54 protein-coding genes (2 of these 54 only partly in view) are annotated in these 56583 nt (G+C 54.3%); 28 read left to right on the top strand and 26 right to left on the bottom strand.

Annotated elements, in window-relative coordinates:
• From cydD to infA, 4 genes are all read left to right on the top strand, one after another.
• Positions 1-1490, top strand: the 3' portion of a protein-coding gene (cydD, locus tag ACETPC_RS11275) for a cysteine/glutathione ABC transporter permease/ATP-binding protein CydD (protein ID WP_380181395.1). 277 nt of this gene lie to the left of the window's left edge; 1490 of the gene's 1767 nt are visible here — the last part of the coding sequence; its start codon lies beyond the left edge, outside the window; the stop codon is at positions 1488-1490.
• Positions 1487-3202, top strand: coding sequence for a cysteine/glutathione ABC transporter ATP-binding protein/permease CydC (gene cydC, locus ACETPC_RS11270; protein ID WP_380181394.1), 1716 nt, complete (start codon positions 1487-1489; stop codon positions 3200-3202). Before cydD ends, cydC begins: the two co-directional genes overlap by 4 nt.
• Positions 3203-3234: 32 nt before the next feature.
• Positions 3235-3927 carry a leucyl/phenylalanyl-tRNA--protein transferase gene (aat, locus tag ACETPC_RS11265; protein WP_380181392.1) on the top strand — a complete coding sequence of 231 codons (693 nt, stop codon included), beginning with the start codon at positions 3235-3237 and terminating at the stop codon, positions 3925-3927.
• A gap of 256 nt (positions 3928-4183) precedes the next feature.
• Positions 4184-4402 carry a translation initiation factor IF-1 gene (gene infA / locus ACETPC_RS11260; protein ID WP_336141080.1) on the top strand — a complete coding sequence of 73 codons (219 nt, stop codon included), beginning with the start codon at positions 4184-4186 and terminating at the stop codon, positions 4400-4402.
• Between the two features lie 86 nt (positions 4403-4488).
• On the opposite strand, the gene clpA is transcribed toward infA, so the two are convergent.
• Positions 4489-6768, bottom strand: coding sequence for an ATP-dependent Clp protease ATP-binding subunit ClpA (clpA, locus tag ACETPC_RS11255; RefSeq protein ID WP_380181390.1), 2280 nt, complete (start codon positions 6766-6768; stop codon positions 4489-4491).
• A gap of 28 nt (positions 6769-6796) precedes the next feature.
• Positions 6797-7117 carry an ATP-dependent Clp protease adapter ClpS gene (gene clpS / locus ACETPC_RS11250; protein ID WP_380181388.1) on the bottom strand — a complete coding sequence of 107 codons (321 nt, stop codon included), beginning with the start codon at positions 7115-7117 and terminating at the stop codon, positions 6797-6799.
• Positions 7118-7434: 317 nt separating this feature from the next.
• On the opposite strand from clpS, the gene cspD reads away from it, so the two are divergent.
• From cspD to ltaE, 4 genes are all read left to right on the top strand, one after another.
• Positions 7435-7668, top strand: coding sequence for a cold shock-like protein CspD (gene cspD / locus ACETPC_RS11245; protein ID WP_380181386.1), 234 nt, complete (start codon positions 7435-7437; stop codon positions 7666-7668).
• Between the two features lie 305 nt (positions 7669-7973).
• Positions 7974-9602 carry a hydroxylamine reductase gene (gene hcp, locus ACETPC_RS11240; RefSeq protein WP_380181384.1) on the top strand — a complete coding sequence of 543 codons (1629 nt, stop codon included), beginning with the start codon at positions 7974-7976 and terminating at the stop codon, positions 9600-9602.
• A 144-nt stretch (positions 9603-9746) separates the two neighbouring features.
• Positions 9747-11468: a ubiquinone-dependent pyruvate dehydrogenase gene (poxB, locus tag ACETPC_RS11235; RefSeq protein ID WP_380181382.1), complete on the top strand. Its 1722-nt coding sequence runs from the start codon at positions 9747-9749 to the stop codon at positions 11466-11468.
• A 63-nt stretch (positions 11469-11531) separates the two neighbouring features.
• The gene (gene ltaE / locus ACETPC_RS11230; protein WP_380181380.1) at positions 11532-12545 is read left to right on the top strand and encodes a low-specificity L-threonine aldolase; all 1014 of its coding nucleotides are present in this window, start codon (positions 11532-11534) and stop codon (positions 12543-12545) included.
• A gap of 93 nt (positions 12546-12638) precedes the next feature.
• Here ltaE and ACETPC_RS11225 read toward each other — a convergent pair whose 3' ends face one another.
• Both ACETPC_RS11225 and ACETPC_RS11220 read right to left on the bottom strand, forming a co-directional pair.
• Entirely contained in the window at positions 12639-13394 is a 756-nt protein-coding gene (locus ACETPC_RS11225; RefSeq protein ID WP_380181742.1) for an N-acetylmuramoyl-L-alanine amidase, read from the bottom strand.
• A gap of 65 nt (positions 13395-13459) precedes the next feature.
• Positions 13460-13783, bottom strand: coding sequence for a heavy metal-binding domain-containing protein (locus ACETPC_RS11220; protein WP_380181379.1), 324 nt, complete (start codon positions 13781-13783; stop codon positions 13460-13462).
• A 105-nt stretch (positions 13784-13888) separates the two neighbouring features.
• Here ACETPC_RS11220 and ACETPC_RS11215 point away from each other — a divergent pair, with 105 nt between their 5' ends.
• The 6 genes from ACETPC_RS11215 to ACETPC_RS11190 all read left to right on the top strand — a co-directional run bounded on the left by ACETPC_RS11215 (position 13889) and on the right by ACETPC_RS11190 (position 18362).
• Complete coding sequence (locus ACETPC_RS11215) at positions 13889-14425, top strand: lipoprotein (RefSeq protein WP_380181377.1); 537 nt, start codon at positions 13889-13891, stop codon at positions 14423-14425.
• Positions 14426-14605: 180 nt separating this feature from the next.
• Positions 14606-15334, top strand: a complete 729-nt coding sequence (gene artP, locus ACETPC_RS11210) for an arginine ABC transporter ATP-binding protein ArtP (protein WP_380181376.1) — start codon at positions 14606-14608, stop codon at positions 15332-15334.
• 14 nt (positions 15335-15348) lie between these two features.
• Complete coding sequence (gene artJ, locus ACETPC_RS11205; RefSeq protein WP_380181740.1) at positions 15349-16080, top strand: arginine ABC transporter substrate-binding protein; 732 nt, start codon at positions 15349-15351, stop codon at positions 16078-16080.
• 4 nt (positions 16081-16084) lie between these two features.
• Positions 16085-16801, top strand: a complete 717-nt coding sequence (gene artQ / locus ACETPC_RS11200) for an arginine ABC transporter permease ArtQ (protein WP_380181374.1) — start codon at positions 16085-16087, stop codon at positions 16799-16801.
• On the top strand, positions 16801-17469 hold the full coding sequence (gene artM / locus ACETPC_RS11195) for an arginine ABC transporter permease ArtM (RefSeq protein WP_380181372.1): 669 nt from the start codon (positions 16801-16803) through the stop codon (positions 17467-17469). Before artQ ends, artM begins: the two co-directional genes overlap by 1 nt.
• Before the next feature lie 131 nt (positions 17470-17600).
• Complete coding sequence (locus ACETPC_RS11190; protein WP_380181370.1) at positions 17601-18362, top strand: transporter substrate-binding domain-containing protein; 762 nt, start codon at positions 17601-17603, stop codon at positions 18360-18362.
• On the opposite strand, the gene rlmC is transcribed toward ACETPC_RS11190, so the two are convergent.
• A complete protein-coding gene (rlmC, locus tag ACETPC_RS11185) occupies positions 18348-19475 on the bottom strand; it encodes a 23S rRNA (uracil(747)-C(5))-methyltransferase RlmC (protein WP_380181368.1) in 1128 nt (375 codons plus the stop codon). The genes ACETPC_RS11190 and rlmC overlap by 15 nt on opposite strands.
• Positions 19476-19523: 48 nt before the next feature.
• On the bottom strand, positions 19524-19982 hold the full coding sequence (locus ACETPC_RS11180) for a YbjO family protein (protein ID WP_380181366.1): 459 nt from the start codon (positions 19980-19982) through the stop codon (positions 19524-19526).
• Between the two features lie 260 nt (positions 19983-20242).
• Here ACETPC_RS11180 and ACETPC_RS11175 point away from each other — a divergent pair, with 260 nt between their 5' ends.
• The 3 genes from ACETPC_RS11175 to ACETPC_RS11165 are packed head-to-tail and all read left to right on the top strand — an operon-like array spanning position 20243 to position 22499.
• A complete protein-coding gene (locus ACETPC_RS11175) occupies positions 20243-20911 on the top strand; it encodes a nucleoside recognition domain-containing protein (RefSeq protein WP_380181364.1) in 669 nt (222 codons plus the stop codon).
• Positions 20901-21374 carry a YjiG family protein gene (locus ACETPC_RS11170; protein WP_380181362.1) on the top strand — a complete coding sequence of 158 codons (474 nt, stop codon included), beginning with the start codon at positions 20901-20903 and terminating at the stop codon, positions 21372-21374. Before ACETPC_RS11175 ends, ACETPC_RS11170 begins: the two co-directional genes overlap by 11 nt.
• Positions 21375-21395: 21 nt before the next feature.
• Positions 21396-22499: a M20 peptidase aminoacylase family protein gene (locus ACETPC_RS11165; RefSeq protein WP_380181360.1), complete on the top strand. Its 1104-nt coding sequence runs from the start codon at positions 21396-21398 to the stop codon at positions 22497-22499.
• 42 nt (positions 22500-22541) lie between these two features.
• On the opposite strand, the gene potI is transcribed toward ACETPC_RS11165, so the two are convergent.
• The 8 genes from potI to ACETPC_RS11125 form a co-directional block, all read right to left on the bottom strand.
• The gene (gene potI, locus ACETPC_RS11160) at positions 22542-23387 is read right to left on the bottom strand and encodes a putrescine ABC transporter permease PotI (RefSeq protein WP_380181358.1); all 846 of its coding nucleotides are present in this window, start codon (positions 23385-23387) and stop codon (positions 22542-22544) included.
• Entirely contained in the window at positions 23384-24319 is a 936-nt protein-coding gene (gene potH / locus ACETPC_RS11155) for a putrescine ABC transporter permease PotH (RefSeq protein WP_380181356.1), read from the bottom strand. Before potH ends, potI begins: the two co-directional genes overlap by 4 nt.
• 12 nt (positions 24320-24331) lie before the next feature.
• Positions 24332-25465, bottom strand: a complete 1134-nt coding sequence (gene potG / locus ACETPC_RS11150) for a putrescine ABC transporter ATP-binding subunit PotG (protein WP_380181738.1) — start codon at positions 25463-25465, stop codon at positions 24332-24334.
• An 89-nt stretch (positions 25466-25554) separates the two neighbouring features.
• The gene (gene potF / locus ACETPC_RS11145; RefSeq protein ID WP_380181736.1) at positions 25555-26664 is read right to left on the bottom strand and encodes a spermidine/putrescine ABC transporter substrate-binding protein PotF; all 1110 of its coding nucleotides are present in this window, start codon (positions 26662-26664) and stop codon (positions 25555-25557) included.
• 338 nt (positions 26665-27002) lie between these two features.
• The gene (locus ACETPC_RS11140) at positions 27003-27482 is read right to left on the bottom strand and encodes a YbjN domain-containing protein (RefSeq protein WP_380181354.1); all 480 of its coding nucleotides are present in this window, start codon (positions 27480-27482) and stop codon (positions 27003-27005) included.
• An 86-nt stretch (positions 27483-27568) separates the two neighbouring features.
• Positions 27569-28471 (bottom strand): 30S ribosomal protein S6--L-glutamate ligase, encoded by a 903-nt coding sequence (gene rimK / locus ACETPC_RS11135; protein ID WP_380181352.1) that lies wholly within the window; start codon positions 28469-28471, stop codon positions 27569-27571.
• Positions 28472-28493: 22 nt separating this feature from the next.
• Positions 28494-29216: an oxygen-insensitive NADPH nitroreductase gene (gene nfsA, locus ACETPC_RS11130; protein WP_380181350.1), complete on the bottom strand. Its 723-nt coding sequence runs from the start codon at positions 29214-29216 to the stop codon at positions 28494-28496.
• On the bottom strand, positions 29200-29484 hold the full coding sequence (locus ACETPC_RS11125) for a YbjC family protein (RefSeq protein ID WP_380181348.1): 285 nt from the start codon (positions 29482-29484) through the stop codon (positions 29200-29202). The genes nfsA and ACETPC_RS11125 overlap by 17 nt, the downstream gene beginning before the upstream one ends.
• Before the next feature lie 185 nt (positions 29485-29669).
• Between ACETPC_RS11125 and ACETPC_RS11120 the strand changes: the two genes are divergently transcribed.
• Positions 29670-29933 carry a GrxA family glutaredoxin gene (locus ACETPC_RS11120; protein ID WP_147196543.1) on the top strand — a complete coding sequence of 88 codons (264 nt, stop codon included), beginning with the start codon at positions 29670-29672 and terminating at the stop codon, positions 29931-29933.
• Positions 29934-30008: 75 nt separating this feature from the next.
• On the opposite strand, the gene ybjM is transcribed toward ACETPC_RS11120, so the two are convergent.
• The gene (gene ybjM, locus ACETPC_RS11115) at positions 30009-30377 is read right to left on the bottom strand and encodes an inner membrane protein YbjM (protein WP_380181346.1); all 369 of its coding nucleotides are present in this window, start codon (positions 30375-30377) and stop codon (positions 30009-30011) included.
• Between the two features lie 264 nt (positions 30378-30641).
• Between ybjM and ACETPC_RS11110 the strand changes: the two genes are divergently transcribed.
• From ACETPC_RS11110 to ACETPC_RS11100, 3 genes are all read left to right on the top strand, one after another.
• Complete coding sequence (locus tag ACETPC_RS11110; protein ID WP_380181344.1) at positions 30642-32327, top strand: aspartate:alanine antiporter; 1686 nt, start codon at positions 30642-30644, stop codon at positions 32325-32327.
• 387 nt (positions 32328-32714) lie between these two features.
• A complete protein-coding gene (gene ybjG, locus ACETPC_RS11105) occupies positions 32715-33320 on the top strand; it encodes an undecaprenyl-diphosphate phosphatase (protein WP_380181734.1) in 606 nt (201 codons plus the stop codon).
• A 487-nt stretch (positions 33321-33807) separates the two neighbouring features.
• Positions 33808-35064, top strand: a complete 1257-nt coding sequence (locus ACETPC_RS11100; RefSeq protein WP_380181342.1) for an HAAAP family serine/threonine permease — start codon at positions 33808-33810, stop codon at positions 35062-35064.
• Positions 35065-35117: 53 nt separating this feature from the next.
• Here the strand turns inward: ACETPC_RS11100 and ACETPC_RS11095 are convergent, their stop codons facing one another.
• A complete protein-coding gene (locus tag ACETPC_RS11095; protein WP_380181340.1) occupies positions 35118-36305 on the bottom strand; it encodes a serine hydrolase in 1188 nt (395 codons plus the stop codon).
• 235 nt (positions 36306-36540) lie between these two features.
• On the opposite strand from ACETPC_RS11095, the gene ACETPC_RS11090 reads away from it, so the two are divergent.
• Positions 36541-37188, top strand: coding sequence for an HAD family hydrolase (locus ACETPC_RS11090; protein WP_380181338.1), 648 nt, complete (start codon positions 36541-36543; stop codon positions 37186-37188).
• Positions 37189-37195: 7 nt separating this feature from the next.
• On the opposite strand, the gene ACETPC_RS11085 is transcribed toward ACETPC_RS11090, so the two are convergent.
• Positions 37196-38308, bottom strand: coding sequence for a PQQ-dependent sugar dehydrogenase (locus tag ACETPC_RS11085; RefSeq protein ID WP_380181336.1), 1113 nt, complete (start codon positions 38306-38308; stop codon positions 37196-37198).
• Between the two features lie 202 nt (positions 38309-38510).
• Here ACETPC_RS11085 and ACETPC_RS11080 point away from each other — a divergent pair, with 202 nt between their 5' ends.
• Together ACETPC_RS11080 and ACETPC_RS11075 are read left to right on the top strand one after the other, a co-directional pair.
• The gene (locus ACETPC_RS11080; protein ID WP_380181334.1) at positions 38511-39218 is read left to right on the top strand and encodes a phage antirepressor KilAC domain-containing protein; all 708 of its coding nucleotides are present in this window, start codon (positions 38511-38513) and stop codon (positions 39216-39218) included.
• A 358-nt stretch (positions 39219-39576) separates the two neighbouring features.
• On the top strand, positions 39577-40431 hold the full coding sequence (locus tag ACETPC_RS11075) for a manganese catalase family protein (protein WP_380181332.1): 855 nt from the start codon (positions 39577-39579) through the stop codon (positions 40429-40431).
• A gap of 48 nt (positions 40432-40479) precedes the next feature.
• Here ACETPC_RS11075 and ACETPC_RS11070 read toward each other — a convergent pair whose 3' ends face one another.
• The 6 genes from ACETPC_RS11070 to ACETPC_RS11045 form a co-directional block, all read right to left on the bottom strand.
• Positions 40480-40929, bottom strand: coding sequence for a DUF4385 domain-containing protein (locus tag ACETPC_RS11070; protein ID WP_380181330.1), 450 nt, complete (start codon positions 40927-40929; stop codon positions 40480-40482).
• 70 nt (positions 40930-40999) lie between these two features.
• Entirely contained in the window at positions 41000-41905 is a 906-nt protein-coding gene (gsiD, locus tag ACETPC_RS11065; RefSeq protein ID WP_380181328.1) for a glutathione ABC transporter permease GsiD, read from the bottom strand.
• A gap of 9 nt (positions 41906-41914) precedes the next feature.
• Positions 41915-42835: a glutathione ABC transporter permease GsiC gene (gene gsiC / locus ACETPC_RS11060; RefSeq protein WP_380181326.1), complete on the bottom strand. Its 921-nt coding sequence runs from the start codon at positions 42833-42835 to the stop codon at positions 41915-41917.
• A gap of 54 nt (positions 42836-42889) precedes the next feature.
• Entirely contained in the window at positions 42890-44422 is a 1533-nt protein-coding gene (gene gsiB, locus ACETPC_RS11055) for a glutathione ABC transporter substrate-binding protein GsiB (protein WP_380181324.1), read from the bottom strand.
• A gap of 33 nt (positions 44423-44455) precedes the next feature.
• On the bottom strand, positions 44456-46300 hold the full coding sequence (gsiA, locus tag ACETPC_RS11050) for a glutathione ABC transporter ATP-binding protein GsiA (RefSeq protein WP_380181322.1): 1845 nt from the start codon (positions 46298-46300) through the stop codon (positions 44456-44458).
• A gap of 9 nt (positions 46301-46309) precedes the next feature.
• On the bottom strand, positions 46310-47272 hold the full coding sequence (locus ACETPC_RS11045) for an isoaspartyl peptidase/L-asparaginase (protein ID WP_380181320.1): 963 nt from the start codon (positions 47270-47272) through the stop codon (positions 46310-46312).
• Between the two features lie 250 nt (positions 47273-47522).
• Here ACETPC_RS11045 and moeA point away from each other — a divergent pair, with 250 nt between their 5' ends.
• From moeA to ACETPC_RS11025, 4 genes are all read left to right on the top strand, one after another.
• Positions 47523-48758, top strand: a complete 1236-nt coding sequence (gene moeA / locus ACETPC_RS11040; protein ID WP_380181318.1) for a molybdopterin molybdotransferase MoeA — start codon at positions 47523-47525, stop codon at positions 48756-48758.
• On the top strand, positions 48758-49513 hold the full coding sequence (moeB, locus tag ACETPC_RS11035) for a molybdopterin-synthase adenylyltransferase MoeB (protein WP_380181316.1): 756 nt from the start codon (positions 48758-48760) through the stop codon (positions 49511-49513). Before moeA ends, moeB begins: the two co-directional genes overlap by 1 nt.
• Positions 49514-49637: 124 nt before the next feature.
• A complete protein-coding gene (locus ACETPC_RS11030; RefSeq protein ID WP_380181314.1) occupies positions 49638-51179 on the top strand; it encodes a diguanylate cyclase domain-containing protein in 1542 nt (513 codons plus the stop codon).
• A gap of 445 nt (positions 51180-51624) precedes the next feature.
• Positions 51625-52164 carry a hypothetical protein gene (locus ACETPC_RS11025; RefSeq protein WP_380181312.1) on the top strand — a complete coding sequence of 180 codons (540 nt, stop codon included), beginning with the start codon at positions 51625-51627 and terminating at the stop codon, positions 52162-52164.
• Between the two features lie 52 nt (positions 52165-52216).
• Here ACETPC_RS11025 and ACETPC_RS11020 read toward each other — a convergent pair whose 3' ends face one another.
• The 3 genes from ACETPC_RS11020 to ACETPC_RS11010 form a co-directional block, all read right to left on the bottom strand.
• Positions 52217-53809, bottom strand: coding sequence for an ABC-F family ATPase (locus ACETPC_RS11020; protein WP_380181310.1), 1593 nt, complete (start codon positions 53807-53809; stop codon positions 52217-52219).
• A 102-nt stretch (positions 53810-53911) separates the two neighbouring features.
• Positions 53912-55399 carry a sugar porter family MFS transporter gene (locus ACETPC_RS11015; RefSeq protein WP_380181308.1) on the bottom strand — a complete coding sequence of 496 codons (1488 nt, stop codon included), beginning with the start codon at positions 55397-55399 and terminating at the stop codon, positions 53912-53914.
• 512 nt (positions 55400-55911) lie between these two features.
• On the bottom strand, positions 55912-56583 hold the end of the coding sequence (locus ACETPC_RS11010) for an efflux transporter outer membrane subunit (RefSeq protein WP_380181306.1). It continues 900 nt past the right edge of the window; 672 of the gene's 1572 nt are visible here — the last part of the coding sequence; its start codon lies beyond the right edge, outside the window — the gene reads right to left on this strand; it ends in the stop codon at positions 55912-55914.

The raw sequence follows: 56583 nt of genomic DNA, 5'->3' as shown, positions 1-56583 counted from the left end.
CCATCAGAAAAAAACTGCGCGAAACTGTTCTGAACAAACTCAGCGAAGCGGGCCCGGCAGTTATTGGCGGGCGGCCTGCCGGAACCTGGACAACGCTTTTACTGGAACAAATTGAAGATATGCAGGAGTACTACTCCCGCTATCTGCCGCAAATGCTGCTGGCGGTGCTGATCCCCTGTTTAATTCTTATTTTTTTGTTCCCGGTAAATTGGGCGGCGGCGTTGATATTATTGGCAACAGCGCCGTTAATCCCGCTGTTTATGGCGCTGGCTGGAATGGGCGCGGCAGAAGCCAGTCGGCGTAACTTTCAGGCGCTGGCGCGGCTTAGCGGCTACTTTCTCGATCGTCTGAAAGGCATGGAAACGCTGCGCCTGTTTTATCAGGCCGAAGCGGAAACCGGGCGTATTCAGGCTGCTTCCGCCAGCTTTCGCCAACGCACTATGGAAGTGCTGCGGCTGGCTTTTCTCTCTTCCGCCGTTCTGGAGTTTTTCGCCTCAGTCTCTATTGCAGTCGTCGCGGTCTATTTCGGTTTCTCCTATCTGGGCGAGCTTGATTTCGGCCATTACGGCACGGGCGTAACGCTTTTCGCCGGTTTTCTTTCGCTTATCCTTGCGCCGGAATTCTTTCAGCCGCTTCGGGAGCTGGGCACCTTTTATCATGCCAAAGCCCAGGCCATCGGCGCTGCCGACTCGCTGGAAAAGTTTCTGATGGCGGACAATATTTTCGCGCAGCCCGGCAATCTGAAGCCCGATTTCAGCGCAGGCTTTACCCTCACCGCCACCGATTTAGTGGTTATTACCCAACAAGGCACACCGCTTGCAGGCCCGATGAGTTTTACGCTCGAAGCGGGAAAAAGAGTGGCGCTGGTTGGCCAGAGCGGCGCGGGTAAAACCTCGCTGCTGAATGTGCTCTCAGGGTATTTACCCTACCAGGGCTCGCTGAAGATAAACGACACGGAGCTACGTGAAATTTCGCCTGACTGGTGGCAGCAACAGCTTGCCTGGGTAGGGCAAAATCCCCATCTCCCTGCCGCAACGCTATGTGAAAATATTGCTCAAAACGGAGCAAGCGATCCGTTAAGGCTGGAACAGGTTTGTGCGCTGGCCGGCGTAGATAAGTTTCTGCCACGGTTGCCTAAAGGTATGGACAGCGTGATCAGCGAACAGGCCGCCAATTTGTCGCCAGGCCAGGCGCAGCGTATCGCCGTAGCCAGGGCGTTGTATAAACCTTGTCACCTGCTGCTGCTGGATGAACCGGACGCCAGTTTGGATGGCCCAAGCGAACAACACGTCAACCGGGCGCTGCTTGCCGCCTCGTTCAGGCAATCCACGCTGTTAATTACTCACCGGCTTGACCAACTGGACAAGTGGGATGAAGTCTGGCTGATGCAGGAAGGAAAAATCGTTCAGCAAGGGACAAAAGCGCAGCTGTTACAGCAAGAAGGGCCTTTTAAAACCCTGCTTGCCCGTCAGGAGGAGGCGCTATTATGAAGCTGTTTCGTCCCTTGCTTGCGCTGTTTCGCCTGCACGCTGGCCGTTTAACGCTGGGCGTTCTGCTGGCGCTGACGGCGCTGCTGGCCAGCATGGCTCTGTTAACGCTTTCCGGCTGGTTTCTGGCAGCCTGCTCGCTGGCAGGTGCCGCTGGCCTCTACAATTTTAATTATATGCTGCCTGCGGCTGGCGTCAGAGGCGCGGCTATTGTTCGTACCGTAGCCCGTTATGCAGAAAGGCTGGTCAGCCACGATGGCACCTTTCGCATTCTTGAACATCTGCGTGTTTATACTTTCAGCAAACTTTTCCCGCTCTCGCCTGGCGCGCTGACCCGTTTTCGCCAGGGCGATCTGCTTAACCGTCTGGTAGCAGATGTGGACACGCTGGATCACCTTTATCTGCGTCTGCTTTCTCCTCTTTGCGGGGCGTTAATCGCTATTGCGTTTGTGACCCTGACGCTGGGCTGGCTGAACTGGCCGCTGGCTCTGATGCTGAGTGCCGTTATGCTGCTGACGCTGCTGCTGCTTCCGCCGCTGTTTTATCGGCTGGGCAAGAAAAAAGGCGAGGCGCTGACCCGGCTACGTGCGCTATACCGTAGCCAGCTGACAGCATGGCTTCAGGGGCAGGCGGAACTGAGGATCTATGGTGCGGCTGCGCGTTTTCGCCAACAGCTTGATGAAACGGAATCACAATGGCTAAGCGCTCAGCATGCCCGCGCCGGGCTTGCTGGGCTGTCTCAGGCGCTGCTGACGATGATTACCGGCACCACAGCAGTGTTGATGCTCTGGTTTGGCGCTCTCTTTTTCCATCATGATGCCGTCCTTGCCCTTTTTTTGTTCTGTGCTTTAGCCGCGTTTGAAGCGCTGGCGCCAGTTAGCGGCGCGTTTCTACATCTTGGTGAAGTCATTACTTCCGCCCGTCGCGTCAACGATATCATTATGCAAAAGCCAGCCGTAGTGTTCCCTGCTGCCTCTTGCAATCAGCAAACGGGTATTCGGATAAGCCTGAAGAATGTCAGCTTTAGTTACGACGGCTCTTGCCCGGCTTTGCAAAAGCTTTCTCTGGATGTTGCGCAAGGTGAGCATGTTGCCATCCTTGGCAGCAGCGGCTGTGGCAAATCTACGCTGCTTCAGCTGCTGACGCGCGCCTGGGATCCGACAGACGGCGAGATTAACTTTAATAACCATCCACTTCAAATGTGGGATGAAGCTTCTTTGCGCCGCGCTACCAGTATGGTCACGCAGCGCGTCCATCTCTTTAACGCCACTTTGCGCGACAACCTGTTGATTGCCGCGCCGCATCGCCGCGATCAGGAACTGGTCGATATGCTCCAGAAAGTGGGTCTGGCACGTCTGCTCAGCAGCGAAGATAAACTTGACGCCTGGCTGGGCGAAGGCGGCCGCCAGCTTTCCGGCGGTGAACTGCGGCGGCTGGGTCTGGCTCGCGCCCTGCTGCACGACGGCGAGCTGCTGCTGCTGGATGAGCCAACGGAAGGACTGGACGCGCAGACCGAGCAGCAAATCCTGGCGCTGCTGCGCGAGGCGGCGCGCGGCAAGGCTATGGTAGTCGTTACCCACCGTCCGCAAGGGTTACAACATTTTGATAAAATATGCCTGATGGAGAATGGCGCAGTGATTGAGCAGGGAAGCCATGTCGAACTAATCTCAAAAAACAGCCGCTACAGCGCCTTCATGCAGCGGATTGCGTTATAGTCGTAGCCTCTCGTGTTACAGAGACAGTTACTATGCGTTTGATCCAGCTCTCAAGAGAGTCACTCAATTTCCCGCCGCCGGAGATGGCACTGCGGGAGCCAAACGGGCTGCTGGCGATGGGCGGCGATCTAAGCGTGCCGCGTCTGCTGAACGCCTATCACCGCGGCATTTTTCCCTGGTTTTCTCCCGGCGATCCTATTTTATGGTGGTCACCGGATCCGCGAGCGGTACTCTGGCCGGAAAAGTTTCATCTCAGCCGCAGTATGAAGCGTTTTCATCGCCACTCACCCTATCGCGTTACTTTAAATCAGAGTTTTAGGGAAGTAGTGGAAGGCTGCGCCGGCGATCGCGAGGAAGGTACCTGGATTACGCCTGCGGTAAAAAATGCCTGGCAAAAGTTGTTCGATGCCGGTGACGCACAGTCTGTAGAAGTCTGGCACCAGAACGAGCTGGTTGGCGGTATGTACGGGCTGGCGTTAGGGCAAATCTTTTGCGGGGAATCGATGTTTAGCCGCCGCGAAAACGCGTCAAAAACGGCTTTGCTGGTATTCAGTGACTATTTCGCCCAGCAGGGCGGCAGGCTGATCGATTGCCAGGTGCTGAACGCCCATACCGCCTCGCTTGGCGCCGAGGAGATCCCGCGTGCCGACTACTTGCAGCTGCTGGATCTGTGGGCCCGGCAGCCTCTTCCAGCTGATTGCTGGCGGCAAAGGACGCTTTTTTAAAGTGGCGTAACGATGTTTTCCACGCAGAGCGGGAGAATAATGGTATAATATGAGGGCTTGGTATGCGTGAAGAAGCCATTTGAAGACCGCACTTTCCCCCCGGTTTTGTACCAACTCTTAATTACGCGTTTCGCTGCGCTGCTTGTGCCGCAGGGAGGCCGACGCTGGTGGAATCATCAGCAATTCTTTACATAGCGTTCTTAAATCGGCATTATTCGCTGATTCGAGACAAAGGTTATAACACCCAGAGGATTTGATGGCCAAAGAAGATAATATTGAAATGCAGGGTAAGATAGTGGATTCGTTGCCTAACACTATGTACCGTGTTGAGCTGGAAAACGGACACATTATTACTGCACATATCTCCGGAAAGATACGTAAAAACTACATCCGTATCTCAACGGGCGACCAGGTTACCGTAGAACTGACGCCATACGATCTGAACAAAGGTCGTATCACCTTCCGTATCCGCTAACCGACTTTACTATTGCTGCTGGCGCCAGATGCGCCGCGCGAGTAAAAAAAGGCCGAAGAATCTTCGGCCTTTAGTTTTTTCTACGCTTAGTGAACCGTGCCTTCCGCTTTACGCTTCTCTGCGCTCAGGAAGTGGTAGGTCAGCTGGTTCTTCTCTTTATCGAGCGCCACCGAAACCGATCCGCCATCTACCAGCGAGCCGAACAGCAGCTCGTTCGCCAGCGGTTTTTTCAGGTTTTCCTGCACGGTACGCGCCATCGGCCGCGCGCCCATAGCCTTGTCGTAGCCTTTTTCCGCCAGCCAGTTGCGCGCTTCGTCGCTGACTTCCAGCGAAACGCCTTTCGCATCCAGCTGCGCCTGCAGTTCGACAATAAACTTGTCTACTACCTGATGGATCACCACGCTGTCGAGGTGTTTGAACCAGATAATGTTGTCGAGACGGTTACGGAATTCTGGCGTAAAGATCTTTTTGATCTCTTCCATGGCATCGGTGCTGTTATCCTGCTGAATCAGGCCAATAGACTTACGCTCGGTTTCACGCACGCCTGCGTTGGTGGTCATCACCAGCACTACGTTGCGGAAATCGGCTTTACGCCCATTGTTATCGGTCAGCATGCCATTATCCATCACCTGCAGCAGCAGGTTAAATACGTCCGGATGCGCTTTTTCGATTTCATCAAGCAGTACCACGGCGTGCGGATGTTTAATTACCGCATCCGTTAGCAGCCCGCCCTGATCGAAACCAACATAGCCCGGAGGCGCACCAATAAGGCGGCTGACGGTGTGGCGCTCCATATATTCCGACATATCGAAACGCAGTAGCTCAATACCCAGCGCTTTCGCCAGCTGGACGGTAACCTCTGTTTTACCGACGCCCGTCGGGCCGGCAAACAGGAAGGAACCAACAGGTTTACGATCCTGACCCAGTCCAGCGCGGCTCATTTTGATCGCCTCGGTCAGGGCTTCGATTGCATTATCCTGACCAAACACCAGCATTTTCAGGCGATCGCCCAGGGTTTTCAGCGTGTCGCGATCGGTCGCGGAAACGCTCTTCTCAGGAATACGCGCAATACGAGCGACTACGGATTCGATATCCGCTACGTTAACCGTTTTCTTGCGTTTGCTCGCTGGCAGCAGCCGCGCCCGCGCACCGGCTTCGTCAATAACGTCAATTGCCTTATCTGGCAGATGGCGATCGTTGATATACTTCACCGCCAGCTCAACTGCTGCCCGCACCGCTTTCGCGGTATAGCGAACGTCGTGGTGCGCTTCGTACTTCGGCTTCAGGCCGTTCAGGATCTGCACCGTTTCGTCTACCGAAGGCTCGGTAATATCGATTTTTTGGAAACGTCTCGCCAGCGCGCGATCTTTCTCAAAGATATTGCTGAATTCCTGATAGGTGGTAGAACCCATCACGCGGATTTTCCCGCTGGAAAGCAGCGGCTTAATCAGGTTAGCAGCATCGACCTGGCCACCAGAAGCGGCGCCTGCACCGATGATAGTATGGATCTCATCGATAAACAGAATGCTGCTGTTGTCCTGCTCGAGCTGTTTCAGCAGCGCCTTAAAGCGCTTTTCAAAGTCGCCGCGGTATTTGGTGCCGGCCAAAAGCGAGCCGATATCCAGCGAATAGATGGTGGCATCTTTCATCACTTCCGGTACATCGCCCTGCACGATACGCCAGGCAAGCCCTTCCGCAATGGCGGTTTTACCCACACCGGACTCACCCACCAGCAGCGGATTGTTCTTCCGGCGACGGCAAAGTACCTGAATGGTGCGTTCCAGCTCTTTATCCCGCCCGATCAGCGGATCGATACCGCCTACGCGAGCAAGCTGATTAAGATTGGTGGTGAAGTTTTCCATACGTTCCTCCCCGCCTGCTTGCTCTTCGTTAACCGGATTTTCTGCGCCTGATGAAGCCGGACCCGGCTCATCTTTACGCGTGCCGTGAGAAATAAAATTCACCACGTCGAGACGGCTGACTTCATGTTTGCGCAGCAGATAGGCAGCCTGCGACTCCTGCTCGCTAAAAATAGCGACCAGCACGTTGGCGCCTGCGACTTCGCTGCGACCGGATGACTGCACGTGGAAAACGGCGCGCTGCAGAACACGCTGGAAGCTGAGCGTAGGCTGTGTGTCGCGCTCTTCTTCGCTGACCGGCAGCACCGGGGTCGTTTGTTCAATGAAGGCTTCGAGTTCCTGCCGCAGCGCCGCAATATCGACCGTGCAGGCTTCCAGTGCCTCTCTGGCCGATGGATTACTGAGCAATGCCAGCAGCAAGTGCTCGACGGTCATAAACTCATGACGGTGCTCGCGCGCTCTGGCGAAAGCCATGTTTAAACTGAGTTCCAGTTCTTGATTGAGCATAGGCACCTCCCCCAATAGATCGCCTTATTCAGGCTTTTTCCAGCGTACACAGCAACGGATGTTGGTTCTCCCTCGCATATTTATTGATATGCGCGACCTTGGTCTCTGCCACTTCCGCAGTGAAAACACCACAGATCGCTTTTCCCTGATAGTGAACCGTCAACATCAGTTGCGTTGCACGTTCTACATCATAAGAAAAGAACTTTTGCAGCACGTCAATAACAAATTCCATAGGTGTATAATCGTCATTATTCAGAATAACTTTATACATCGAAGGTGGCTTGAGGCCTTCACGAAGTTTGTCATCTGCAAGGTGTTCAAAATTAAGCCAATCGTTAGTGTTTCCCATATATACCCAATATGAAAACGTTGCCCGCCTGCGCCAGACTAACATCACTAAGGGTAAGTTTAGCACGCTCAGAATGCTGTCCGAAGCGGATGAATTTTTGCCGCAATCTACAACTACGCGACCTCTATCACAAAATTGGCAATAGCGTTAACTGCCTCAAATTTTAATGATTTCGTCGCCGTATTCGACCTTCATTCGCTTGACGCCTGGTACGATTTCTCTAGAGTACAGGCGTATGCTGGATGTGTTTTAACCAGCCCGAAGGCTCACGCCTCGTTATCTCACCCATTTGAACGTCTTGCGAGGGATCCAAAAGCATGGAGACGGGTACTGTTAAATGGTTCAACAATGCCAAAGGCTTCGGCTTTATCTGTCCGGCTGGTGGCGGCGAAGATATCTTTGCTCACTACTCCACTATCCAGATGGATGGCTACAGAACGCTGAAAGCCGGGCAGCAGGTTCAGTTTGATGTGCATCAGGGGCCAAAAGGCAATCATGCCAGCCTTATCGTTCCCGTTGATGCCGCCGCGGCGGTGGCTATTACTGCCTGACCGCCAGACTACTCATTCTGACCAACCTTGCAGTAAAATGCCAGCCAGTGTCGCTGGCATTTTTATGGGCAACTTTTACCAACACTAGTAAAGTGGCGGCGTTCTGTCATTTTTCAAGACGGAATCAGGCAAAATTAACTCGCGCCCTCTTTCCGTTACAGGCTGCTTATTGCTAAAAAAGTGCCCTGCTTTCCCTCGACCTGTGGCAAATTTGCGTTAAATCAATCCGTTTGCACTTAATTAAGACGTTCAGCCTGTTCAGGATTAATGTTGCATTCTTAATGCATCTTTAAAGGAGCAAGGCTATGTTTTGCGTTCAGTGCGAACAAACTCAGCGCCGGACTACCGGCAACGGCTGTACCGGCACGCAAGGCGCCTGTGGAAAATTAGCGCAGACGTCAGATCGCCAGGATCTGCTTATCGCTGCCTTACAAAATCTTTCCGCCTGGGCTGTAGCAGCCCGTAATGAAAACATTATTCTGCACGAGATTGATAGTTTCACGCCAAAGGCGCTGTTCGCCACCTTAACTAACGTGAATTTCGATTCAAGACGCATTTTGGCTTTAACGCAGCAGGCCATAAAGTACCGCGAGCAGCTAAAAGCCTGCTGCAAAGTGCAAACCCAGACTATGCCGGAAGTTATTCTGGCTGATGAAGAAGCTATGCAGCAGCAGGCGCATGCCTGGCGTCCTAATCGCGGAGAAGCTGCTGAAGATGTTATCGGTCTGCGCCTGCTGTGCCTTTATGGCCTGAAAGGCGTGGCGGCTTATATGGAACATGCCCACGTTTATGGCCGCTACGACAACGATCTCTATCTGCAATTTCATCAAATTATGGCCTGGCTGGGCACGCAGCCGGAAGAAACCAGCGAGCTGCTGGCGGCGGCGATGCGAATTGGCAAAATGAATTTCGCAGTGATGGCGATGCTGGAAGAGGCGCAAACCGCCGTTTATGGCATCCCACAGCCTGTTGCGGTCAACACTAAGCCGGTTGCGGGAAAAGCAATTTTAATTTCCGGACACGATTTGCGGGATTTACAGCTGCTGTTAGAGCAAACGGCAGGCAGCGGCATCAATATTTACACCCATGGCGAGATGCTGCCCGCTCATGGCTATCCACAGTTAAAAAAACACCCGCATCTGGCGGGCAATTACGGCAGCGGCTGGCAAAATCAACAGAAGGAATTTGCCGCTTTTCCTGGCCCGATAGTGATGACCTCCAACTGTATCATTGACCCTTTCCGGGGCGATTATCAGCAGCGCATCTGGACTCGCAGCATTGTCGGCTGGCCCGGCGTCGCTCATCTGGCTGACGATGATTTCTCAGCGGTAATCGCCCAGGCACAGGCAATGCCGGGTTTTATCCATAGCGAGATCCCGCACGTTATCAATGTGGGTTTTGGCCGACAAACATTGCTTGATACCACTGACGCTCTGCTCGATCTTGTGGCACAGGGGCAGCTAAGGCATGTTTTTCTGATTGGTGGCTGTGACGGCAACCGTGCGCAGCGTAGCTATTTCACGGAGCTGGCAACGGCTGTACCAAAAGACTGCCTGATCCTGACGCTGGGCTGCGGAAAATATCGTTTCAACAAGCTGGATTTTGGCACGCTTGACGCGCTGCCTCGTTTACTTGACGTAGGGCAGTGTAATGACAGCTATGCGGCTATTATGCTGGCGGTCAGGCTGGCGGAAAAGCTAGGCTGCGGCGTAAACGATCTCCCTTTATCGCTGGTGCTTTCCTGGTTTGAACAAAAAGCGATTGCGGTGCTGCTCACGCTGCTGTCGCTGGGCGTTAAAAATATTTATACCGGCCCGACAGCGCCTGCATTTCTGAGCGAGAACCTGCTGACGCTGCTGGAAAACGAATTCGGCCTGCGCGCCATTTCGACGCCAGAAAAGGATTTAGCAACGTTGCTGCGCCAGCCCGTCTGATAAAACCTTTTACAGATTAAACAAGCGCGAAACCCACCTTCGCGCTTTCCTGCCCTCTTATTTATCCAGCCTCGACTATGCTTTTTGCTGAAGATCATCCTGCCATCGGGACGATGACTCATTAAACTTATAAAGGAGCCAGAGATGAAGCAAACGCTAGCCGCACTGGTGGCGAAAACGCTTGAAAACGCCGGCGTAAAACGCATTTGGGGCGTAACCGGGGACTCGCTTAACGGGCTGAGCGACAGCCTGAACCGTATGGGCACCATTGAATGGATGCCGACCCGCCATGAAGAGGTCGCCGCATTCGCCGCCGGAGCGGAAGCGCAGATCAGCGGCAATCTCGCCGTCTGCGCCGGTTCCTGCGGGCCCGGCAACCTGCATTTAATTAACGGCCTGTATGATTGCCACCGCAACAATGTACCTGTGCTGGCTATTGCCGCCCATATTCCTTCCAGCGAGATCGGCAGCGGCTATTTTCAGGAAACGCATCCTCAGGAGCTGTTTAAAGAATGCAGCCATTACTGCGAACTGGTCTCTAATCCCGAGCAGCTACCGCAGGTGCTCGGCATCGCTATGCGCAAAGCCATCATCAACAAAGGCGTCTCTGTGGTCGTTATTCCCGGCGATATCGCATTGCAGCCCGCGCCTGAAGGCGCCAGCGCCGACTGGTATCCGCCACAGTTCCCAATTGTTCAGCCGCCGTCAGGCGAACTGGACAAGCTGGCGCAGCTGCTTCAGGAGTCGAAAAAAATCACGCTGATGTGCGGCTATGGCTGTGCAGGCGCGCATGATGAAGTGGTGCAGTTAGCGGAAACGCTGAAGGCGCCCATCGTCCACGCGCTGCGAGGCAAAGAGCACATCGAGTACGATAATCCTTACGATGTGGGTATGACCGGTCTGATTGGTTTTTCGTCCGGTTTTCACGCGATGATGAATGCCGATACGGTGCTGCTGCTGGGAACACGCTTCCCTTACCGGGCTTTTTACCCTACCGACGCCAAAATTATTCAGATCGATATCGATCCTGGCAGTATCGGTTCCCATTGCCATGTCGATATGGCGCTGGTTGGCGATGTCAGAGCCGCCCTGTGCGCGCTGTTGCCGAAACTGGAAGTGAAGCAGGACAGGCGTTTCCTTGATAAAGCGCTGAAGCATTATCAGGAAGCAAGAAAAGATCTGGACGATCTGGCGACGGCCAACGACAAGCAGGCGATCCACCCGCAATATCTGGCTCAGCAGCTAAGCGAGCTGGCCAGCGACGATGCGATTTTTACCTGCGATGTTGGCACGCCAACCGTTTGGGCAGCGCGCTATCTGAAAATGAACGGCAGGCGCCGCCTGCTGGGCTCTTTCAATCACGGTTCAATGGCTAATGCAATGCCGCAGGCGCTGGGCGCGCAGTCGATTGATAAGCAACGCCAGGTTATCGCCATGTGCGGCGACGGCGGCTTCTCGATGCTGATGGGCGATTTTCTTACCGTTGCGCAGCTTAACTTGCCGGTGAAACTGGTGGTGTTCAACAACAGTTCGCTGGGTTTTGTGGCAATGGAGATGCAGTCTGGCGGCTATCTGACCGACGGCACCGAACTGCATAATCCCGCCTTTGCCGATATTGCAAAAGCCTGCGGCGTTAAAGGGATTCGCGTCGAACGCGCTTCCGAGCTGAACCACGCCATTCAGGAAATGCTGGCGCACGATGGCCCGGTATTGCTGGATGTGATCACCGCCAGCGAAGAGCTGGTAATGCCGCCGGAAATAAAACTGGAGCAGGCCAAAGGCTTCAGCCTTTATATGCTGCGCGCGCTGATCAACGGCCGCGGTAACGAAGTTGTCGAGCTGGCTAAAACCAACTGGCTGCGGTAAAACTTTGCAAGAGCTAATGTTACGGACGCTGCGGCGTCCGTTTTGCCATTTAAGGAGCGCAAAGTGATCGATTTACGCAGTGATACGGTAACCCGCCCTTCAGAAGCTATGCTGTCAGCGATGATGTCCGCTGAAACCGGCGATGATGTCTACGGCGACGATCCTACGGTCAACGCGCTGGAGGCCAGAGCGGCCGAACTCAGCGGCAAAGAAGCGGCACTGTTTCTGCCAACAGGAACCCAGGCTAACCTGGTAGCATTGCTTTGCCACTGCCAGCGCGGCGAAGAGTACATTGTCGGCCAACTGGCGCATAACTACAAATATGAAGCCGGAGGCGCGGCCGTGCTCGGCAGTATCCAGCCTCAACCGATTCTGGCGGAAAAAGACGGCACGCTGCCGCTGGACGTAGTCGAACAATTTATAAAGCCGGACGATTTCCATTTCGCGATAACCAAACTGCTAAGCCTGGAAAATACCCATAATGGTAAAGTGCTGCCGCTGAGCTACCTGAAAGAAGCATGGGAATTTACACGCAAACATAAACTGGCGCTGCATGTCGACGGTGCCCGTATCTTCAATGCGGTAGTAGCGCTGGGCGTATCGCTGCGCGATTTAACTCAGTATTGCGATACGCTGACTATCTGCCTGTCAAAAGGGCTGGGCGCGCCCGTTGGTTCGCTGCTATGCGGCAGCAAAGAGTATATTGAACGCGCGAAACGCTGGCGCAAAATGACCGGCGGCGCGATGCGCCAGTCAGGGATCCTGGCCGCTGCGGGTCTTTATGCGCTTGAGCACAACGTGGCGCGGCTACAGGAAGACCACGATAATGCCGCGTGGCTGGCAGCGCAGCTAAAAGCAGCTGGCGTACAGGTTTCCAGCCAGAATACCAATATGGTTTTTGTGCGGCTGCCGGAAAACCAGAGCGCGCCGCTTAAAGCCTGGATGCATGATAAAGGTATTGTTCTGCATACCGGCGCCGTAACGCGTCTGGTAACGCACCTGGATGTGGATCGCCATGCGCTGGAAAAAGTGGTTGCGGAATGGAAGGCTTTTCTGACAGCCCATCCTGACGCTTAACAGGAGTGTTATTACCGTACCGCCTGGCTAAGGATCCCCAGGCGGCCCGGAGGCGGACCTCCAGAAAGCTTTTTTTAGCCAGCCAGGCAAGCTTCAGTTCGGAATATATTTCTCAAGCAGCGCGGCGGCGATAGCCTCGCTTTCCGCATCTGCAATTCCACTGTAATTAGCCGGACGAAAGTGCATCTGAAACGCGGCAATTACCCGCTGCTGCTGCTTAGTGGTCATGGTTGATGTCACCTCGTAGCCATAGCGTGCCAGCAGCTGTAGCAGATAAGCGGCATCTGTCAGCTGTTCAGGCGCTCTGCCCGCCAGATAGTAACGCACGCGATCGGCATTCGGCCAGGCGCCGATCCCTTGCTGGTAGAGCCAGTGCCAGGGAAACAGTGGCCCGGGATCCTGCTTGCGCTGCGGCGCGATATCGCTGTGTCCGACAATGTCCTGTGGTTGTATGTTGTAACGAAAAACAATATCCCGCATTAGCGGTCTTAGCGCTTGCATTTGCGCGGTGGAAAACGGGTACCAGACGCGGCCGTCTGCCGTGCGGTGATAGCCCGGATTTTCCAGCTCAATGCCAACAGAGGTATCGTTGAGCCTTGTTGCCCCGCGCCAGAAGCTGATGCCAGCATGCCATGCCAGTTCTGATTCCGGCACCAGCCGCAGCACCGTCGGTTGCTTGCTGTATAGGGGCGGTGTAGCAGGGATCAGATAATGCGCACTGACTTCCTGGTCGGTCAACGTGGCCAGCGAGCTGGGAAAATCTTCGGCGGTATAATGAATGACCAGCACTTTGACACGCGGACGAGCGCCGTAAGCGGCATGCCGTGTATCCACCACGTAGCCATCCATTTTATCCAATCCGGCGCTGCAGGCGCTTAGTGCTAACGCCGCCGCCACGATCAGCAGCAAACGCATTAGCGGCGTGTTTTAACAGCGGTGCCGCTGACGCTAACCATCAACATGCTGCTATCCTTGCCAACCGTTTCGTAATCGATATCAATGCCGACCACGGCATCCGCGCCCAGCGCTTTCGCCTGTTCTTCCAGCTCGGCAAACGCTATCTGACGCGCTTTACGCAGCTCTTTCTCGTAAGCGCCAGAACGGCCGCCGACGATATCGCGGATACCGGCGAAAAAGTCGCGGAAAATATTAGCGCCTAAAATCGCTTCGCCAGTAACCACGCCGCAGTAGGCGGTGATAGGTTGTCCTTCCAGCGTTGGGGTAGTTGAAAACTGCATTAGCTTCTCCTTGAACACGAATATCGGGTTTTAGCTCTTATCGCCAGGCAGAGCAGCTATACTTTATGCTAAAAAACGCCATCCAGAAACCATAAGGAAATCAAGATGAAGTTACAGCTTGCCGCTCTGGCTCCGCTGGCGCTGCTGCTCAGCGCCTGTACCACGGTACAACCTGTCTATAAGGATAATGGCAGCCGCACCTCTCCCTGCGCGGAAGGCGGCCCGGATTCTGTCGCTCAGGCGTTTTACGATCTCCGTGTTGAGCAGCCTGCTCAGGGCCTGCCGGATTCGACGCAGCTGGCCAAATACCGTCCTTATCTCAGCGACAGGCTCTACCAGACCTTGCTGAAAGCCAGCAGCGATCCGCAAAAAGAGGCTGCTTTGAGCGGCGATATTTTCTCCAGCCAGGCCACGGGCGCTACTTCGGCGAGCGTTGCGGATGCTTCCGCCATCCCTAACCGGGACGCGCACAATATTCCACTACGCGTTAAGCTAAGCCGTGACGGCGATAAACCGCAAACGTGGCAGGACGAAGTGCTGATGATCCACGAAGGTACCTGCTGGGCTATAGATGATGTCCGCTACCTCGGCGCCGCGCCTCATATAGAAGGCGGCTCGCTTAGCCAGCGTCTGCTGCGATAGCTTAGCCCGCGTGCCGTTTCAGAACGGCACGCCCCTGCCGGTTTTTCATTCGATTACCCTCATTTTGTGCTAGCCTTGAAGTTAACTTCCTTACATAAGCGAATTTTCCGCCGCGCTGATTGCATAACTATGCCGTCAACGTTAAGATTCGCGGAACTAATTGCTATTCACTTTTTGCGCATGAGTATTCAACTTAACGCTGTAAACTGCTTCTACGGCGCCCATCAGGCGCTTTTTGACATAGAGCTGGCGTGCCCGGAGGGCGAAACGCTGGTTCTGCTCGGCCCAAGCGGCGCCGGCAAGAGCTCGCTGCTGCGCGTGCTTAACCTGCTGGAGATGCCGCGCTCCGGGACTCTGGGCATTGCCGGTCATCACTTTGATTTCAGCAAAGCGCCGGGCGACGCCGCTATCCGCGAACTGCGCCAGAACGTCGGCATGGTGTTTCAGCAATATAATCTCTGGCCTCATCTGACGGTGATGCAAAATCTGATCGAAGCGCCCTGCCGCGTGCTGGGCCTGAGCAAAGATCGGGCGCTGGCGCGTGCGGAAAAGCTGCTGCAGCGTTTGCGGCTGACGAGCTTTGCCGATCGTTTTCCCCTGCATCTTTCCGGCGGCCAGCAGCAGCGCGTAGCTATTGCCAGAGCTTTAATGATGGAACCGGCCGTGCTGCTGTTTGATGAGCCGACGGCGGCGCTGGATCCGGAAATCACTGCGCAGATCGTGTCGATTATTCAGGAACTTTCTGAAACCAATATCACTCAGGTGATCGTCACCCACGAGGTCGAGGTGGCGCGTAAAACGGCCAGCCGCGTCGTCTATATGGAAAACGGCTATATCGTGGAACAGGGTGACGCCAGCCGCTTCACACAGCCGCAAACCGAAGCGTTTGCTAACTATCTTTCGCACTGATGCAGGACATAATGATGAAAAAAATCGTACTTGCCGCGCTGTTAGCCAGCGTAAGCCTGGGCGCAAGCGCCGCGCAGACGCTTCGTTTTGCTACCGAAGCTTCCTATCCTCCTTTTGAGTTTGTCGATTCCGATAACAAGATTCAGGGCTTTGATGTCGATCTGGCTAACGCGCTGTGTAAAGAGATGGACGCGACCTGCACCTTTACTAATCAGGCTTTCGACAGCCTGATCCCGAGCCTGAAATTCCGCCGTTTTGATGCGGTGATGGCCGGTATGGATATTACGCCAGAACGTGAAAAACAGGTGCTGTTTACCAAAGCCTATTACGATAACTCCGCCCTGTTTATCGCGCAGAAAGGCAAAGTCGCTGATGTAGCCGCGCTAAAAGGCAAACGCGTCGGCGTACAAAATGGCACCACGCACCAGAAGTACCTGACTGAAAAGCGTACCGATGTTAAAACCGTGCCTTATGACAGCTACCAAAACGCTATTCTGGATCTGAAAAACGGCCGCATCGACGCTGTTTTCGGTGACACCGCGGTAGTGAACGAGTGGCTGAAGCAGAACGCCGCGCTGGCACCAGTGGGCGAGAAGGTCACCGATAAGGCCTACTTCGGCACGGGCCTGGGCATCGCCGTTCGCCAGGGCAATACCGAACTGCAGAGCAAATTCAATGCCGCGCTGGATAAAGTCAAAGCTGACGGCACCTATAAAACCATCTACAGCAAATGGTTCCAGCAATAACGGAATGAACGAACTTTATCCTCTTGCAAGCGCCGCCGGGATGACCGTCGGCCTTGCCGTTTCTGCGCTGGCCGCAGGCCTGGTGCTGGCGATGATTTTTGCGGTCTGGGAATCTGCACGCTGGCGACCAGTGGCCTGGCTCGGCACCGCGCTGGTCACGCTGTTTCGCGGCCTGCCGGAAATTCTGGTGGTGCTGTTTGTTTATTTCGGCGCTTCACAGCTATTACTGACGCTTTCCGACGGCTTTACGCTACACCTCGGTTTTATGACGCTGCCGGTGCAAATGACCATTGAGAACTTCGACGTCAGTCCTTTTCTCTGCGGCGTTATCGCGCTGTCGGTGCTTTACTCCTCTTACGCTTCACAAACGCTGCGCGGCGCGCTGAAAGCGGTTCCGCAAGGACAGTGGGAATCAGGCCAGGCGCTGGGAATGAAAACCTCTGCGATTTTCTTCCGCCTGATCCTGCCGCAGATGTGGCGCCATGCGCTGCCAGGTTTAGGGAACCAGTGGCTGGTGTTGCTAAAGGATACGGCACTGGTTTCGTTGATTAGCGTCAATGACATCATGCTGCAAACCAAAAGCATCGCCGCGCGCACTCAGGAACCTTTTACCTGGTATATGATTGCGGCCGCTATTTATCTGGTGATTACGCTGTTAAGCCAGCAGGTGCTTAAGCATATTGAAGCGCGTACGACCCGTTTTGAGCGGGGGCATAACTGATGCTGAGCTATTTACCCGATCTGCTGCAGGGGCTACATACCAGCCTGACGCTAACGGTGGCTTCGCTACTGCTGGCGCTGCTGCTTTCACTGCTGTTTACGGTGATTCTGGCGTTGAGAGTAGCGGTACTGCGTCAGCTTGTACGCGGCTATATTACGTTATTTACCGGTACGCCGCTGCTGGTGCAGATTTTCCTGATCTATTACGGCCCGGGCCAGTTTCCTTCAATTCAGGCGATCCCATGGCTGTGGGACTGGCTTTCGCAGCCGTGGCTCTGCGCGCTGCTGGCTCTGTCGCTTAACAGCGCGGCCTACACTACGCAGCTTTTCCACGGCGCGGTAAAAGCTATACCTGGCGGTCAGTGGCAATCCTGCGCCGCGCTGGGTATGAATCGCAAAGATACGCTGCGTATCCTGCTGCCGTACGCTTTTAAACGCGCCCTATCCTCTTATTCCAACGAGGTAGTGCTGGTGTTTAAAAGTACCTCGCTGGCCTACACTATTACGCTAATGGAAGTGATGGGCCACGGTCAGCAGCTTTACGGACGCACTTACGATGTGACGGTTTTTGCCGCAGCGGGCGTAATCTACCTTTGTGTAAACGGCCTGCTGACGCTACTGATGCGGCTGATTGAGCGGCGGGCGCTGGCCTTCGAGCGCCGTAGCTAAAACCGGATGCCGATGGCGCCCGCTATCGGCATTCGTTCAAAAACAGCCTGCAATCGCCTGTTAATCAGCAGATAACCTCATCGCCCCAGCCTGCATACTACCCTGATACTATTCACGCAAGGGCCGGATTTATGCTCAGGATTTGCGTTTTTCTTCTTGTCGGCGTAGCCGCCAGCGCGCTGGCCAGCGGCCCGGTTCGTTTTGCCGCCTCGGCGACCTATCCTCCCTTCGTCTATCTGAATGCCGGGCACCAGATGGTGGGCTTTGATATCGATCTTGCCAATGCCCTGTGCGAAAAACTGCGTCGGCAGTGCCTTTTTACCAATAACGATTTTGACCGGCTGCTGCCTTCTCTGAAGTTCAATCGCTACGATGCGGTGATTTCCGGGCTGGACATTACCGAAGAACGCCAGGAAGTGGCGAGCTTTACTCGCCCTTATCTGGATAGTTCTGCAATGGCGATCGCCGTCAAAAATCATTATGTCTCTTTTGAACAGCTGCGCGGCAAACGTGTTGGCGTAGCCAACGCCACTACGCTGCAATCCTGGCTACAGGCTACATGGCCGGATATCGTTACCGTCACCTATGACAGCTATCAAAATGCGCTGCTGGATATTCGCAACGCCAGGCTGGACGCTATTTTCGGCGAAACGCCCTCTATGCTGGCGATGCTAAAAGCCAATCCGCAACTGGCCCGCGTGGGCGAGCCAATAAAAGAGAACCGCTATTTCGGCGCGGGGTTGGGTATTGCGGTACGCAAAGGCGATGACGCTTTGCTAAACCAGCTTAACGAAGCGCTACAAAGTCTGGAAAGTGACGGCACCCTGCAAAAGCTTAAGCTGCGCTGGTTCGGTGATGCCGCCACGCTTCCCGCAGAGTCAGAGATGCCGTAACAGCGTCAGAACTTCGCTGTGCGCGGTATGCGGGAACATATCAAATAGCTGCACTTTTACTACCGCGTAATCACTCAGGCGGGCGATATCGCTGGCCATCGTCTGCGCATTGCAGCTGGAATAAAGAATATACGGCGGCGCCATTTGGCTCAGATAGTCGCACAGCGCTGCGCCAATGCCGCGGCGCGGCGGATTAACCAGTACAAGATCGGGCGTGCTGCCTTTGCTGGTGGCGAAAGCCGTCGAGTCCAGCGCGGCGAAACTGACTTTTTCCAGCCCCATCTTTGCCGCCGAGCGTTTGGCGCAGGCGATTGCTTCCGCATTGATTTCAATGCCGGTCAGGGTCATTTCAGGCGTGGCGCAATGTAAGCCAAAGCCGCCCACGCCGCAGAAAAGATCCCACATGCTGTGAATGTCCAGCTCGCCCACCCAGGCTCTTGCCGTGGCATACAGCGACGCGGCTACCCGGGGATTGGTCTGAAAGAAACTTTGCGGTCGGATCCAGAGCGGCACATCGTTGAGCTGTTCAGCCAGCGCCTGGTTTTCCGTCAGCGGGATCTCTTCTTCACCCTCCAGAATTGCCATATGCACCGGCTGAATATTTGCGGATATCACCCTGAGCTGAGGCAGCTGATCTTGTAAAACAGGCAGCGCCTTGCGTAATTGGGCCAGCTTCTCTTTTGAGCGCAGCACAAAGCGCAGCATCAGTTCTCCGCTTCGGCTGCTCTCTGTCAGCAGAATAAACTTCAGTTCACCGCGTTTGCGCGCCACGTTATAAGGCGTCAGGCCAGCGCGGGCGATAAAGGGTTTAAGCCGGGCAAATACTTGCGCAAAGCTGTCAGGATAAAGCGGGCAATCACAGAGATCTACCGGCGCGCCATCAGGATGTACGATGCCCAAAACGGGACGCTCCACGCTGCCGCTAACCACCATTTTCGCTTTATTGCGAAAGCCCTGCTGTGCCGAAGCGACAGGCGGCAGCCACTCGCTTACCGCCTGCTCCGACAGGAGCTGATGCAGCAAGGATTCTTTTTGGGCAAGCTGTTGCGGATAGGGGCGATCCAGCCACTGGCAGGAGCGGCAGCGATCGGCATCATAAAGGGCGCAGTGCATGTGAAATCTCGTAAAACCAAAGCGGGCGGGGATTGTATCACTCCGGCTTCAGCGCTGCCGAAAAAATTCCCGGCTGCTGGCAGGAACGAAAAGCAGCAGCAATACCAGCACATCGGGCAGCTTTTGCGAGGCTAACAGATGGCCCGTATCGCCATTGAGATTAAATATTTCTGGGGTAATCCAGCCTGCAGCGGCAATCAATAGATAAAAGCTGACAATAATCTGCGTGAAGACGTAGCCCCTGCGGCCCCAGCTACGGCCTTGCAGCAATGCGAGCGCGCAGCGCAGCTCAGTGAAAAAGAGCAGCTGGCTGGCGATAAAAATCAGCGTGGCGCTCCAGCTTTGCGCCGTAAGATGAACGAAACTCATCACCCCTGCCATGCCCATTTCATGGACTTCCAGCAGAATGCCTGAACAGCGTGTCATAATGATAGCGATGGCCGCCGTCATTACCGGCACGGGAATATCGGAAGCCGATAAACTCTCCTGTTTCAGCACCTCAGACATGGTTTCCTCCCGTCAACGCTCTATTTTGGTGCATGCGCCCTCTCTTCCTTTGTCCTCGGGAAAAATTCGCTGGTTGCTGTCTTTAGCGAGAAACAAAAAAGCGCGGCACAGCTGTAAATTTATTCTGAAGCGCCGTCCTGGCACGATATCTGCTTAGTTTCAATTGCAACGGCAGCAATTTATGTTTAGTCCAGATTATGAACTCTTGCCACTGCCCGCGTTTTTATTCTCTTATTACTGAAAATTCAGGGAGCTTAACCATGAGTAATGAATCGGCAAAAGAGCGCCAGCGCTGGTCGCCCGGCCTGGGCGCTTACCTGTCCCTGATAGTGGCGATCCTTTTCTTCTCCGGCCTGTTTTTAAACGTGGCGGGCGCTAAATGGCTGGGCGCTTTTGATTTCACCACCCTCGGCGGCAAATTCGGCGCCATCAAAGATGCGGCGCACGCGACTTTTCTTGGCGAAGGCGGTACCGGCGCCAAAGCCGGATTTCTGTTCGCCCTTTCTCTGGTGCCTACGGTGATGTTGGCGCTGGGCCTGCTGGAAATTTTCACCCACTATGGCGCAATCCGCGCCGCCCATCAGCTGCTTACGCCGCTGCTGAAACCCTTGCTCGGCATTCCCGGCCGCTGTGGCCTGGCGCTAATCACCGATTTGCAAAGTACTGACGCGGGCGCGGCGCTGACCAAAGAGCTGCACGATGAGAAGCAAATCAGCAAAAAGGACGTGGTCATTATGGCTGCCTGGCAATATTCCGGCGCGGGCCTGATCAATAACTATTTCGCAATCGGCTCGGCGCTGTTTGTCTCGCTTTCTGTGCCTGTGCTGGTGCCGCTACTGCTGATGTTTGTTCTCAAATTTGTTGGCGCTGCCCTGGTGCGCCTGGTATTAACCGCCTTCTATAAGCAGGATTTTCAGCATGAAAAATAGTCCGCAGGTCGCCGTTTCCGGCAATCCTTTCGATATTTTCGTTGTCGGCGCGCGCAAAGGGTTTCATATCGCCATTCACAACCTGATGCCTAATGTGATCATGGCCTATGTAATTGCCGAAATGCTCAATCTGCTGGGCATCATGGCCTTTATCGGCAAGGTATTTGCGCCGGTAATGGGTCTGTTTGGCCTGCCGGGCGAAGCGGTGACAGTGCTGCTGACCGCCTGGCTCTCTTCTTCTGCCGGAACCGGCGTAGCAGTGAGCCTGCTGGCGAAAGGCGTGCTGATCGGCGCCGATATCACCATCCTGGCGCCTGCCATCTTTCTGATGGGATCGCAGTTGCAATATATGGGTCGCCTGCTGGGTGTAGCCGACGTGCCGAAAAAGTACTGGCCGCTGCTGATGCTCACCAGCGTTATCAATGCCGTTATCGCCATGCTGGCGATGCGTCTTATCGCCTGATTTTAAAAGGGAGAATCGACCGTGTTAAAAGTTTTGGAGCACTACGCTTACCTGCATGAAATTCCTGAGCTGGGCTTTCAGGAGTTTAAAACTTCCGCTTACCTGAGCCAGCAGCTTAAGGCCGCCGGTTTTCAGGTAACAGAAAACGTCAACGGCACAACCGGCATCGTCGCCCTGCTTGACAGCGGCAAGCCGGGGCCAACGCTGGCGCTGCGCGCCGATATGGATGCGCTTGGCCACGTAATCAACGGCGAAGCCTGCGCGCGCCATACCTGTGGGCACGATGCCCATTCATCGGTGGTACTGACCGCCGCTCAGGAGCTGATAGCGGAAAAGGCGATAAAAAAAGGTCGCCTGAAGCTGATTTTTCAACCGGCGGAAGAGTTAGGCACTGGCGCGCTGGCGATGGTAGATGGCGGCGCAGTTGATGACGTGGATATGCTGTTGGGATTCCATCTTCGTCCGGCGGAAGAGTGCGCCGTAGGCACTGCGATCCCCGCTATGTATTATTCAGCCTGTCTCACTATCGAAGCAACGATCGGCGGGCAGACTGCTCATGCCGCCCGGCCTCATCTGGGCGTCAATGCCCTGGATGCAGCGGTCAGCGCCGTGCAGGCAGTCAACGCTGTTCATATGGCGCCGGGTACAAGCTGGAGCGCCAAAGCTACCCGCTTTTTGTGCGATGCGGGCGTCACTAATTCGGTGCCCGATGTCGCTCGTGTAGTGTTCGATCTTCGCGCGGCGGAAAACGAAGAGATGACGCTGCTGCAAAGCCGGGTAGAACGGGCTATCACGCAAAGCGCCGCCGCCTATGGCGCAACCGCGGAGATTGAAGTGCTGAAAGCGATGCCCGCAGCGGAGATCGATGACGAGATGACCGCGCTGGTGGCGGAATCGATTAAAGAAGTGCTGGGCGAAGCAGCGCTGATGCCGGTACGCTCAACGCCGGGCAGCGAAGACTTTTTCCACTATGCCGTACAGCGCCCGGCGATAAAAGCGGGTTTTTGGGGGTTGGGTACAGGCCTGACGCCGGGCCTGCACCATCCCGAAATGCGTTTCGATCTGAATGCGCTGCCGGTCGGCGTCAAAATATTTAAAACCTGCGTAATTAAAGTTTTGGGATAGCCTGAAAAGCAACAGGCGGCTTAGCCGCCGCCTGTTTACTCTTTAATGTCCGCCTCGCGCGCGCTGCGCATCGCGGATCCGCTGTTTCTCTTCATGTGCCATAAAGCGCCATGCCACAAAGCCAACCAGCCCTACTACAAACAAAATAAGCGAAGCCAGCGCATTAATTTCCGGGTTAATCCCTCGCCGCACCGTCGCGAAAATTTGCATCGGCAGCGTGGTAGCGCCCGGCCCGGTGACGAAGCTGGCAATAACCAGATCATCCAGCGAGAGCGTAAAGGCCAGTAGCCAGCCGGTCACAATAGCGGGCGCAATCATCGGCACGGTAATAACAAAAAATACCTTGAGCGGCGTAGCGCCCAGATCCATTGCCGCTTCCTCGATTGAGCGATCCAGCTCGCGCAGCCGCGAATTAATCACTACAGCCACATAGGCAGTACAAAAAGTGACGTGCGCCAGCCAGATAGTCAGCATGCCGCGATCGCCAGGCCAGCCAAAAGTATTGCCCATCGCTACAAACAGCAATAGCAGCGACAAACCGGTTATCACGTCTGGCATAACCAGCGGCGCGGTTAGCATAAAGGCGAAACCGGTCGATCCTTTAAAACGGCCGAATCGCACAATAACCACCGCAGCGATAGTCCCCAGAATGACCGCCGCTGTTGCCGACAAGGCGGCGATGGTCAGGCTAAGCGTCACCGCACTAATCATCGCGCCATCATGGAACAGGACTTTGTACCAGTGCAGTGAAAAACTCTCCCATGCGGCCAGCTGGGATGAGTTAAAGGAATAGACCACCAGCAGCGCCATAGGCGCGTAGAGGAAAAAGAAACAGAAGATCAGGATTGCGATGCGCCACGGCGAGCGCACGGTCGGCAAAGCGCTCATGCTTTTTCCTCCGGCGTTTTATTCTGATGTTTATGGAACCAGATAATCGGCACGATCAGGATCAACAAAATAATCACAGCCAGCGCCGAAGCCACCGGCCAGTCGCGGTTGTTAAAGAATTCCTGCCAGAGTACGCGGCCGATCATAATGCTGTCCGGGCCGCCGAGCAGTTCCGGAATAACGTATTCGCCAACGGCGGGGATAAAGACCAGCATAGAGCCGGCAATAATGCCGCCTTTGGTCAGCGGCACCACCACGCTGAAAAAGGTTTTCAGCGGCGTTGCGCCCAGATCCAGCGAAGCCTCCACCAGCGAGTAGTCGATACGCGTCAGCGCTGTATAGATCGGCAGCACCATAAAAGGCAGATAGCAGTAAATGATGCCGATATAAACCGCCAGATTGGTATAGAGGATCGCCAGAGGATGGTCGATCACGCCTGTCCACAGCAAAAAGCGGTTCAGCACGCCGTTTTCGTTAAGAATACCCATCCAGGCGTAAACGCGCACCAAAAAGGAGGTCCAGGAGGGCAGGATCACCAGCAGCAGCAGGATATTGCGGGTCGAAGGCGAGCTGTGGGCCACGGCCCACGCCAGCGGATAGCCGATAACCAGGCAGGCGACGGTGGAAATAGCCGCAACCTGAAGCGAATGCAGGTAGGCGTCAAGATAAAGCGGATCGTCGGTTAGCGTCAGATAGTTGCCAAAATTTATCACTGTCGTCAGCTGACCATCCGCCCAGCTCATCAGATCCGTATAAGGCGGTATCGCTCGGGCGATATCGGCAAAACTGATTTTCAGCACCATCAGAAACGGCAGCAGGAACAGCAGTACCAGCCACAGGTAAGGCAGCGCGATAACCAGCTGACGGCTTGAGCGAAGCCTGGTCAGCAGAGCCGGACGTGTGGCAGAGGGTTTTCTTGCGCGTTGCGTCATTGATTCCTCCCGCTACTGCGTCAGTACGACGCAGCTGTCCGTATCCCAGCAGAGACGAACTTCGTCTCCCCATGTCGGTGTGCCTTTGCGGAAGCGGAAAGCATTCTGCAATTGGGCGCTGATCATCTGCCCACTATGCAGGCGCACATGGTAGATAGAGAGATCGCCTAAATAGGCGATGTGCACCACCTCGCCAACGGCGAAGTTGCAGCCGTCCGCTGGAACCTGCTCGCACAGCATTACTTTTTCCGGGCGCAAGGCTACGTGCACCGGCACGCCGTCTACTATTGAAGCGTCCGAATCCACCTTCAGTGGATGGATCAGTCCCGGGCTGTCAATAATCAGGCCATCCGGCTGGCGCTGGCGCAGCAGACCTTCAAAAAGATTGACCGAGCCGATAAACTCCGCGCTGTAGCGCGTGGTTGGGTGCTCATAAATTTCTTCCGGCTCACCAATCTGCACAAATTTACCGCGGTTCATAATAGCGATGCGGCCAGCCATGGTCATCGCCTCTTCCTGATCGTGCGTTACCATTACGCAGGTAGCGCCGACGCGCTCCAGGATATCCACTACTTCGAGCTGCATGCGGTCGCGCAGTTTTTTATCCAGCGCGCCCATCGGTTCGTCCAGCAGCAGCAGCTTAGGCCGTTTCGCCAGGCTGCGAGCCAGCGCTACCCGCTGCCGCTGCCCGCCAGAGAGCTGATGCGGCTTACGTTTCGCGTACTCTTCCATATGTACCAGCGCCAGCATTTCCGCAACGCGGGCGGTGATTTCCGCTTTGGAAAGCTTATCCTGCTTCAGGCCAAAGGCGATATTTTGTTCCACCGTCATATGTGGGAACAATGCATAGGACTGGAACATCATGTTCACGGGCCGCTGATAGGGAGGCACATGCGAGAGATCCTGGCCGTCCAGCATAATCTGCCCGGCGCTTGGCGTTTCAAAGCCAGCCAGCATACGCAGCAGCGTCGACTTGCCGCAGCCGGAAGCGCCTAACAGCGCGAAAATCTCGCCCTTATAAATAGTCAGGTTGACATCGTCAACCGCGTGCTGCCCGTCAAAGGACTTGGTGAGATTGCGGATTTCCAGCAGCGGCGTAACGGCCTTGCTGACTTTTTTTTGCGGGCGTGGGATCGCGTCGTTCACTTCCATTACACTCCGGCGCTGTGAAAACGGACTTGCCGTATAAGAAAACAGAGGCGAGCACGCCTCTGTAATGGTCAGTCGGGCCTTAACTACTTGCCACTTTTAACTTTAGTCCATGCCCGCGTCCGCACACGATCGAGTTTCGGATCCTGGACTTTCAGCACAAACAACTTAGCCATTGTTTCCGGCGTTGGGTAAATCCCCGGGTTATTGCGGACGGCCTCATCCACCAATGGTACCGAGGCTTTATTGCCGCTGGCGTAAAAGATTTTATTGGAGATGTTCGCCATCACGGCCGGTTCCATCAGGTAATTCAGGAACTGATAGGCCTCGTCCAGATTCTTCGCATCTTTCGGAATAGCCAGCATATCGAAGAACGCCAGCGCGCCCTCTTTAGGAATGCTATAGGCGATATTCACGCCATTTTTAGCGGCGGCAGCGCGGTTTTTCGCCTGCAACACGTCGCCAGCCCAGCCGATAGCCACACAGGTATTGCCGTTGGCCAGATCGTTGATGTACTGCGAAGAGTGGAAGTAGCGAATGCTCGGACGCAGCTTCAGCAGCAGATCGGTCGCCGCGCCGGAATAATCTTTAGCATCGCTGCTATTGGGATCTTTACCCAGATAATTCAGTACGGTAGCGAAGATCTCTTCCGGCGCGTCCAGGAAGGAGACGCCACAGCTTTTCAGCTTTTCCAGGTTTTCCGGCTTCAGCACCAGATCCCAGCTGTTGACAGGCGCATCCTTGCCCAGCGCAGCTTTTACCTTATCAACGTTATAGCCGATACCGGTCGTGGCCCACAGATAAGGAATAGCGTATTTATTGCCCGGATCGTGCTGTTCGACTTTTTTCAGCAGATCGGGATCGAGATTTTTGTAGTTCGGCAGCTTGCTCTTATCGAGCGGCTGGAATACGCCGGACTGCAGCTGCCGCGCCAGGAAACTGGAGGACGGCACCACGATATCATAGCCGGTGCTGCCAGCCATCAGCTTGCCTTCCAGCACCTCGTTGGAGTCGAAAACATCGTACACCACCTTAATGCCGCTCTGCTTTTCAAAGTCAGGCACGGTGTTGGGCGCGATATAGTCAGACCAGTTATAGACATGCAGCGTCTTATCCGCCGCTATCGATCCGGCGGAAACCGCCATTACCATGCCGGCAACCGCGCCCGACAACCATTTTTTACGCTGGTTGAACATGTTTTCCATCCTCCTGAGCAGAGATTAATATGACGCACGCCATCTTCGCTAAATGTAGAGCTGCTGTTAAATAGAAAAAACCTATACCCGCCGAGGCGTTATATGCGGTGCCGCAAGGATAGCCCCACTGTTCAGGCCAGGCCATAGCTGCGGATAAAAAACGCCATTTATCGATATTAGTCTGGTTTTACTCTACAGGGGCGAGCTGTCAGGAGGAAAAAGCCGCAGTAAATCTGGCAAAAACGCTATTTAAGCAGCATAAACAAAGGTAGAGGTACGACGTAAGGCGGGAAACAAAGATTATTCAGGGCCGATCGGCCCTGAATTTTTAGCGGAAATCAGTGCAGCATAGAGTGCGAAGCGATAAACTCGCCGCGCTCTTCTTCTTCGCTTGCCATCAGCAGATGATTAGCAAAAGCCTCCATCACCACCATAGAGATCTGCTCTTCGCTTTGCTTCATAAAATGCACGAACTGGCCGTAGGTCAGCCCGGCCGTGACGCTTAGCGACTGGCAAACAATCAGCTTGGGCAGATTGTCATCCTGAATATCTACAAAAGCTTTGACGGTCAGCGAACTGGCATTGATCTGCGACAGATCGCCCACCAGCGGGATCAGCGCGGTTGGCTTAACCTCTGCCAGGGCGGAAAACAGGATAACGTTGTCCACCAGATCCAGTTTGGCATCAAACACCCCGTCGAAATTTTGCATATGCGGCAGGTGAAGCGCCTGACAGGAGTCGCACTCAAACCAGGTGATGCTTTGCTGATCCAGCCAACGTCGTAAAAGATCGATATCGGGAACGACGAGTGAATCCATTTAATTACTCTCTGACTGCCTTAAAATTGCGCCCTAGCTTACGTAAAAACGTTGCTAAACACCACGATTGTCGATGAAATATCCGCTCAACCGCCGGTTTTCAGACAGAAACCAGGTTTTGCCTGCTGTTCGATCCAGGCGATCATCTGGACGGCGATATCCATTCCGGTGGTTTTTTCAATGCCTTCCAGTCCCGGTGACGCGTTGACCTCCATAACCAGCGGCCCGCGCGCTGCGCGTAAAATATCAACGCCGGCAACGTCCAGCCCCAGCGTAGCCGCCGCTTTGACGGCGATTTCTCTTTCGCTGTCGGTAATTTCCACCCGACGCGCTTTGCCGCCGCGGTGCAGATTAGAGCGAAAGTCCCCTTCCCTTGCCTGCCGCTCAATAGCCGCCACAACCCGGCCACCAATCACCAGACAGCGAATATCTCTGCCTTCGGCCTCTTTGATAAACTCCTGCACCAGAATATGCGCGTTCAGGCCGCGAAAGGCGTCGATAACGCTTTCCGCCGCCTGACGCGTTTCTGCGAGCACCACGCCGATGCCCTGCGTGCCTTCCACCAGTTTGACCACCAGCGGCGTGCCGCCAACCATTTTAATCAGGTCGCTGGTATCGTCCGGCGAGTGGGCAAAGCCGGTAACGGGCATAGGAACGCCCTCTCTGGCGAGAAGCTGCAGCGAACGCAGTTTGTCGCGCGCGCGAGTAATGGCCACCGATTCGTTTAGCGGATAGCTGCCACAGACTTCAAACTGGCGCAAAACCGCCGTGCCGTAAAAAGTAATAGCCGGGCCAATACGCGGAATAACCGCGTCGTAATGGCTTAGCTGTCTGCCACGATAGTGAATGGCAGAAGAACCCGGATTGATATTCATGTAGCAGGAAAGCGGATCTATAACTTCGACGCAGTGGCCGCGCGCCTGCGCGGCCGTCAGCAGCCGCTTACAGGAGTAGAGCGAGCCGTCACGGGAAAGAATCGCTATTTTCACCCGATTTCTCCGAAAGGGTTTTTTATCGTGTGGCCCAGCCTTGCTTATGCAGGTAGTCCAGCATAAAAGGCCGACTTTCTTTGATAATGGTTTTTTGAATATGCTCGCTCCAGCTTTCGCGCCGTGCGTTGCTTTCCCGCGTCAGATAATATTCTTCGTGCTGCGCGTCGTAGGCGGCCAGCGTTTCTGGCGCAATCGGCTGGTAGCTGTTCTCATGCACCAGCATAGCGGCGGGCATACGCGGCTTCAGCTGCGGCGTTTGCGCTGGCCAGCCCAGACAAAGACCAAACAGCGGCAGCACAAATTTTGGCAGGCCCAGCAGTTCGGTTACTTCCTCGATACCGTTGCGGATACCGCCAATATAGACGCCGCCCAACCCTAATGACTCTGCGGCTACCATCGCGTTTTGTCCCATCAGCGCGGTATCCACGCAGCCTAACAGTAGCTGTTCTGCCAGACCCAGCTGTGCTTCGGGGCAAATCTGCAGATGGCGATTAAAATCCGCACAGAACACCCAAAACTCGGCGGCCTGAGCAACATATTTTTGTCCGCCGGTCAGGCCGACCAGCTGCTCGCGCTTCGCTTTATCGGTAACGCGAATAATAGAAGAACATTGCAGAAAACTGGAGCTGGAAGCGGACTGGGCCGCGGCGATAATCGCCTCTCTTTCAGCCTCACCGACAGGCTGGTCGGTAAAAGATCGAATGGATCGGTGAGCGCAAAGTAGCTCAATGGTCGGCGTCATGCTTTTCTCCTGGTTTGTGCCTGTCAGACACGTTAAATAGCTCCGGCGCCATCGCTTTGGCCGTACGCCACATCATTACGGCAGCGGCGGGCAGCATCAGAGCAATACCAACGATAAGCAGGATGGTGGCGGCGGCCGGGCCAGAAAAAGATGCGGGCAAGGGTAGCATTTGATGAAGCGCGAAGTAAGAGAGCAGCAGTATAATTCCTCCCAGCGCTTCCGCCACCAGCACCGCTTTGGGCATGCCGCTAAAGGTAAAAGCGCGCATAACGGCTCCTTAAGTAAAATGGCAGGATTATTAAAGCTTAAACGCTTTTCACTCTATAGATGAAACGAATTAGAGCGACAGGCAATTCCTTCTTTCTTTCACCGGCGGAAGCGGGCATCATAAGCGCCATTACGTGATAAGTTGTGATGTACATCACACAAAATTTGGCCTTTGAGGAGAACCCTATGTTTGCTGTAATTTTTGGACGTCCTGGCTGTCCTTATTGTGTCCGCGCGAAAGAACTGGCTGAGAAGCTGACCGAAGAGCGTGAAGACTTTAACTTCCGCTATGTGGATATCCACGCTGAAGGCATTACCAAAGCCGACCTGGAAAAAACCGTAGGTAAACCTGTTGAAACCGTTCCGCAGATTTTCCTCGACCAGAACCACATTGGCGGCTGCACTGATTTCGAAGCCTACGCAAAAGAAAACCTGGGCCTGTTCCAGTAAGCATTTCGGGTTGCAAAAAAGAGGATCGCCTGGCGGTCCTCTTTTTTTTTTGCATAACCCATGCTGGACGGGCATTTAACTATGAGAATGCCAGAACAGCGTGCGGCAGAGCATAACGCCAAGCGCGCCGGACCCGCACCAAAAAATGGCGCTGGTGTCGAAAGCCAGCTCCTGCAAAAGCGCACCGTAGTGCAGCGAATAGTAATGAAGAAAAATCAGGCAGAACGGCGTAGCCAGGAGAGCACCCAGCAAAGCGATCGTTAGCGGGTGATCTTTTGAAGTCAGCGCCGCGATAGCGCCAGGCAGCGTAAACATCAGCAAACCCGGTCTTGCCTGCGCCCAGGCCGTTCCTTCGATAACCATACCGTAACGTACCGCCAGGAAAACGAGGCTGTAGAGTACAAAACTAATGGCTACGCTTGTCCAGGACATACCCTTAAACATAATAGGATCTTCTCTCGGTAATTGACGTTATCACCTGGCCAGAATGGTCTTAGGCCGACTTTCCCCGTTATCAATAACCAAAAAGCCGTGGCTTTTGCTGGCTGAAAAAGCGTGAAGCGATTAAAATGGCGGCCGTTTTATCTGGCGCTGGGCTGTAATTCGTGGAAAACCCTGAATGTTGCCGCTGCTCTGCTGGCAGTGCAATAAATTTAGCGCAAAACACCCTTTATTTCAACATCTTACTAGTAAACAAGAAGTTAAACCGTGAATATAAACGTCGCAGATTTGTTAAGTGGAAATGACATTCTGTTATTATTCGTCGTACTGGCGCTGGGGTTATGCCTGGGTAAATTACGACTGGGTTCGGTCCAACTGGGTAATTCTATTGGCGTTTTAGTTGTTTCGCTTCTGCTTGGCCAGCAGCATTTCGCTATTAATCCCAACGCGCTTAATCTGGGCTTTATGTTATTTATTTTTTGCGTGGGTGTGGAAGCCGGGCCTAATTTTTTTTCAATTTTCTTTCGCGACGGTAAAAATTATCTGATGCTGGCGCTGGTCATGGTCAGCAGCGCCGTGCTGATCGCGCTGGGGCTGGGCAAGCTGTTCGGCTGGGATATCGGCCTGACGGCGGGCATGCTGGCGGGCTCGATGACCTCTACCCCGGTGCTGGTCGGCGCTGGCGATACGCTAAGGCATACCTATGCCAGCGGCGCGGTGCTGAGCCAGGCGCAAAGCAATCTCAGCCTGGGCTATGCGCTGACCTATCTAATCGGTCTGGTTAGCCTTATCTTCGGCGCACGCTATCTTCCTAAACTTCAACATCAGGATTTGCCCACCAGCGCGCAGCAAATCGCTCGGGAACGTGGCCTGGATGCTGAGCAGCGTAAGGTTTATCTGCCGGTTATCCGTGCCTATCGCGTCGGGCCAGAGCTGGTGGCCTGGATCGATGGCAAAAACCTGCGCGAGTTGGGCATTTATCGTCAGACAGGCTGTTATATAGAACGTATTCGCCGCAACGGCATTTTGGCTAACCCGGATGGCGATGCGGTATTGCAACAGGGCGATGAGATTTCGCTGGTTGGCTACCCGGATGCGCATTCACGCCTTGACCCCAGCTTCCGCAACGGTAAAGAGGTATTTGACCGCGATCTGCTGGATATGCGCATCATTACCGAAGAGATAGTGGTAAAAAACAACAATGCCGTTAACCGGCGTCTCAGCCAGCTTAAGCTGACCGATCACGGCTGCTTTCTTAACCGTGTTATCCGCAGCCAGATCGAAATGCCGATTGATGACAGCATTATCCTGAACAAAGGCGATGTGCTGCAGATCAGCGGCGAGGCGCGACGGGTAAAATCGGTAGCCGATCGCATCGGTTTTATCTCTATTCATAGCCAGGTCAGCGATCTGTTGGCTTTCTGCGCCTTCTTTATTATTGGGTTGATGGTGGGCATGATTACCTTCCAGTTCAGCCGCTTCAGCTTTAGCGTCGGCAACGCGGCCGGTTTGCTGTTCGCCGGTATTATGCTGGGCTTCCTGCGCGCTAACCACCCAACCTTTGGCTATATTCCCCAGGGCGCACTGACCATGGTGAAAGAGTTTGGCCTGATGGTATTTATGGCGGGCGTGGGCCTCAGCGCGGGCAGCGGACTTTCACAGGGTATGGGCGATACCGGACTGCTGATGCTGGCCGCCGGGCTGACCGTCAGCTTACTGCCGGTCGTGATCAGCTTTGTCTTCGGCGCCTGGGTATTAAAAATGAACCGCGCCCTGTTGTTTGGCGCCATTATGGGCGCGCGAACCTGTGCGCCAGCCATGGAGATAATCAGCGATACGGCGCGTAGTAATATTCCGGCGCTGGGCTACGCTGGCACCTATGCTATTGCCAACGTGCTGCTGACTCTGGCCGGTACTTTGATCGTCTTAATCTGGCCAATGGCGGGCGGTTAAAATAATTTCTGCTGGCGTGCGAACTTTTATCGCCGCCCGCAGTCATAATTAATGCCACTGCTTTTCTTTGAAATCCCCGGATTGTGGAGCCCGTTAATCTTTTGATTGACGGGTTTTTTTCTTTGCGCTTTCCACGCTTATCGCTTCCCGCCGTTTTTTTCATCCTTAAACCTTAACGAAACGACAACCGCTTTCTCAATTAAGAACGAGACTATTTATCTTTTGTTTACTCGCTTCTACTTTATCCCGCTGACAGACAGGGAGCGCCTTTGTCATCCCGCCAGACGGGCACCGCGACTCCCTGGCTCTGCTCCGGTCGGCCCGATCCGGCCCGTTTTCACTTTCAGGTAACTGTCTGCCTGCTGAACAAGATGAGGAAATAATATGCTGGAAGCGCTGAACCGATCGCTGTTTCTCTGGATTAACGCCACGCCCGAAACGCCCTCCTGGCTGATTTCGCTGGCGACGCTTACGGCCCGCGATCTGATTACCGTCGTGCCTGTGCTGATCGTCGCGCTATGGCTGTGGGGCCCGGAACATCAGCTTGGTTCGCAGCGCCGTCTGGTATTAAAAACCGCCATTGCCCTGGGCGGAGCGCTGACCGTTTCCTGGCTTATCGGCAGCGTTTATCCTCATCCTCGCCCTTTTGTGATGGGTGTTGGCCATCAGTTTCTGGCGCATGACGCCACCGAATCCTATCCCAGCAATCACGGCACCATTATTTTCACTTTTGCTATCGCTTTCTTATGCTGGCACCGCATCTGGTCAGGCATAGTGCTGCTGGCTGTCGGACTGGCTATCGCCTGGTCGCGTATTTTCCTTGGCGTGCACTGGCCGATGGATATGCTGGGCGGTTTGCTGCTTGGCATGCTTTCCTGTCTGGCGGCCCAGGTTGCATGGCACTTCTGCGGGCAGCGTCTGTTAAACAATATTTCCGTGCTTTACCGCCTGCTGTTTGCTTTTCCTATTCGTAAAGGCTGGGTGCGTGAATAATAACCAGATGATTGATGTGCAATAATTTTCTATTCAGATAATTCGCATCAAACCTGTTTGCGCAACCGGGCTAAATAATTAGTGGTTATTATTCGCCTGTTGCGCAACCAAATAAAAATAGCCCAGCCAGTAGGCGCTTGTATAAAATAAATTACAAATATCAATAAGATAGAAAAGACACGGTTTTGGCCTGCACATTATTCACGCAATCAAACAGGGTGCAAACATGGCTTATCTGACTGGATTAAGACCATTTCGCCAGATTTTTCCTCCATGATAAATATTTCATTCAGTTTAACATCCTGTAAAATCCCTTTTAAATATGATGCCCGGGTCTAATAAAGCCGTATTTTCTTCTTTCTTCTTCCAATTCTGATGGTAGAGTGTTGCTCGCCACAGCCAGAGTAGTTAATTAAATAATCTTTGCCGGGCAGGCTTTTCCTGCGGCAGATTATTTAATTTATTATTTTCAACCGGGAGATTGTTAATGGAGTCAACCAAAACGGTGCCGCTGTCGCCGACAGAAGCGGCAGAGTGGCGTAAAAGCGATACCGTCTGGATGCTTGGCCTGTACGGCACCGCTATCGGTGCGGGCGTGCTGTTTTTACCGATTAATGCCGGTATTGGCGGGCTCATTCCGCTGATTATTATGGCGATCCTCGCTTTCCCCATGACTTTCTTCGCCCATCGCGGCCTGTGCCGATTTGTGCTTTCAGGGCGCGGAGAGCGCGACATTACCGGGGTAGTAGAAGAGCATTTCGGCGCGGGCGCCGGAACTCTGCTTACTCTGCTCTACTTTTTTGCGATTTACCCTATCCTGCTGGTCTACAGCGTGGCGATAACCAATACGGTAGAAAGTTTTATCACTCACCAGCTGCACTTAGAAGCGCCGCCACGAGCGCTGCTGTCGCTGATTTTAATCGCAGGCCTGATGAGCATCGTCCGTTTCGGCAAGGAGATGATCGTTAAGACCATGAGCATGCTGGTTTATCCCTTTGTTTTTGTGCTGATGGCGCTGGCGCTCTATCTGATCCCGCACTGGAACACGACGATTTTCCAGCATGTAGACAGCAGCGGCAAAGGCCTGTGGATGACGCTCTGGCTGGCAATCCCGGTAATGGTGTTCTCTTTTAACCACTCGCCGATTATCTCTGCTTTCGCCGTGGCGAAGCGTCAGGAATATGGCGATAAAGCCGCGGAGAAATGCTCGCGCATTCTGGCCCGCAGCCACCTGATGATGGTGGTAACGGTCATGTTTTTCGTGTTCAGCTGCGTGCTTTGCCTGTCGCCGGAAAACCTGGCGGAAGCGAAAGTGCAGAATATTTCGATTCTTTCCTATCTCGCTAACCATTTTGATACGCCGCTGATGGCCTGGCTGGCGCCGCTGATCGCTATGGTCGCCATCACCAAATCCTTTTTGGGTCACTACCTGGGCGCGAGGGAAGGCTTTAACGGTCTGATCGCCAGAACGCTGCGCAATCCGCCAGCGGAAAGCAAGCTGAACCGAATCACGGCGATCTTTATGTTCCTGACCACCTGGTTTGTCGCAACGCAAAACCCCAGCATTTTGGGTTTAATCGAGACGCTGGGCGGGCCGGTTATCGCCGTTCTGCTGTTCCTGATGCCGATGTACGCCATTAATAAAGTGCCTTCGATGCGTCAGTACAGCGGCAAAATCAGCAATGTTTTCGTGGTGCTGGTTGGACTGGTGGCGATATCCGCTATCGCTTACGATCTGTTCTGAACAATCCACGCGCCACGGATGGCGCGGTCACCGTACCCCTTCAGGTTTCTGCCTTAACTAAACCACTTAGCAAACCAGCCATTTAGCTTCATCATGACAAAATCGCCGATGCGGCTAAAGAAACCGCCCTCTTTGACCTCTTCCATTACCACCAGCGGCCGCTGCTCAACGGTTTTGCCATCCAGCTGAAAGTTGATGGTGCCGACAACCTGATTTTTGTTTAGCGGCGCGGTCAGCTGAGGCTGGTTCAGCGTAAAGCTCGCCTTAAGCGCTTTTACCTGGTCTTTTGGTAGCGTAATGGCGGCATCCTGCGCTACGCCCAGCTTCACTTCCTTTTTGTCGCCAAACCAGACCCTTTGCGTAGCGAATGGCTGACCAGCTTTTATTGGCGTTGTCGTTTCATAAAAGCGAAAGCCCCAGGTCAGCAATTTTTCGCTTTCACGAAAACGGATGGCATCCGTGGCGGCGCCCAATACTACGGAAATCAGCCGCTGATCGCCCGCAGTCGCCGAAGCCACCAGGTTATTGCCCGCGCCTGCGGTATGGCCGGTTTTGATGCCGTCGACATTCAGGTTACTGCTCCACAACAGGCGGTTGCGGTTGTACTGTTTTATCTTATTAAAAGTAAACTCCTTTTCTTTGTGCAGCGCGTACTCTTCCGGTACATCGTGGATTAATGCCTGCCCAAGCAGCGCCATATCCCGCGCGGTGCTGTACTGCCCATTAGCATCAAGACCATGTACGGTCTTAAAATGAGTATTCTTTAACCCAAGCACTTTTACGTAGCTGTTCATTAACCCTACAAAGGAATCCTGGCTGCCTGCCACATAGTCTGCCAGAGCGATACTGGCATCGTTGCCGGACTGGATCACCACACCCTTATTCAGCTCGGAAACCGGAATACGGTCACCGGGCTTTAAGAACATCAGCGAGGATCCCTTCAGTAACGGATTACCGGTGGCCCAGGCGTCTTTACCAACGGTGACCAGGTCGTCGTTATGAATTTTGCCGGCTTTCATCGCCTGGCCGATAACATAGCTGGCCATGATCTTGGTCAGGCTGGCCGGATCGAGGCGCTCATCCTCATTAAACGCTGCCAGCACTTTTCCGCTCTGGTAATCCATCAGGATCCATGCCTTAGCCTCTATCTGCGGCGGTGGAGGCGCTTCTTCGGCCTGACCAGCGAAAGAGGTAAAAAGCAATAGCAGGGAAAGCGTGGCGGAGGAAGGCAAAATCTTCATGGCGGGTTTCAGATATCCTTATGAAAGATAATAAATTTATAGCGGGGCGGAATCAGCGTCCCTTACGCTATCCTTTATAACGCGGAAAAAGAACCGCGATTCCGTAAAGTTTCTTAAAAGTTATTAGAGAAATTTAATCCCGACCAACAGGTGTTATTCCGATTTTTAAACACGCTATCAGGACGGTCATAAAAGTCCGCTAATCTGAACAGAGTCTCTCAGTGGAGTTATAACCATGGATTTAGCGCTGTTCGATCTTGATGAAACGCTTATTTGCGAGGACAGCGCCAGCCTCTGGTCGCGCTGGCTGGTTTCGCAGGGCTATGCACCGGCCTCTTTGGTTGAACAGGAAAGAGCGCTAATGGCCCGCTACAGCCAGGGGTTGCTGTCGGCAGAGGAATATATGCAGGCCACGCTCTCACCGCTGGCTGGTATGGGCACGCTTACCGTTTCCGGCTGGGTCAGGCGATTTATTCAGCGCGATATTTTGCCGCGTGTCTATCCTTCCGCTCGCGAAAGAGTGACCTGGCATCAGCAACGCGGCGACAGGGTTATAGTAGTCTCTGGCGGCGGCGATCATCTGGCCGCGCCCATTGCGCAACAGCTTGGCGCTCATGGCGCGCTGGCTGTAGGGGTAGAAATTGTTGACGATCGCTATAGCGGTCTGATTTGCGGCACCGCATGCAGCAAAGCGGGCAGGCTGACGCACTGGCTGGCAACGCAGAACCCTGCACAGTTTGACCAAACCTGGGCTTATAGCGATTCCGTTGATGATTTGCCGATGCTGGAACAGGCCGACCGCGCGACGGTGGTTAATCCAGCCGGGCCGCTACATCAGCTTGCGCAGCAGCGCGGCTGGGAGATCTGTCGTTGGGTAAAATAAGCCCGGTTTATTTCAGTCCGACTCTGAGCAGCTTGCCGTTGGCTTCATCCGTCAGTACATAAAGGTAGCCGTCCGGGCCTGTGCGCACATCGCGGATACGCTCGCCGCGGTCTTTGAGCAGGCGGGATTTTTCTACAACTTTATCGCCGTCAACGCCTAAATGGATAAGGCTTTTATCTTTTAAGGCGCCGATAAACAGCGAGTTTTTCCATTGTGGAAAGCGATCGCCATTGTAGAAAGCCATCCCGCTTACTGCCGGAGAAACTTTCCAGTAGAGCTGCGGCTGTAGCGTGTCGGCTGCTTCACCGCCCTGTGAACCCGGTACTTTTTCGCCGCTGTAGTCTATTCCCCACGTCGCCAGCGGCCAGCCGTAATTTTCGCCCTTGCGCAACAGATTCACCTCATCGCCGCCGCGCGGGCCGTGTTCGTTTTCCCACATTTGCTTCGTCCAGGGATTAAATGCCAGCCCTTGTGGATTACGCATGCCGTATGTCCAGATTTCCGGTCTGGCGTTCTTTTTATGCACAAAGGGATTATCTTCAGGCACGCTGCCGTCCGCTTTCAACCGCACTATTTTGCCGGTGAGCTTTGTTAAATCCTGTGCAGTAGCGGCCTGGAAATTATCGCCAAAGCTGATAAAAAGATAACCCTTATCGTCGAAAGCCAGTCTGGCACCAAGATTGGCCCCGCTGGAAAGCTTTGGTTGCTGGCGCAGCACAACCCGAAAGTTTTCGAGACCGTTATTGGCGTTATTTAACGTGCCGTAACCTACCACCGCGCCTGCTTTCCCGCTGCTGTCCGCCTCGGTGTAGCTAAGCCAGACGCGCCTGCTTTGCGCAAAATCAGGCGCCAGCGCTACGTCCAGCAGACCGCCCTGACGTTCGGCCCACACCTTTGGCACGCCAGCCAAAGGCGCAGACAGCCCTTTGCCCTCTCGCCACAAGCGAAGCTTGCCGTCACGTTCGCTAATCAGCAATCCCTGGTTTTCCGGCAGGAAGGCAACGGCCCAGGGATGGTTTAGCCCTTCTTGTAATTCTGTGACGGTAACTTCTTCAGCGATAGCAGCGCCTGCGGTAACAAGCGAAACGCCAAACAGAACGGTTTGCAGCAGTCGGGACATGCTTTTTCTCCTGAAAAATAGCGGCTGGATAGAGTCTGGCAGAGATGCGCGCCAGGCGGATTACCTTTACAAAAAATCAAAATTAGTAAGGGATTCAGATAACTCGATCGCTTAAAAAAAGTACTGGATATTTAAACAGGCAGTTGTATAATATTTCTACTGCCCGCTCGGGTGTCTTTTGAAAAGCTTGGGGGTAAAACCTATGATGATTTCGCCAGAAAACTTCAGCTCGCTGAATCAATCGGTCACGATGAGCAGCCGGGAAATCGCGAAACTGGCCGGTATTCCGCATGGCGAAGTAAAACGGCTGATCAAAACGCTGGAAACCACGCAGCGCCTTTCCCAGCCGTTAACGATTGGCGTTTATGAACGTGATGGCGAGACTCGTCAGGAATACTGCCTGAACAAACGCGATTCGCTGCTCGCGGTAGCGCGTCTTGCGCCAGCCTTCATTGCCCAGGCCCTGGATAGCTGGCAGGAGCGCGAGAGAAACACCCGCCTGCCGGATTTTACCAATCCAGCCGCGGCGGCGCGTGCCTGGGCCGAACAGTTTGAGCAGCGTCAGGCTGCGGAGCAACAGCTTGCCCTGTTCGCCCCCAAGGCAGAGTTCTTTGACCGTTTCGTGCAGGTTGAAGATTCGCTGGGCTTTCGCCAGCTCTGCAAAATGCTCAAGGTCAAAGAACCCGATTTCCGTCAGTTCTTGTTCGAGCGCAATATTATGTACCGTGCTAACGGCGCGCTGATGCCGCAGCAGCACCATGTGCAGGCAGGCTATTTTACGGTGCGTACCAGCGTGGGCGAAAATCTGCATGCATTTTCACAGGCTCGCTTTACGGCCAAAGGCGTGAAGTGGGTCACGAACCTGTGGGCGGCGCATCTTGCTACCCAGGCAAAAGGCGCAGCGGCATAAACGTCTTTTCCCGGCCATGGAATGGCCTGCCAGTAGCATGTTGTAACTATAAAAGGATTATCCGATTAATCCGAACGATGATGGCTTTCCACCACGTCCTGGCAAGGGCTTCCATCTCTAAATGAAAAATGTAATCGATTGAATTAACGTGATTTTTATAAAGCATTCCGATTTTTCTTGTCTCTTTTTACTACAGCGCCTGGCGCGTTCTTTTCCCCTTCCCGTACCCTCTGTGTCGTTCTCTTTGCAGCTATTCAGCCGACTGAAATGAGAATTTTTCGCGTCAGTCTTTCAATCTCAACGATTTCAACCAGGCTTATTGCGTTGCATAACTAACGTAACCCACCAGGAGGAAATCATGTTTCATCATTCATCGAAACTGCAATATCCGGTAAAAGTCGACAAGCCCGATCCAGAGTTTGCCATGCTTCTGCAGCAGGCCATCGGCGGTGTCGAAGGGGAAATACGTGTTGCCATGCAATACTTCTTTCAGGCAATGGGCATGCGCGGCGATCCAAGAATCAAAGATCTGCTGATTTCTACGGCCACTGAAGAGCTGGCCCATATCGAAATGCTGGGCCACGCTGTGGCGCTGAACCTTGAAGGTGCGCCGCTCTCTTATCAGGAAGAGTCTGCAAAGGATCCGGTAGTTAACGCGATTCTGGGCGGGATGAATCCACGCCATATCCTTTCTTCCGGGCTGGCAGCCATGCCGGTTAACGCGAACGGCATGGCTTTCGATATGAGCCATATCTACGCTTCCGGCAACGTTGCGGCGGATATGCTGGCAAACGTTACCGCAGAAGCTACGGGACGCGTGCTGGCAACACGCCTCTACAATCTGACGGAAGATAAAGGGATGAAAGATTTCCTCTCCTTCCTGATTGCCCGCGATACCATGCACCAACAGCAGTGGCTGGCGGTAATCGAGGATATGGGCGGTATCGGCGCCTCCATGCCAATTCCAAACAGTTTCCCGCAGTCGGAAGAGGCAAGCGAGCACTCTTACTACTGCCTGAATACCTCGCTGGATAAGCCGCTGCCGAAAGGCCGCTGGAGCGAAGGCCCGGCCTATGACGGCGTCGGCCAGTTTACCGCGAAAGAAAAGCCGGAAATTCTGGGTCAGGAACCGCTGCTCGGCCCGGCAAAACCAGGCTCAGGCGCGCAGAAGGAGCAAATGCTGCCTGACGATGTAGCCGCATTGAAAAAGTAATAATCACAGGCCGCTTAACCGCGGCCCTTTTATTTCCCGCCTTCCGCTTCAACCGTATTTAGCCTGATGCGCTTTTTTACGCTTCAGATAATCTTCATCTTCACGGAGTTTATCCCAATACCCTTTAAAGATTGCGGCGGCTGCGGCCTTCTCTTCATTAACGTGGTACGGTAATACGTTACGATCTTCATCATACTTACGGCCGCCTTTATGATTGGCGTAGCGCCTGGCGCGGGTATAGCCCATCTGAATAAACTTACGCGCCATATCCATACCGACAAAATCGTCTTTCTCGCGATACGCTTCAAACAGTTCCATAATTTTCTTTGCGGAGACCTCCGCAATCGCCGGCGTTTTAAAACGCCAGTGCGGTAATATTTCACCTTTATAAGGCTCGACCATCAGTACGCCCTGCTCGCCTCTTCCTACCTGATAAAGCTCAGGATGTTGGCGAAAATCAGTGGTTTTAAAATCCTGCTGGTAATCAAACTCCTTCATGGCCAGACCTCCCTCTGGATAAAAGAGTAAGTCTGGCACAGGAAATAAAAAAAGCGCGGCAGGACAATGGTCAGCTTTTCAGTTTGGGATCCAGCGCGTCCCGCAGGCCGTCGCCCAGCAGATTAAATGCCAGCACGGTAAGAAAGATGGCGAGGCTTGGGAAGATTGCCACATGCGGCGCCATCACCATATCTGCTCTCGCCTCGTTTAACATCGCGCCCCATTCCGGCGTTGGCGGCTGCGCGCCCAGACCCAGAAAAGAGAGGCTGGCGGCAGTGATAATAGAGGTGCCGATACGCATGGTGAAATAAACCACAATAGAAGAAAGCGTGCCCGGCAAAATATGGCGCAGAATGATAGTCATATCGCCAGCGCCAATGCTCCTTGCGGATTCAATATAGGTCATCTGCTTCAATACCAGCGTGTTGCCGCGCACTAAGCGGGCAAAAGCGGGAATACTGAAAATAGCTACGGCAATGACAACATTAGCCATGCCGCTGCCCATAATCGCCACTACGGCGATGGCCAGTAAAATCCCCGGGAAAGCGAACAGCACATCGCTGATGCGCATAATGATCCTGTCCCACCAGCCTTCATAATAGCCTGCCAGCAACCCCAGCAGCGTACCGATCGCCGCACCGATAGCCACGGAAAAGAAGCCTGAAATCAGCGATAGCCGCGTTCCCAGCAGCACACGACTAAAAATATCGCGGCCCAGCGAATCCACGCCGAACCAGTGCATTGCCGATGGCCCTTCCGTTAAACGATCGTAATCGAAATAGTTTTCTGCATCGAAAGGCGCTATCCAGGGCGCAACAAAGGCTACTACGATAAGCAGAACCACAAACAGGCCAGCGACCATCGCCACTGGCTGACGGCGGAAACGCCGCCAGAACTCTCGCCAGGGCGTTCGCACGCGATGTTGCTCTATCCCTGGCATTGCGGCCAGCGCCGCGCTACGTCGCCAATTCTTCATCGCCCGTCCTTATTTATAGCGAATGGCCGGGTTAATCGCCGCGTAAAGCATATCGACAACCAGGTTGATAAGAATAAATTCCAGTGAAAACAGCAGCACTTCTGCCTGTACCACCGGATAATCACGCATCTCCACAGAATCCACCAGCAGACGCCCCAGGCCAGGCCAGTTAAAGACCACCTCCACCACAATCGAGCCGCCGAGTAAAAAGCCAAATTGCAGGCCCATCATGGTAACAACCGGGATCATGGCGTTGCGCAAACCATGCTTGACTACCACCAGCGATTCGCGCACTCCCTTTGCCCTTGCAGTGCGCATGTAGTCTTCCTGCATCACCTCAACGAAGGAAGCGCGTGTAAAGCGCGCCATCACCGCAGCGACGGCCGCGCCCAGCGTAATGGAAGGAAGAATATAGTTACGCCAGCCATCTGCACCGACGGTTGGCAGCCAGCCCAGCTCTACGGAGAAAATCTGCATCAGCAGCATTCCAAGCGCAAAGGCGGGAAAAGAGATGCCGGATACGGCCAGCGTCATCCCCAGGCGATCCGGCCAGCGATTGCGCCAGACGGCGGAAACTATTCCGATAGCCATGCCGAACACCACCGACCATACCATGCTGCTCAGCGTCAGCCACAGCGTAGGCAAAAAGCGCTGGGCAATCTCTGCCGAAACTGGCCGCCGGGAAACCATCGACTGGCCAAAGTCGCCTTGCAGCGCGTGGCTGATAAAATGCCAAAATTGCTGAATAAGCGGCTGATCCAGGCCAAGCTGCTGGCGCACCAGCGCTACTACGGTGGCATCCGCTTCTGGCCCGGCTACCAGCCTCGCCGGATCGCCCGGCAGCATATGGACAAACAGAAAAACCAGCACCGCCACGATCAGCAGCGTGGGGATCAGACCCAGCAGGCGTTTAATAAAATAGTTAAGCATACTTTTCCCTGCGCTTTACGGCAGCGCCGCTATTGACCGGCGCTGCCGCAGCGGCTACTTCAGATCGGCGTCGTCAAAGCTGAAAGAGGTGTCCGGCATCACATAGAAGCCCGTCAGGTTTTTGGTATTGGCTGAAACCAGCTTCTCTACCACCAGCGGTGCCCACGGACGATCGTTCCAGATACGATCCTGCGCGTCTTTATACAGCGACGCTTTCTTTTCATTGTCGGTAGTGTTCAGCGCGTCGGCTAAATCTTTATCCACCTGCGGATTGCTGTAGAAGGCCGTATTGAAGATAGTCGGCGGCCAGGACTGGGTAGCGAACAGCGGCGTCAGCGCCCAGTTGGCTTCGCCTGTTGAGGCGCTCCAGCCGGTATAGAACATCTTCACGCCGCTCTCTTTCTGGCCTTTATCCTCGACCTGGGCCGCACGCTGTCCCGCATCCATTGCGGTAACCGTAACCTTAATGCCAACCTGCGCCAGCTGCTGCTGAGTAAACTGTAAAACCTTTTGCGCCGTGCTGTGGTTATGAGAAGACCATAGCGTGGTGCTGAAACCATTTGGATAGCCCGCTTCTTTTAACAGCTCGCGCGCTTTAGCCGGGTTGTATTGTGGTGCCGGGTAGCTTTGCGCATACTGAATCGATGGCGGCACTATACCGGTAGCCGGCTCGGCATAGCCGGCAAAAGCGACCTTCACCAGCGCCTGGCGATTGATGGCATAGTTGATCGCTTCACGCACTTTTGGATTGTCGAACGGCTTTTGCGTAACGTTAAAACTGATATAGCGCTGCATGATCGACGGTGAAGTCACTAAATCCAGCTTGTTGTTTTTCTCCAGCAGTTTGGCCTGCTCGTAGGGAATAGGGAAAGCAAAGTTTGCCTCGCCGGTTTGCAGCATAGCGGCACGGGTATTGTTATCCACCACCGGACGCCAGGTAATGCTGTCCAGCTTCGGATAGCCCGGCTTCCAGTAGCCCGTGAATTTTTTTACCTTTACAAAATCGGTCTGGTTCCAGGTCTCCAGCTCGTAAGGGCCGGTTCCCACCGGATGGAAACCGATCTCTTTACCATATTTTTTCAACGCCGTTGGCGAAATCATTGCTGCTGCCGGGCTGGCAAACGTATTGATAAAGGCAGAGAACGGCTGCTTCAGGGTAATTTTTACCGTAGTGGGATCGACCACTTCCGTTGTCGCCACCGACTTAAACAGGTTATAGCGCTTGAGATGATTATCCGGATTACTGGCACGATCCAGATTCACCTTGACCGCTTCGGCATTGAAATCGGTACCGTCCTGAAACTTAATGCCGCTGCGCAGCTTGATGGTATAGGTTAGTCCATCCTTGCTGGCCTCATAGCTCTTCGCCAGCACGTTAACCAGCTTCATCTCTTTATCGAAGCCGAACAGCCCCTGATAGAAGGATTTGGCTACCGCCTGCGATAGCGTGTCATTAGCGTCGTAAGGATCGAGCGTAGTGAAGTTTGAACCTACGGCAATCACGGCGTCCTTCGCCGCCCAGGCCGGTATCGCCGCCAGGCCGCTCAGGATCCCGGCAGCCACCAGCAGCTTGCGTTTCATAATCATGCTTTTTCTCCTGTGATGTTATTGTGCAGCACTTCAGACGGCGTGACGGGCGACATAATGCCCGGCGCTGACTTCCACCAGCTTCGCTACTTCCGGCTCGTCGCCTACGGCCCGAATCGGGCTGGGTATTTCATCTACCAGTAGCGCCCTTTCGCGGTGACGATGATGAGGGTTGGCTACCGGCACGGCGGACATCAGCTTGCGCGTATAGGGATGCTGAGGGTTTTCAAATACGGCCTGACGTGAACCTATCTCTACGATTTGCCCCAGGTACATTACCGCGACGCGATGGCTGATCCTTTCTACCACCGCCATATCGTGGGAAATAAACAGAAAAGCGATGCCGAATTCACGCTGCAAATCCATCATCAAATTGACGATTTGCGCCTGTACGGAGACATCAAGTGCTGAAACGGATTCATCAGCGATAACCACTTTAGGATTCAGCGCCAGCGCGCGGGCAATACAGATACGCTGCCGCTGGCCGCCGGAAAATTCATGCGGGTAGCGTCGCGCATGTTCCGGCAGCAGGCCAACGCGTTCCAGCAGCCAGGCAACCCGCTCCTCGGCCTCTTTGCCTTTTGCCACGCCGTGCACTAACAGAGGTTCCATAATGGAGAAGCCAACTGTTAGTCTGGGATCGAGCGAAGCGTAGGGATCCTGGAAAATAAACTGGATATCGCGCCGCAGATGGGAAAGCGCGGCGCCGCTGAGATTATCGATGCGCTGGCCATTAAAGGTAATAGTACCGCCCTGGCTGGCGACCAGCCGCAGCAGCGAACGGCCGGTGGTGGATTTGCCGCAGCCTGATTCGCCGACCAGCGCCAGAGTTTCGCCCGCATGCAGATCGAAGCTGACTTTCTCCACGGCATGTACGCGGCGCGTCACGCGATTCAGGATACCGCTGCGAATATCGAAGCGTGTAACCAGATCGCGCACCTGTAGCACCGGCGGCGACTCTGCGATTACCGTATCCTGCGCTTCCTCTTGCCTTTCACCGTCCGGCGTAATTAAAGGGAAACGCGCCGGGAAAGGTTTGCCTCGCATCGCGCCCAGTTTGGGCACGGCGGCCAGCAGCGCCCTGGTATACTCCTGCTGCGGCTGCTGAAAAATTGCCTCTACCGGGCCGGTCTCTACCACATCACCGCGATACATGACCTGGACACGGTCGGCCATCTCCGCCACTACGCCCATATCGTGCGTAATAAAAATTACGCCCATTTGCATCTCTTTTTGCAGCACGCGGATCAGCTGCAGGATTTGCGCCTGGATAGTGACATCCAGCGCCGTGGTAGGTTCGTCGGCAATCAGCAACGCAGGTCGGCAGGAGAGCGCCATGGCGATCATTACCCGTTGGCGCATACCGCCGGAAAGCTGATGTGGGAAGCGCCCCAGCACGTTGCGAGCCTCGGGGATACGCACCAGATCCAGCATGCGCTCCGCCTCTTTCAACGCCTCGCGGCGGCTCATTCCCTGATGCAGGATAATGGATTCCGCTATCTGATCGCCGACGGAAAAAACCGGGTTCAGCGAGGTCATTGGCTCCTGAAAAATCATCGCCATATCGGCGCCGCGCACGCTGCGCAGCCCTGATTGCGGCATAGTAGCGAGGTCAATAACCTCGCCGTTACGGCGCCTCAGCCAGATTTCGCCGCTGTCGATTTGGCCGCCGCCCTGCTCCACCAGCCGCATCAGCGCCAGCGAGGTGACGGATTTCCCCGAGCCGGATTCACCCACAATAGCCAGCGTTTCGCCACGCTGCACCTCAAGCGACAAATTTTTAACCGCGCGCACAGTTTCGCTTTCCTGCTTAAAACTGACGCTCAAGTTTTTGACCGACAGAACCTGTCCGGCGGACAGGTCGGATCCACTGGCCATCCTGACTCCCTATTCTTCGCGATAGATTCCTACGTTTGGCGCATCGCCCACGTAGCCAAAACCCCGATACATGCCTTCACTGTTAAAGGGCAGCGCAATATTGCCTTCGCGGTCTATCGCTATCACGCCGCCGCTGCCGCCCAACACTTTTATTTTTTCCATCACTACCCGCTCGCTGGCTTCTTTCAGCGACAGGCCGCCGTATTCCATCAGCGCCGCAATATCGTAGGCTGCCAGCGTACGCATAAATACTTCGCCGCTACCGGTGCAGGAAACCGCCACGTTGGCATTGTTGGCATAGCAGCCTGCGCCTGGAATGGGCGAATCGCCTACGCGTCCGACCTGCTTATTGGTCATGCCGCCGGTAGAGGTAGCCGCCGCCAGATTCCCTGCTTTGTCCAGCGCTACCGCGCCTACGGTACCGAATTTACGGTCTGGATCCAGCGGATCGTCGGAAGCCTGCGCCGCGCCATCATGATCCAACAGCGTTTGCTGGGTTGCCAGCGCGCGTTGCAGTTGTTCCCAGCGCTCTGGCGTAGAGAAAAAATCAGGTGCTACAGGCGCAAGCCCTTGTTCGAAAGCAAAATTCTCCGCGCCCTCGCCGATAAGCATGACGTGTGGGCTTTTTTCCAGCACGGCTCGCGCCGCCAAAACTGGATTGCGCACTTGCTTTACTCCGGCAACCGCGCCCGCTTCCAGTGACCTTCCATCCATTATGCAGGCATCAAGTTCATGCGTACCCTGATGGGTAAACACGGCGCCTTTACCCGCGTTGAACAGCGGACACTCTTCCAACTGGCGCACGGCTTCTGTTACCGCATCCAGCGCGCTGCCGCCGTTTGCTAAAATGGCTTGTCCACTGGTGACAATGGCTGAGAGCGCCTCAATATAAAGCCGCTCTTTCTCTGCGCTCATGCTGGCGCGGGCAATAGCCCCGGCGCCGCCGTGAATAACGATCGCTGATCTGCTCATAATCCGTTTTACCCTGCGTGCCAAATCGGCAAGAAAAACACTGTGTTAGAATAGTTTTGTCAAATTGTGACCGTTTTTGACTATAGGCAGGCTGTAAAGTGATGTAAAGCAGAAAGTTGGCGCGGTGATAATAACGAAAGCTTATGATTTATAACCAGCGGCGGCTTTACGTGACCATAATGGCAATTCACGCCATAATAATTTATTTGATTGCATGCCTGCCCGCGCCGACGGGCACGCCGAGGACGTTATGGAAGCTTTTACTGCGGGACTCATCTCCCTTGACGATGCGTTGTCTACCATGCTGGCTCGCATCACGCCGGTTGCCGAAACAGAGACGCTGCCGCTGACAGCGGCAACAGGCAGGATTACTGCCGCCGCCGTTATCTCTCCCATCGACGTTCCCCCTTTCGCCAATTCCGCGATGGATGGCTACGCCGTTCGCCTGGCCGATCTGACATCAGGTGAGCCGTTGGCTATTGCTGGTAAAGCTTTTGCCGGCGCGCCTTTTAACGGCGAATGGCCGGAAGGTAGCTGCATTCGCATTATGACAGGTGCGCCTGTACCGGAAGGCGCAGAAGCCGTAGTGATGCAGGAAGAGACCGAACAGGCCGAAGATAAAATTCGCTTTTTAGCCCAGGCCAATGCAGGACAAAATATTCGCCTGGCCGGCGAGGATATTAAGCAAGGCGCAGGTGTGCTGAATGCTGGCGTACGCCTGGGCGCTGCGGAACTGCCTCTGCTGGCATCGCTGGGCGTAGCAGAAGTCACTGTCAAACGCCGACTGCGCGTGGCAGTGTTCTCTACTGGCGATGAGCTACAGCCAGTTGGTGAACCTCTGGCTGCTGGTCAGATCTATGATACTAACCGCTTCGCGGTGCGTCTGATGCTGGAAAAGCTGGGCTGCGAGGTGATAGATCTGGGCATTATCCGTGATAACCAAACCGCGCTGCGTGCCGCTTTTATCGAAGCGGATAGCCAGGCGGACGTAGTGATCAGCAGCGGTGGCGTGTCGGTAGGCGAAGCGGATTACACTAAAGCTATGCTGGAAGAGCTGGGTAAAGTCGGCTTCTGGAAGCTGGCGATCAAGCCGGGCAAGCCGTTCGCTTTTGGCCGCCTGCAGAACAGCTGGTTCTGTGGTCTGCCCGGCAATCCCGTTTCCGCCGCGCTGACCTTTTATCAGCTTGTCCAGCCGCTGCTGGCGAAGCTTAGCGGCCTTGCCGCCCCTGCGCTACCGCCGCGCCAGCGGGTGAAAAGCGCCAGTAACCTGAAAAAAACGCCGGGCAGGCTCGATTTCCAGCGTGGCAGGCTGGCGCGTAACGCTCAGGGCGAACTGGAGGTCAGCAGCACCGGCCCACAGGGCTCGCACGTTTTCAGCTCTTTTAGTCAGGCGAACTGCTTTATCGTGCTGGAGCGCGAGCGCGGCAACGTTCAGGCCGGAGAGTGGGTTGAAGTCGAGCCATTTAACAGTCTGCTGGAGGGGTAATGCATCCTGAACTCAGCGACGAAGAGATGCTGCGCTACAATCGTCAGATCGTGCTGCGCGGCTTTGATTTCGATGGCCAGGAGCGGCTAAAAGCGGCAAAAGCGCTGATTGTCGGGCTGGGCGGGCTGGGCTGCGCCACCAGCCCTTATCTGGCTTCCGCTGGCGTTGGTCAACTGACGCTACTGGATTTCGATACGGTTTCCGTTTCTAACCTACAGCGGCAAATTTTACATCGCGACGCGCAGGTTGGCGTGGCAAAGGTCGAATCCGCTCGCCAGCAGCTTAGCGAAATCAATCCTTATATTAAGCTGGAGACGGTGGATCGGCAGCTTGAAGATGAAGAGCTTTCTACGCTGATCGCTCAACACGATGTTGTTCTGGACTGTACCGATAACGTTACCACTCGCGAGCAGCTAAACCGCCTCTGCTTCGCCAGCAAAACGCCACTGGTTTCCGGCGCGGCAATCCGTATGGAAGGCCAAATCAGCGTTTTTACCTGGCAGGAAGCGGAACCCTGCTATCGCTGCCTGAGCCGCCTGTTCGGCCAGGCCACGCTCAGCTGCGTAGAGGCTGGCGTAATGGCGCCGCTGGTCGGCGTGATTGGTTCGCTGCAGGCAATGGAAGCCATCCGTCTGTTAACCGGTTATGGCGAAGCCGTGGCAGGCAAACTACTGATGTACGATGCCATGACGCTGCAATTCCGCACGCTTAAGCTGCCGAAAGATCCTCACTGCGAAGTTTGCGGCAACAGCTAACCACCCGCGCGCCCTTTTTGCTACGGCGCGCCCATTCTCTGGCCGTTTCGGCTGTAGAAACAACCAATTCTTGCTACTGCCGCTATAGTTAGATCACTGCGAATGTCGCGTCAGGGAGAATTTCATGAGCGAGGAGCATCGCCCGCAGCCCGATGTCAGCATGCAAAGCCTGCGTCGCCTGCTAATCATCTTTTTACTGGTGATTGGCTGCGCCGTGGTGTTGGTAAACGGCTGGGTGGTTTACAGCATCTGGCAGCGTATTGTGAATGAAACACAGAATGATGCTCACAACTTATCCCAGTCGCTGTCACGCCAGTCTGAAGATACGCTGCTGCCTGTCGAGCTGACGCTACAGGATTTGCGCGATCGCATAACGCTGGTCGGGCTGGACGCCGAGCGGCAGAACTATCTACGCACGCTGTTAATGGAGCGTAAAGCTTCGCTGCCGCAGCTGCATGGCCTGTTTGTCTATGACAGCGCTGGCAACTGGGTGCTGACATCGCAGGGCATGCTTAATCAGCATAGTAACAATGCCGACCGCGCCTACTTTAAATATCATCAGCAGCATAACGATCCCGGTCTGCACATTGATGAAGTGATCCGTAGCCGCAGCACGGGCGATCTGGTTATTCCGCTCTCGATGAGGCTTAATAACCGCGACGGGACTTTTCGCGGCGTGCTGCTGGCTACGCTGCGCATCGACTATTTTCGGCAAATCTTTAGCTATTACAATCTGGGCGATAAGGGCCTGCTGGCGCTGATGACTCATACCGGCGATATCCTCTACGTACGCCCTTTTGCCGATAACCTGCTTAACCGCAATATTGCTAACAGCCCGCTGTTTACCCATTTGCTGAAGGCTTCTTCCAGCGGAACGGCGAACTATAAAGCCGCCCTGGACGGCGTCGAGCGTCTTTTCGGCTACGCCAGCCTGAAACGTTATCCGCTGGTGGTGACTGTCGGCTACGATAAGCAACAGCTGGTGCAGGAATGGCTAACCGAGCTGGTAGTCTATCTGACTCTTTGCGTGCTGCTGCTGCTGGTAATTGCCGCGCTGGGCTGGCTGCTGCTGCGTAATATCGCCTATACCATCCGCGATCAAAAAGAGCTGGCACAAGCGCGCGACAGACTGACGGCAATGAACCATACGCTACAAACGCTGGCGCTGGTGGATAGCCTTACCGGCCTGGCAAATCGCCGTCAGTTCGATCTCTATCTGGATCGTAGCCTTGAGCGTGCTGCTAAGCTGCGAACACCGCTGGCGTTGCTGATGATAGACGTAGACTCTTTCAAGCGTTTTAACGACACCTACGGACACCTGGCTGGCGATGAGTGCCTGAAATACGTTGGTCACGCATTACAGGGAATTCATCATCGCCCCGATGATTTATTTGCGCGCTATGGCGGCGAGGAGTTTGCTGTGATTCTCGGCGACTGCGGTCAGGAAGCCGCCCTTAAGCTGGCAGAGAAAATAAGAGTGACCGTTGCTGCTTTGGCGATCCCACATCGTAACAGCGAAAGCGAGGCTAAAGTAGTTACCATCAGCATAGGGCTACATGTAATGTCCGGCGACAGACAAGAAGATCGCCAGACGCTAATCGGCCAGGCAGATAAAGCGCTTTACAGTGCGAAAGCCAGAGGAAGGAATCGGGTTGAGGTGCAGTGAAACCAGTATTTATATAATTCCGGAAACCAAACCCACAGCCTCTCTCCGTTATCAAAAAACTTAAAGGCAAACACTTATTACGCTGGGGCGCTTTCATTTACATCAATAGCTAATATTCGCCCTGGCGCTTGCTATAAAGCGGCTTTGTTGCATCTTTTGGCCTGCGAAAGGTAATGGGCACAGCGGAGCATCAGGTTAAAATTATCTGGAATGACCTGGAGCATGTAATTCAGAAATGGCTGAAAATTTCTATAACTTGTTTTTTATCATCTTTTCCACCTTGTTCTTTATATATCCTTTTGGTTTCGCCAGACATGATGTTTCTGGCGTTATCGACTGGCAGTAACAACAGGAGTAATTTACAGGGAAAGGAAAAATGGTTATGGAAAAACTCGCCTTCAGGCTCAACGAGCCTGAAAAAAAGGAACAGGGAAAGGAAAAGACAATGGAAAAGTTAACGCAGCGCGTAGAGCACCTTGAAGAAGATACTCATCAGATCAAACTCGATCTGGCCGTCTTAACCGCACGTTCAGAAAATTTCGCCACTAAGGCCGATCTCGCCGAGCTTAAAGCGGAGCTTAAGTCCGATCAATATGAGATGCGCGTGGAATTGCTCAGGGAGATCGGCGCCTGCGATATGCGCGCCAATGCCAGATTCGAGAAAATCGATGAGCAGTTCAGCGGGTTTAATGAGAAATTTATTAAAATCGACGAGCAGTTTAAAAGAGTCGATGAACGCTTTGAAAGAGTGGATGAACAGTTTAAAAGAGTCGATGAACGCTTTGAAAGAGTGGATGAACGCTTTAACAGGGTTGATGAGCAATTCAAAAAAGTAGACGAGCAGTTCAGAAAAGTGGATGCGAGATTCGAAAGCCTGGAGACTAAAATCGGCAATATTGACAGCAAAATCACCTGGACTCTGCTGATCCCGGCGCTGACGGCTATCATCCTCTGGTTTGTCAAAACGGCGATCCTGAAAATCTGACCCGGCTGCTCGCCGGGCCTACAGAGCGGAGCAAGCGCCCCGCTCTTAACAATCAAACGATCCCTTTGCTGCGCAGGTAGTCTTCGTAGTTGCCGGTAAAGTCGTGGATTTTGCCCGGCGTCATTTCAATCACGCGGGTTGCCAGCGAGCTAACGAATTCACGGTCGTGCGAGACGAAAATCAACGTGCCTTCGTACATCTCCAGCGCCATATTCAGCGCCTCGATCGATTCCATATCCAGGTGGTTGGTCGGTTCGTCCATAATCAGCACGTTCGGCTTGTCCATCATCAGCTTGCCAAACAGCATACGGCCCTTTTCGCCACCGGAAAGCACCTTAGCGGGCTTTTTGATATCGTCCTGGCTGAACAACAGGCGACCCAGAATACTGCGCACCGCCTGCTCGTCGTCCCCTTCCTTCATCCACTGGCTCATCCAGTCGAAAACCGTCAGGTCATTAGCGAAATCATGCGCGTGGTCCTGCGCATAGTAGCCAATACGGGCATTTTCCGACCATTTAACCGTGCCGTTATCCGGCTGGATCTCGCCGACCAGCGTTTTCAGCAGGGTCGATTTACCGATACCGTTCGGGCCGATAATAGCCAGCTTTTCGCCAACTTCCAGCAGCAGATTGACGTTTTTAAACAGCGGCCCCTGATCGAAGCCTTTGGTCAGCTCCGCCAGTTCCAGAGCATTACGGAACAGTTTCTTGTCCTGCTCAAAACGGATAAACGGGTTCTGGCGGCTGGAGGCTTTCACCTCTTCCAGCTTGATTTTATCAATCTGTTTTGCGCGGGAAGTTGCCTGGCGCGATTTGGATGCGTTGGCGCTGAAGCGGCTGACAAAAGATTGCAGCTCGTTGATCTGCGCCTTTTTCTTGGCGTTATCTGCCAGCAGACGCTCACGAGCCTGGGTTGCCGCCGTCATATACTCGTCGTAGTTGCCCGGATAAACGCGCAGCTCGCCGTAATCGAGATCGGCCATATGGGTGCAGACCATATTCAGGAAGTGACGGTCGTGCGAGATAATGATCATGGTGCTGTTACGCTCGTTCAGCACCTGCTCCAGCCAGCGGATGGTATCAATATCCAGGTTGTTGGTCGGTTCATCGAGCAGCAGAATTTCCGGATTAGAGAACAGCGCCTGCGCCAGCAGCACGCGCAGCTTCCAGCCTGGCGCTACTTCGCTCATCGGGCCGTAGTGCTGCTCCAGCGGAATACCAACGCCCAGCAGCAGTTCACCGGCGCGGGACTCTGCGGTATAGCCATCCATTTCGCCATATTTCTCTTCCAGGTCGGCCACTTTATAGCCGTCCTCTTCGCTCATTTCCGGCAGCGCATAAATCCGGTCGCGCTCTTCTTTCACTTCCCACAGCTCGCCGTGGCCCATGATTACCGTATCCAGCACCGAGTACTGCTCAAAGGCGAACTGATCCTGGCGCAGCTTACCGATACGCTCGTTGGGATCGAGGGAAACATTACCCGCGGTCGGCATCAGATCGCCACCGAGGATTTTCATAAAGGTAGACTTTCCGCTACCGTTGGCGCCGATCAGGCCATAGCGGTTGCCGCCGCCAAATTTGACAGAGATATTTTCGAACAGCGGCTTACTGCCAAACTGCATGGTGACGTTGCTGGAAACTAGCACAGGATAGCCTTTCGTTTGCGATGGGATAATAAATCAGCGCGCATTATGCCAAAAAAAAGGGGCGGCGAATACACCGCCGCCCGCAGAAGGCTACCCTTTTCGCTAATGGCTTTCCGCCTTGCGTTTCGGTGCCGGCATCGGCCGGGTTTCGGTATCGCTGCTCAACCAGTCATGCAGATAGTGCTCAATCTGCTCCAGGCTACGGTTACGCGTTTCCGGCACGCACTTAATGACGAAGGCTGCGCCGAACAGGCCGATAAAGGCGAAAATAAAGAAGGCGCCGGAAAGCCCAACCGTCGCCAGCAACATCGGAAAGGCCAGCGAAATAAGGAAGTTAGCGATCCACATGGCGAATACCGCGCCGCCCATAAAGATACCGCGCAGGCGAGTCGGGAAGATTTCGGAAAGCAGCAGCCAGGTGACCGGCGACAGCGCGCCCTGCTGGAAGCTCAGAAACATCAGCATCCCCAGCAGTACCAGATAGCTACGCATAACATCGGGCTGGCCGTTAACCGTTTCCGGCATAAAATAGCTGATACAGCCGATAAACAGCAGGCAGGCGGTACAGCCGAACTGGCCGATCATAGTCATGGTGCGGCGCCCGAGCCGGCCCAGCAGCCAGATACCCACGAAGGTCATCAACACGGAGATAGCGCCGTTAGCGATAGTGGCGAACAGCGCCGCATCGGTGCTCATGCCAACCGCTTTCAGCATGGTAGGTGCGTAATACATAATGGTATTGACGCCGGAAAGCTGCTGAATAACCGCCACGCCGATACCGATCAGGAACAGTTTAAATAGCCATGGCTTGCGCAGCTCTTTCAGGCTGGGCTTGCCTTTGTTCTCTTCTTCGCTGAGGGTCTCTTCGATCTCCGTCAGTTCCCACTCTACGTCGCTTTTGGCACGGGTACGCTCCAGCACCTTGCGCGCCTCCGCCAGCCGCCCTTTCATCGCGTACCAGCGCGGCGTATCCGGCATAAACATCATGCCAAACCAGAGCGCCACGGCCGGGATGGTCGCGATCGCCAGCATCCAGCGCCAGGTTTGCTCGCCGCCCCAGGCTGCATTAAAGCCGGCATTGGAGATATAGGCCAGCATCTGACCGGAAACGATCATCAGCTCCTGCAGGGTAACTAATTGCCCCCGCTTGTTGGCTGGCGCTATCTCTGCGATATAGACGGGCACGGTGGCTGCCGCGCCGCCTACCGCCACGCCTAACACCAGGCGGAAGAAAATCATCCAGTTCACATCAGGCGCCATTGAGGTGCCCAGCGCGCCAACAGCAAAAATTACCGCAAGGACAATAATGATTTTCTTCCGCCCGGCTGCCGCAGCAAAATGCCCGGAAACCAGCGCACCGAACGCGGCACCGAACAGCAGCGAACTGGTGACCAGCCCGGTAGTAAACGGCGTTAAATGCAGTTCACTGCCCATAAACAGCAGCGCGCCGGAGATAACGCCGGTGTCGTAGCCAAACAGCAGGCCGCCCAGCGTGGCGATAACGGCGATAACCTTAACAAAGGGTTCCGTTCGCGATGTGCTGTTAGGCCCTGATGCCCGGTTGGGCGTGAGATATTGTTCTTTTGGCATGGTGATCGACCTCTTATCGTTATTCGCAGATCGGGCCGCCAAAAAAAAGCGGCGCCCGGTGAGTTCTCCAGGTCCTTAACTTAGTCTGTTTTTTTCATTTAAAATAACAATGAAAATTAAATTTTGCGGCACAGCTCTCAGAGTATTGCTGGTTTTGTGACGCGAGTATCATAAAATCCGTATTAGTTTCACCTTTATCAGCCATATCTTGAGTTCAGGCACAAAAAGCGCTAACCCAGCCAATAGAAATTTTATTTCATTTTGATGGAAAAACATCAACCTATTTTCGACTTATAGGGTTATTCCGCCGCAACGAATAAAGTGACGGCGAAGCGAATAGCGGGATAAAAACGTCATAAACTTTCAGTTCAGACAAAAGTAAGCCAACGGCAGGGAAGAGTCAGAAGAAACAGGCTGGCGACGGAAAGCCGCAGAGAGTTAAGGCAGGTGATGAAAAGGCAGCTATCAACAGAGCTGGCGAAAGCATTGCGCTTCCGCCAGCTTGCTCAACGTCAGCCTGCGGGCGGCGTATCGCCGGTTTCTGCCGGACCGAACACCGAATAGTTCGGCAGCTGTATGTTTTGATAAAGCTCCCAGCCGCCGCCGAGCGCCTTGTAGAGCGCCACCAGATCCAGACTGGTTTGCACTCTGGCAGAGGCGGCCTGCTGCTTCGCCTGCGCCAGCTGGCGCTGTGCGGTCAGCGCGTCGATAAATGAAGAGAGTCCTTTACCGTAGCTGTCATTAGCCAGATCGAAGGCATTCTGCAATGCATCCACCGTTTGATCCAGCCCTTCCACCTGCTGCTGATCGGTACGGTAGCTAACCAGTGCATTTTCCACATCCTGCAGGGCAGTCAACACCGTCTGGCGATAGCCCAGCGCGGCGCTGGCCTGCTCTGCTCTCGCCAGCTTCACGCCGGAAACCAGTCTGCCACCCTGGAAAATGGGCAGGGAAACCGAAGCGCCGTAGCTATAGAAATGGCTGCTCCAGTTATCCAGATAGCTGGCCTCGGTATTACGCATGCCGAACTGTCCGGTAAGCGAGAAATCCGGGAAAAGCTGCGCCACGGAAACGCCGATATTCGCCGTCGCCTCATGCAGTCTTGCTTCTGCCTGCCGCACGTCCGGACGGCGTCGCGCCAGCGTGGATGGTAGCCCTACCGATACCGCTTTCGGTAAATCTGG

The sequence above is a fragment of the Pantoea sp. sgz302252 genome (assembly GCF_042610525.1).
In the GTDB taxonomy this organism is placed as follows: domain Bacteria; phylum Pseudomonadota; class Gammaproteobacteria; order Enterobacterales; family Enterobacteriaceae; genus Erwinia.
The sequence above is the reverse complement of the archived record's forward strand: the minus strand, read 5'-3'. Positions and strand labels throughout refer to the sequence as shown.

Excerpts from the sequence above, each read along its gene's own strand:
- ACETPC_RS11080 (WP_380181334.1), top strand. The coding sequence starts at position 38,511 with ATGATGATTTCGCCAGAAAACTTCAGCTCGCTGAATCAATCGGTCACG.
- artP (WP_380181376.1), top strand. The coding sequence starts at position 14,606 with ATGAGTATTCAACTTAACGCTGTAAACTGCTTCTACGGCGCCCATCAG.
- artJ (WP_380181740.1), top strand. The coding sequence starts at position 15,349 with ATGAAAAAAATCGTACTTGCCGCGCTGTTAGCCAGCGTAAGCCTGGGC.
- poxB (WP_380181382.1), top strand. The coding sequence starts at position 9,747 with ATGAAGCAAACGCTAGCCGCACTGGTGGCGAAAACGCTTGAAAACGCC.
- potF (WP_380181736.1), bottom strand. The coding sequence starts at position 26,664 with ATGTTCAACCAGCGTAAAAAATGGTTGTCGGGCGCGGTTGCCGGCATG.
- ACETPC_RS11090 (WP_380181338.1), top strand. The coding sequence starts at position 36,541 with ATGGATTTAGCGCTGTTCGATCTTGATGAAACGCTTATTTGCGAGGAC.
- ACETPC_RS11170 (WP_380181362.1), top strand. The coding sequence starts at position 20,901 with ATGAAAAATAGTCCGCAGGTCGCCGTTTCCGGCAATCCTTTCGATATT.
- moeA (WP_380181318.1), top strand. The coding sequence starts at position 47,523 with ATGGAAGCTTTTACTGCGGGACTCATCTCCCTTGACGATGCGTTGTCT.
- ACETPC_RS11030 (WP_380181314.1), top strand. The coding sequence starts at position 49,638 with ATGAGCGAGGAGCATCGCCCGCAGCCCGATGTCAGCATGCAAAGCCTG.
- ACETPC_RS11175 (WP_380181364.1), top strand. The coding sequence starts at position 20,243 with ATGAGTAATGAATCGGCAAAAGAGCGCCAGCGCTGGTCGCCCGGCCTG.
- ACETPC_RS11215 (WP_380181377.1), top strand. The coding sequence starts at position 13,889 with ATGAAGTTACAGCTTGCCGCTCTGGCTCCGCTGGCGCTGCTGCTCAGC.
- ACETPC_RS11220 (WP_380181379.1), bottom strand. The coding sequence starts at position 13,783 with ATGCAGTTTTCAACTACCCCAACGCTGGAAGGACAACCTATCACCGCC.
- ACETPC_RS11070 (WP_380181330.1), bottom strand. The coding sequence starts at position 40,929 with ATGAAGGAGTTTGATTACCAGCAGGATTTTAAAACCACTGATTTTCGC.
- infA (WP_336141080.1), top strand. The coding sequence starts at position 4,184 with ATGGCCAAAGAAGATAATATTGAAATGCAGGGTAAGATAGTGGATTCG.
- ybjM (WP_380181346.1), bottom strand. The coding sequence starts at position 30,377 with ATGTTTAAGGGTATGTCCTGGACAAGCGTAGCCATTAGTTTTGTACTC.
- potH (WP_380181356.1), bottom strand. The coding sequence starts at position 24,319 with ATGACGCAACGCGCAAGAAAACCCTCTGCCACACGTCCGGCTCTGCTG.
- artM (WP_380181372.1), top strand. The coding sequence starts at position 16,801 with ATGCTGAGCTATTTACCCGATCTGCTGCAGGGGCTACATACCAGCCTG.
- ACETPC_RS11140 (WP_380181354.1), bottom strand. The coding sequence starts at position 27,482 with ATGGATTCACTCGTCGTTCCCGATATCGATCTTTTACGACGTTGGCTG.
- ACETPC_RS11015 (WP_380181308.1), bottom strand. The coding sequence starts at position 55,399 with ATGCCAAAAGAACAATATCTCACGCCCAACCGGGCATCAGGGCCTAAC.
- cspD (WP_380181386.1), top strand. The coding sequence starts at position 7,435 with ATGGAGACGGGTACTGTTAAATGGTTCAACAATGCCAAAGGCTTCGGC.
- gsiC (WP_380181326.1), bottom strand. The coding sequence starts at position 42,835 with ATGCTTAACTATTTTATTAAACGCCTGCTGGGTCTGATCCCCACGCTG.
- ACETPC_RS11045 (WP_380181320.1), bottom strand. The coding sequence starts at position 47,272 with ATGAGCAGATCAGCGATCGTTATTCACGGCGGCGCCGGGGCTATTGCC.
- ACETPC_RS11125 (WP_380181348.1), bottom strand. The coding sequence starts at position 29,484 with ATGCGCGCTTTTACCTTTAGCGGCATGCCCAAAGCGGTGCTGGTGGCG.
- clpA (WP_380181390.1), bottom strand. The coding sequence starts at position 6,768 with ATGCTCAATCAAGAACTGGAACTCAGTTTAAACATGGCTTTCGCCAGA.
- cydC (WP_380181394.1), top strand. The coding sequence starts at position 1,487 with ATGAAGCTGTTTCGTCCCTTGCTTGCGCTGTTTCGCCTGCACGCTGGC.
- gsiB (WP_380181324.1), bottom strand. The coding sequence starts at position 44,422 with ATGATTATGAAACGCAAGCTGCTGGTGGCTGCCGGGATCCTGAGCGGC.
- nfsA (WP_380181350.1), bottom strand. The coding sequence starts at position 29,216 with ATGACGCCGACCATTGAGCTACTTTGCGCTCACCGATCCATTCGATCT.
- gsiD (WP_380181328.1), bottom strand. The coding sequence starts at position 41,905 with ATGAAGAATTGGCGACGTAGCGCGGCGCTGGCCGCAATGCCAGGGATA.
- ACETPC_RS11120 (WP_147196543.1), top strand. The coding sequence starts at position 29,670 with ATGTTTGCTGTAATTTTTGGACGTCCTGGCTGTCCTTATTGTGTCCGC.
- hcp (WP_380181384.1), top strand. The coding sequence starts at position 7,974 with ATGTTTTGCGTTCAGTGCGAACAAACTCAGCGCCGGACTACCGGCAAC.
- ACETPC_RS11225 (WP_380181742.1), bottom strand. The coding sequence starts at position 13,394 with ATGGATGGCTACGTGGTGGATACACGGCATGCCGCTTACGGCGCTCGT.
- rlmC (WP_380181368.1), bottom strand. The coding sequence starts at position 19,475 with ATGCACTGCGCCCTTTATGATGCCGATCGCTGCCGCTCCTGCCAGTGG.
- ACETPC_RS11025 (WP_380181312.1), top strand. The coding sequence starts at position 51,625 with ATGGAAAAGTTAACGCAGCGCGTAGAGCACCTTGAAGAAGATACTCAT.
- ACETPC_RS11190 (WP_380181370.1), top strand. The coding sequence starts at position 17,601 with ATGCTCAGGATTTGCGTTTTTCTTCTTGTCGGCGTAGCCGCCAGCGCG.
- potI (WP_380181358.1), bottom strand. The coding sequence starts at position 23,387 with ATGAGCGCTTTGCCGACCGTGCGCTCGCCGTGGCGCATCGCAATCCTG.
- ACETPC_RS11085 (WP_380181336.1), bottom strand. The coding sequence starts at position 38,308 with ATGTCCCGACTGCTGCAAACCGTTCTGTTTGGCGTTTCGCTTGTTACC.
- artQ (WP_380181374.1), top strand. The coding sequence starts at position 16,085 with ATGAACGAACTTTATCCTCTTGCAAGCGCCGCCGGGATGACCGTCGGC.
- ACETPC_RS11180 (WP_380181366.1), bottom strand. The coding sequence starts at position 19,982 with ATGTCTGAGGTGCTGAAACAGGAGAGTTTATCGGCTTCCGATATTCCC.
- ACETPC_RS11075 (WP_380181332.1), top strand. The coding sequence starts at position 39,577 with ATGTTTCATCATTCATCGAAACTGCAATATCCGGTAAAAGTCGACAAG.
- clpS (WP_380181388.1), bottom strand. The coding sequence starts at position 7,117 with ATGGGAAACACTAACGATTGGCTTAATTTTGAACACCTTGCAGATGAC.
- ACETPC_RS11100 (WP_380181342.1), top strand. The coding sequence starts at position 33,808 with ATGGAGTCAACCAAAACGGTGCCGCTGTCGCCGACAGAAGCGGCAGAG.
- moeB (WP_380181316.1), top strand. The coding sequence starts at position 48,758 with ATGCATCCTGAACTCAGCGACGAAGAGATGCTGCGCTACAATCGTCAG.
- ACETPC_RS11095 (WP_380181340.1), bottom strand. The coding sequence starts at position 36,305 with ATGAAGATTTTGCCTTCCTCCGCCACGCTTTCCCTGCTATTGCTTTTT.
- aat (WP_380181392.1), top strand. The coding sequence starts at position 3,235 with ATGCGTTTGATCCAGCTCTCAAGAGAGTCACTCAATTTCCCGCCGCCG.
- gsiA (WP_380181322.1), bottom strand. The coding sequence starts at position 46,300 with ATGGCCAGTGGATCCGACCTGTCCGCCGGACAGGTTCTGTCGGTCAAA.